This is a genomic window from Curtobacterium sp. PhB142 (genome assembly GCF_004341255.1).
Taxonomy (GTDB): Bacteria; Actinomycetota; Actinomycetes; order Actinomycetales; family Microbacteriaceae; genus Curtobacterium.
In genome coordinates this window covers 280,595-338,265 of record NZ_SLUT01000001.1, presented here as the reverse complement: position 1 = coordinate 338,265, position 57,671 = coordinate 280,595, and the positions used below count along the sequence as shown (strand labels likewise).

The window sequence follows — 57,671 nt, the reverse complement described above, 5'->3', positions numbered from 1 at the left end:
CGAGCGTCGTGACGGAGAGTGCGTACTGGAGTGCGCAGCAGGCCAAGGCGGCCGAGACCGCCCTGGCGGCCCAGACGAGCAGTGGCGGCGCCAGTAGCAACAGTGGCGGCACCGGCACCGGCACCTCCACGAGCCCGAGCACCGGCGGCGGCAGCACGAACGCCAGCCCGGACACCGGATCCGGTTCCGGCTCCGGCAGCGGCACGACCACCCCGTCGCGCCCGAGCACCCCGTCGAAGCCGAGCACGCCGGCGGCTCCCGCTCCCGCGCCCGCCCCGGCTCCCGCCAAGCCGAGCACGCCGACGCCGTCGAAGCCGAGCAACCCGGCGCCCAGCACTCCGGCACCCGCCCCGAGCAGCCCCTCGAAGGCGGCCGGTGCGATCTCGTACGCCCGCGGGCAGCTCGGGAAGCCCTACGTCCTCGGTGGTGCCGGCCCGAGCACCTGGGACTGCTCCGGCCTCGTCATGATGGCCTACAGCTCGCAGGGCATCGCGACCGGCGGCCACAACGTCGTCTGGCAGTACAACTACTTCGGCTCGATCGGCCGTCTCGTGCCGCTCTCGCAGCGCCAGCCCGGCGACATCCTCTTCTACTCGTCGAACGGAACCGCTTCCGGCGGTTACCACGACTCGATCTACACCGGCAACGGGATGATGGTCGAAGCGGCCCGACCGGGCGTCGGTGTGGTCGAGCGGGCGGTCTGGACGCCGAGCCAGCTCCTGCCGTACGTCGCCCGCCCGAGCGGTTCCCTGTAGCCCGCAGCCCGGTCTTTCCCAGAGCGGCTGCGCTAGCAAGCGGGATCGGGCATACCTGCCCGGATCAGAGCACCAGGTACGCCCGTTCCCACCAGGTACGCCCCCGCACCGCCCGTCCCCCGCCCGGCAAAGCAACCCCGGACACAGAACGGCGCCCGCCCTCCGGATGGAGAGCGGGCGCCGTTCTGTGCCAGAGGAGCGTCAGTGACCAGCGGGCACGTAGGCCTTCTGGCCGGCCTGCACGATCGCCTCGGCCTCGGCGGCGTCGCCCCAGCCCTCGGCCTTGACCCACTTGTTCGGCTCGAGGTCCTTGTAGCGCTCGAAGAAGTGCGCGATCTCGGCCTTCGTCTGTTCGTCGACGTCCGAGATGTCCTGGATGTGCGTCCAGCGCGGGTCCTTCGCGGGGACCACGAGGACCTTCTCGTCCTTGCCGGCCTCGTCGCTCATCTTGAAGACGCCGACCGGACGGACCTTGACGCCCACGCCGGGGAACGTCGGGAACTCGAGGAGCAGCAGCGCGTCCACGGGGTCGCCGTCGTCAGCCAGGGTCTTCTCGAAGAAGCCGTAGTCGGTCGGGTAGACGAACGACGTGAACAGCACGCGGTCGAGGTAGACACGACCGGTCTCGTGGTCCACCTCGTACTTGTTGCGGCTGCCCTTGGGGATCTCGACGACGACGTCGTACGCGGCCATGTCTGTACTCCTGGTGTGTCGGTGGGGCTGTCGGTGGTCCCGAGAGCGCGGCTAACGTTACCGGGTGAACTCTCCGCGTCCCCGGCTGGACCCTGCCGTCGCCGAGACCCGCCTGGCGGTCCGCGACCTGCTCGCCACCGCGCTCGACGACGGCGTCGTCACCGCGGGTGACCTCGTGCTGGTCGCGCTGAGCGGCGGACCGGACTCGCTCGCGCTCGCCGCGGCCACCGCGTTCGAGGCGGGCAAGCAGGGGCTCCGAGCCGGGGCAGTGGTCGTCGACCACGCGCTCCAGGCGGGCTCCGAGGCGGTCGCGAGCCGCGCCTCCCGGCAGGCATCCGAGCTGGGTCTGGACCCGGTCGAGGTCCGCAGGGTCGCGGTCGGCTCCGACGGTGGTCCGGAGGGCGCCGCCCGGGAGGCCCGCCACGCGTCGATCGCCGAGGTCGCGTCCGCCACCGGGTCGCCTCTCGTGCTGTTGGGACACACCCTGGACGACCAGGCCGAGACGGTGCTGCTGGGCCTGCTGCGCGGCAGCGGGCCGGACAGCCTGTCGGGCATGCTGCCGCTCGCACGGCGCGACCAGGGGCCGGCCTACGGCCGCCCGCTGCTCACCGTGCGGCGGCACGCGACGCGGCAGGCGTGCGCCGCCGCCGGGTTGGCGCCGTGGCACGACCCGCAGAACGACGACCCCGCCTACGCCCGTGTCCGCGTGCGGAACACCCTCATGCCGGTGCTCGAGCGCGAGCTCGGTGCGGGGGTGCCCGAGGCGCTGGCGCGGACGGCCGACCAGCTGCGCGAGGACTCTGCAGCACTCGACCACTTCGCCGAGGAGATGGCGGAGGACATCGCCGAGCACTCCGAGGCCGGCATCTCCCTGTCCGTCCGGGCGCTCGGGGCGAACCCGCCGGCGCTCCGGCAGCGACTCGTGCGCCTGGCGGTGGCGAGCGAGTTCGGCGTGACGCTGTCGCGCGTGCAGACCCTCGAGGTCTGCCGGCTCGTCACGGACTGGAGCGGACAGGGGCCGATCGACCTGCCGGGCGTCCGGGCGTCGCGATCCGGTGACCGCCTGTCGTTCAGTGCCGGTTAGGCTGGACCGGTGGAACTCTCCGACGTCCAGGCAGACCTGTCCGAAGTCCTCTTCACCCCCGAGCAGATCGACGACAAGCTCGCCGAACTCGCGGCGGTCGTCGACGCCGACTACGCGGGTCGCGACCCCCTGCTCGTCGGTGTCCTGAAGGGTGCCGTCATGGTGATGGCGGACTTCTCGCGCCACCTGAAGATGCAGGCGCGCATGGACTGGATGGCGGTGTCGTCGTACGGCTCCGGCACGAAGTCGTCCGGTGTGGTGCGGATCCTCAAGGACCTCGACACCGACCTGCACGGGCGCGACGTCCTCATCGTCGAGGACATCATCGACTCCGGTCTGACGCTGTCCTGGCTGAAGCAGAACCTGCAGTCCCGCGGTGCCGCGAGCGTCGAGATCGTCGCCCTGCTGCGCAAGCCCGAGGCCGCCAAGGTCGAGGTCGACGTCAAGTACGTGGGCTTCGACATCCCCGACGAGTTCGTGGTCGGCTACGGCCTCGACTACGACGAGCGCTACCGGAACCTGCGCGGTGTCGGCGTCCTGGCGCCGCACGTGTACTCGTAACCCGTCCAGGGGGTACTTGCCTCGGGTTGAGTTCGCCCGCAGAGGACACCCATTCTCGCCACAGAATCGCGGCCGTATGCTGACCTGCACGCAACTTCGGCAGAGAAAGGTGTCGGGCACTCGCGCCCGGATCACATGAACTTCAAGCGCATCTTCCGCGGCCCGTACCTCTACGTGCTGATCGCGCTGGCGGGCATCTTCATCGGCTGGAGCGTCATCAGCCAGGGCAGCACGACCGAGGTCAGCACCCAGAAGGGCCTCGAGCAGCTCGCCGACGGCAAGATCTCGTCCGTCATCGTCAACTCCACCGAGCAGCGGGTCGACATGATCACCCGCGACGGCGACAAGCAGGAGCAGTTCTACTACTCCACGCCCCGTGGCGAAGAGGTCATCCAGGCCGTCAACGACGCCAACCTGCCCAAGGGCTACGACGACCACGTGAACACGGGCAACTGGTTCCTGTCGCTCCTCGGCGTCCTGCTCCCCTTCCTGATCATCGGTGCACTGTTCTGGTTCCTGCTCTCGAGCGCCCAGGGCGGCGGCTCGAAGGTCATGCAGTTCGGCAAGTCGAAGGCCAAGATCAACAACAAGGAGAACCCGCAGGTGTCGTTCGCCGACGTCGCGGGCTCCGACGAGGCGATCGAGGAACTCCACGAGATCAAGGAGTTCCTGAAGGAGCCGGCGAAGTTCCAGGCCGTCGGCGCCAAGATCCCGAAGGGCGTGCTGCTGTACGGCCCTCCCGGAACCGGCAAGACGCTGCTCGCCCGCGCCGTCGCCGGCGAAGCGGGTGTGCCGTTCTACTCGATCTCCGGTTCGGACTTCGTCGAGATGTTCGTCGGTGTCGGTGCGAGCCGTGTCCGTGACCTCTTCGAGCAGGCCAAGGCGAACTCGCCGGCCATCGTCTTCATCGACGAGATCGACGCCGTCGGTCGTCACCGCGGTGCCGGCATCGGCGGCGGCAACGACGAGCGCGAGCAGACGCTCAACCAGCTGCTCGTCGAGATGGACGGCTTCGACGGCAAGACGAACGTCATCCTCATCGCCGCGACGAACCGTCCCGACGTGCTCGACCCCGCGCTCCTGCGTCCGGGCCGCTTCGACCGCCAGATCGGTGTCGACGCCCCGGGCATGGCCGGCCGCAAGCAGATCCTCGAGGTGCACGCGAAGGGCAAGCCGCTCGCCGCGAGCGTCGACCTGGAGCTGCTCGCCCGCAAGACGCCGGGCTTCACCGGCGCCGACCTGGCGAACGTCCTGAACGAGGCCGCGCTGCTCACCGCCCGGTCGAACGCGCAGCTCATCGACAACCGTGCGCTGGACGAGGCCGTCGACCGCGTCATGGCGGGCCCGCAGCGTCGGACCCGGATCATGTCCGACCAGGAACGCCTGATCACCGCGTACCACGAGGGTGGCCACGCCCTGGCGGCAGCGGCGATGCGGCACACCGACCCGGTCACCAAGATCACGATCCTGCCGCGCGGCCGTGCCCTCGGGTACACGATGGTGCTCCCGCTCGAGGACAAGTACTCGGTCACCCGCAACGAGCTGCTCGACCAGCTCACCTACGCCATGGGTGGACGCGTCGCCGAGGAGATCGTGTTCCACGACCCCACCACCGGCGCCTCGAACGACATCGAGAAGGCCACCGGCACCGCCCGCAAGATGGTAACCGAGTACGGCATGAGCCAGGCCGTCGGGTCCGTCAAGCTCGGTTCCGGGTCCAGCGAGCCGTTCGTCGGCCGTGACATGAGCGGCGGGACCGGGCGCGACTACTCGGAGAACATCGCCCAGACCGTCGACGCCGAGACCCGTGCGCTGCTCGAGGCCGCGCACAACGAGGCCTACCAGGTGATCAACGACAACCGCGACATCCTCGACCGCCTGGCCGGTGAGCTCCTCGAGAAGGAGACGCTCGACGCCCCGGAGCTCGTGGAGATCTTCAAGGACGTCCGCAAGCTGCCGGAGCGCCCGCAGTGGCTCTCCAGCGACAAGCGTCCGGTGAGCAACCTGCCCGCGATCGACGTGCCCGGGCAGGCCGCCGCCACCGCAGCGGACCAGTCGGACAGCGAGTCGACCTCGAAGCCCCGTCGTCGCCCCTTCGGCAACCCGGGTATCGCCCCGGCGTAGGGGGCCGGCATGACCGACCTGCCGACGAGACGTGCTCGTCGGCTCGACACCCGCGGCGGTCCGACACCGGACCGCACGCGGGTGTTGGGCATCCTCAACGTGACGCCCGACTCGTTCAGCGACGGCGGGCTGCACCAGGCCTACGACGCCGCCGTGCAGCACGCGCGTGACCTCGTCGCCGCGGGCGCCGACATCATCGACGTCGGTGGGGAGTCGACCCGGCCGGGCTCGGAGCGCGTGCCGGTGCCGGTCGAGCAGGAACGCGTCCTGCCGGTCGTCCGGCAGCTCGTCGCCGAGGGCATCCCGGTGAGCGTCGACACGATGAACGCCTCGACCGCCGAACGGGCCGTTGAACTCGGCGCCGCGATCGTCAACGACGTGTCCGGCGGCCTGGCCGACCCGGACATGGCCCGTGTGGTCGCGTCGACCGGGGTCGGGTTCGTGGTCATGCACTGGCGTGGCCACAGTGACCGGATGTACCGCAACGCCGAGTACGTGCACGCCGTCGACGAGGTCCGTCGCGAGGTCGAGATGCGGGTCGCCGAGCTCATCGTCCTCGGGGTGCGCCAGGAGCAGGTCGTGATCGACCCGGGCCTCGGCTTCGCCAAGCAGGGCGTGCAGAACTGGGAGATCCTGGCCGGGTACGAGCGGTTCGCCTCGATCGGTCTGCCGGTGCTCGTCGCCGCATCACGCAAGCGGTTCCTGGACGGCGTCGGCAGCCCCGAGGGCGCCCCGTCGAAGGACCGCGACCTCGCCACCGCCGCCGTCAGCCTGCTCGCCGCCGAACGCGGCGCGTGGGGGGTGCGCGTGCACGACCCGGCACCGACCCGTGCCGTGCTCGACGTCTGGGACGCCTGGAGGGCAGCTCGCTCGTGAACGACACCATCCGCCTCGTCGGGGTCCGCGCCCGCGGCCACCACGGGGTCTTCGACCACGAACGTGCTGACGGCCAGGACTTCGTTGTCGACGTCGTCGTGGAGCTCGACGCCCGTGCGGCCTCGGGCAGCGACGACCTCGACGCCACCGTGCACTACGGCGTGCTCGCCGAGCAGGTCGTCGCCGAGATCGAACGCGACCCGGTTGACCTGATCGAGACCCTCGCGGAGCGCATCGCGGCCGCGGTGCTCACCCACCGTGCCGCCCTGGCGACCGAGGTCACCGTGCACAAGCCGCAGGCACCCATCACCGTGCCGTTCACCGACGTGTCGATCACCATCCGCCGTGCCCGCGGGGCGACCGTGCCGGACGAGGAAGAAGAGTGAGCCGCGTCGTCGTCGCGCTCGGCGCCAACCTCGGCGACCGGGGGAGCACCCTCCGCGCCGCGGCCCGAGCGGTCGCCGCGCTGCCCGGGGTCCACCCGGTGGCGTCGAGCCACGAGGTCGAGTCGGTCGCCGTCACCCTGGACGGCCGCGACGACACCAAGCCGCGGTACCGCAACGCCGTCGTGGTCGTCGACACCGACCTCGAGCCGCAGGCGTTCCTCGATGCACTGCACGGCATCGAGGACGAGCACGGCCGCACCCGCGACGTCCGCTGGGGTGACCGGACCCTCGACCTCGACGTCGTCGCCGTCGACGACCTGCGCATCGACACCGCCACGCTCACCGTCCCGCACCCCCGTGCCGCTGAGCGCGCGTTCGTGCTCGCACCATGGCTCGACGCCGACCCCGCGGCCGTCCTGCCCGGCGCCGGACCGGTGGCCGACCTGCTCGCCGCCGTGGGGGACGACACCGAGCGCGTCGACGAGCCGCGCCTGTTCGCGGACGTGCCCCGCGCCTCCCGGGCCACCACCGAAGGGAACGTGACCCAGCCGTGAAGCCGACCCGTCCCTCCACCCTGCTCAGCATCGCCGTCGTGACCGCGGTGGCGGGCTTCGCGTTCGACGCGGTGCTCGCGTCGCGACAGTCGCCGACGCTGCTGCTCGCCGTGCCGCTCGGCATCACGCTCGCGTTCATCGGCGTCGCCGTCGTGCTCATGGCGCCTCCCGTCCGCCGGCACGCCCGCGAGGGCGCGGGCCGGCAGCGCCCGGTCGACCCGCTCTACGCCACGCGCGTGGTGGTGCTGGCGAAGGCCTCGAGCATCTGCGGCGTCCTGTTCGGGGGCTTCGCGATCGGGCTGGTCGTGTACCTCCTGACCCGCTCGGTGACGCCTTCGCTAGGCTCGACCCTGCCGAACGTGGTCGCCGTCGGGGGCGGGATCGTGCTGACGGTCTGCGCACTCGTGGCAGAGCGCATGTGCATCGCTCCTCCGGGCGACGACGACGAGCCGGGCGATCCCCGGAACGGCACGACGGCGAACTGACCCGAGCACACCACCAGGAGGCCCGCGATGGCGCGTGAACGACTCGACGAGCCGGGCCTCGGCCTGACCGGCATCGACTGGACCAGGGTGTCCGCGAAGCTCGTGTGGACCGAACTCATCACGACCCTGGTGATCGGCATCGTGGTGACCGCCGGCCTGGTCCTGATCGGGGTCGTCAACGACGGCTTCGGCTCGGGCGCCGGAACGGTATGGCTGCTCATCGGCATCGTGGTGCTCGTCATCACGCTCGTCACCGCGGCGCTGACGCCCCGCCGGGTCCGTGCGATCGGCTACGCCTTGCGCGACGACGACCTGGTGGTCCGCCGCGGCCTGATGTGGCAGCGCTTCACGGCGGTGCCGTACGGGCGCATGCAGCTCGTCGACGTGGCGCGCGGTCCGCTCGACCGGGCGCTCGGCATGAGCGAGCTGAAGTTCGTGACCGCCGCGGCCGCCACGAACGTCCGCATCCCCGGCATCCCCGCGACCGACGCCGACGAACTGCGCGACCGGCTCGTCGAGCTCGCCGAGTCCCGCCGCGCCGGGCTGTAGGGGGTCGCGGTGACCTTCCGACCCGGCCCGCCGCCGCCCGCTCCGCCCACGCGCGGGAACGCCGCTGCCGCAGCGCCCCTGACCGACGGCGAGTGGCACCGCCTGCACCCGCTGACCCCGCTGCTCAAGGGCGGGATCTTCCTGATCGTCATCCTCGGCTACGTGCTGAACAGCCTGCGCGACCAGCTCGTCGAGTTCTTCATCCCCGGCGGCGAGCAGCAGGACGGCGACCCCGTCCGCTACGTCTACGAGCACGGCGTCGTCGGCTGGGTGCTGCTCGGCGTCGCGGTGTTCCTGCTCGTGCTGATCGGGCTCTTCTACCTGTCCTGGCGGATGCACGAGTTCCGGGTCACCGGCGAGATCGTCGAGGTCCGCTCGGGCGTGCTGTTCCGGAACCACCGCAAGGCCCGGCTCGACCGGATCCAGGGCATCAACATCTCGCGTCCGCTCATCCCGCGGGTGTTCGGCACGGCGAAGCTCGAGATCGCCCAGGCCGGCAACGACGCCAACGTGCAGCTCGCGTACCTCGGGGTGAAGGCCGCCGACGACCTGCGGCTGCGCATCCTCGTGCTCGCCTCGGGTGCGAAGGACGATGACCGTGGCAGTGGTCCGGCGCGCGCGTCGAACGGTGTGCTGCAGGACCGCGTCGACGAGATGTTCTCGCCCGAGCTCGACCCCGCCGCGGTGCAGGCCACCCGGATCGTCAAGGTGAAGCCCGGTCGGCTGATCGCGTCGATGCTGCTCTCCGGCACCACCGTCTTCATCCTGCTGGCCGTGGCAGCGATGATCGTCAGCGTCGCGCTCACCGGCGAGTACGGGATCCTGTTCGGCCTGTTCCCCGCCGTGATCGGTGCGGGCAGCTACTACGTCCGCAAGTTCTCGCGGTCGCTGCAGTACACGATCGCCGAGACCCGCGACGGCATCCGGATCGGGTTCGGGCTCGTCTCGACCTCGAACGAGACGCTGCCCCCGGGCCGCATCCACGCCGTCAGCGTCGCGCAGCCGCTGCTCTGGCGCCCGTTCGGTTGGTGGGACGTCCGGATCAACCGTGCGACGAACGCGGGCAACGGGGCGTCGAGCAACCAGCAGGCCTCCGCCATCGTGCTGCCCGTCGGCACCGCGGCCGACGTCCGCGAGGTCCTCGACATCATCCTGCCCGGCCTGGTCGGCACTGCCGTCGCCGGCCCCGAGGCGTCGCAGGAGGCCCTGCGGGAAGGCTCCGCCGAGGCCGTCAGCGTCGTCGACGACAGCCTCACCACGAGCGGCGACGAAGGTGGTTTCGTGCACTCCCCGCGCCGCGGCGCCTGGCTCCGGCCGTTCGCGTTCCGACGCAACGGGTACCGGTTCGTGCAGGGCGCGGTGCTGCTCCGGCTCGGCGCCGTCTGGCGGTCGCTCGTCATCGTGCCGCTGCCCCGGGTGCAGAGCGTCAAGGTCGAGCAGGGTCCGCTCGAGCGTGCCCTGCGGCTCGCCGCCGTCCACGTGCACACCGTCGCCGGGCCGGTCTCGGCCCGCGTCGGTGCGCTCGACGCACGGGACGCGCAGCGTCTGTGGTCCGAGACCACCCAGCGCGCCGTCGAGGCCGCTGCGGTCGACACGTCCCACCGGTGGCGCGAACGGGAGGCCCGTCCCGCGTCCGCCAGGCACGCTGCGGACGTGCCGTGGCCCGGGACCGGAGCCCCTGCCGGACCCGACGCCGACCACCGGCCCGGCACCGTGCCTCCCGGCCCGGGGTGGAGCGACGTCCCGCCCACCGGGGCCGTCCGATGAGGGCCGGGCGCCTCGGCGTCGGCGTCGTCGGGGCCGGACGGGTCGGACCCGTGCTCGGCGCCGCACTCGCGAACGCGGAGCACGCGGTCGTCGGCGTGACCGCCGTGTCCGCCGAGAGCCGTGACCGCGCCGAGGCGATGCTGCCCGGCGCTCCCGTGCTCGCGACGCCGGACCTGGTCGAGCGGAGCGAACTCGTGCTGCTCGCCGTGCCGGACGACCAGCTGGCCTCACTCGTGCAGGGCCTGGCGGACGCCGGCATCTGGCAGCCCGGACAGCTCGTCGTGCACACCAGCCCGGACCACGGCGTCGGCATCCTCGCTCCCGCGATGGCGGCCGGTGCGATCCCGCTCGCCATCCACCCCGCAATGGCGTTCACCGGCACCAGCGTCGACCTGTCGCGGCTCCGTGACGCCTACTGCGCGGTCACCGCTCCCTCGCCCGTGCTGCCGATCGCGCAGGCCCTGGTGGTCGAGATGGGCGCGGAGCCGTTCGTCATCGCCGAGGCGGACCGGCCCGCGTACGCCGACGCCGTGCGTGCCGCCGTGAGCTTCTCGACCGCGATCGTGGACCAGTCGGCGGGCACGCTCTCCGGCATCGGTGTGGACCACCCCGGCCGGGTGCTCGGTGCGCTCGTCCGCTCCGCCGTCGACAACGCACTGACGGCCGCCGACGGGCAGTCCACGCTGTAGGGGCATGGCGGTCGGTCACGACTCCCCGCTCAGTTCCGCCGAGTGGTCACGAGCCGTCGGCCCGCCGCCGTCCGGCCGACGGAACGTGACCGGTCGGCGCCGCGCCGGCGGGGAGTCGCGACCAGTCGAGGGGACCCGTCCGGGCACGGTTCGGGGGCGGGCTCGCGGCGCGGGTAGCATTTCCCCCGACCCCCACGACCATCGGAGCCGCACCCGCATGACCGACGAGACCGCCACCACCGACACCGCGATCGCCGACGCCGCCGCACTGGCCGAGCAGGAGACCAGCGAGCAGCGACAGGTCCGGCTCGACAAGCGCGCGAAGCTGCTCGAGTCCGGCATCGAGGCGTACCCCGCCGAGCTCCCGATCACGACGACGATCCCGGCGGTCCGCGACCAGTACGCGCACCTCGAGACCGGCGAGGAGACGCAGGACGTCGTCGGTGTCGCCGGCCGCATCGTGTTCTCGCGCAACACCGGCAAGCTCTGCTTCGCGTCGCTGCAGTCCGGCGACGGGTCCCGCATCCAGGCGATGGTGTCCCTGGCCGAGGTCGGAGACGAGTCCCTCGCACGCTGGAAGGAGTTCGTCGACCTCGGCGACCACGTGTTCGTGCACGGCCGTGTGATCTCCTCGCGCCGCGGTGAGCTGTCGATCATGGTCGACGAGTGGGCGATCGCGGCGAAGGCGATCCTGCCGCTGCCGAACCTGCACAACGAGCTGAACGAGGAGACGCGGGTCCGCCAGCGCTACCTCGACCTCATCGTCCGCGACGAAGCACGCGCCACCGTCCGCGCGCGTGCCGCCGTGATGTCCTCGCTCCGCCAGACCTTCACCGAGCACGAGTACCTCGAGGTCGAGACGCCGATGCTGCAGACCCAGCACGGTGGCGCCTCGGCCCGTCCGTTCGTGACCCACTCGAACGCCTTCGACACCGAGCTCTTCCTGCGCATCGCGCCCGAGCTCTTCCTGAAGCGCGCGGTCGTCGGCGGCATCGACCGGGTGTTCGAGATCAACCGGAACTTCCGCAACGAGGGTGCCGACTCGTCGCACTCGCCCGAGTTCGCGATGGTCGAGGCATACCAGGCGTACGGCAACTACGAGCAGATGGCCGACCTGACGCAGGAGCTCGTGCAGCGCGCTGCGCGGGCCGTGACCGGTGGCTCGCTCGAGGTCACCCTGCCCGACGGCAGCACGTACGACCTCGGCGGCGAGTGGCCGCGCATCGACATGTACGGCTCGCTGTCCGAGGCAGCCGGTCGCGAGATCACCCCGGAGACCCCGCTGTCCGAGCTGCAGGAGCTCGCCGCTGCCGAGGGCATCGAGGTCGCGCACGCCACCCACGGCAAGTACGTCGAAGAGCTCTGGGAGCACTTCGTGATCGACTCGCTCGACCGCCCGACGTTCGTGATGAACTTCCCGGTCGACACCTCGCCGCTCACCCGCGAGCACCGCACCCGACCGGGCATCGTCGAGAAGTGGGACCTGTACGTCCGCGGCTTCGAGCTCGCGACGGCGTACTCCGAGCTCGTCGACCCGGTCGTGCAGCGGGAGCGCTTCGTCGAGCAGGCGAAGCTCGCAGCCGGCGGCGACCCCGAGGCGATGCGCGTCGACGAGGAGTTCCTGCGGGCCCTCGAGCACGCCATGCCGCCGTCGGGTGGCATGGGCATGGGCGTCGACCGCCTGCTCATGGCGATCACCGGCCTCGGCATCCGCGAGACGATCCTGTTCCCTCTGGTCAAGTAAGTCCCGGTTCCCCGGGGTACGATGCTCCGGTGCCGCATGGAGTCGTGACCGGGATCATCTTCGCCCTGACGCCGACCATCGTCGTCGGCCTCATCTTCTGGTTCGTGATGCGCGCCATCATGCGGGCCGACCGCACCGAGCGTGCCGCGTACGCCAAGGTCGAGGCCGAGGAGCGTGCCCGGTTCGAGCGGGAGCACGGCGTCCCCGCGCCGGCACCGGCCTCGGCCGAGTAGCGCCGCCCGACCCAGTCCTGTCCGAAGGCCGTCGCCCCATCGTGGGCGGCGGCCTTCGACGTCTGTGCCCCTCCAACGTCCGCGCCCCCTCGACGGCTGTGCGCCCTCGACCGGTCACGCACCGTTCACCTCGCCGTCGCGCGCCGGGGTGAGCATCGTCCGCATGGCAACCACACACCCCTTCACGGGTCGCAGCCTCGTCGGTGACATCGAGAGCGAGTACGACGAGTTCGACCGAGACGCCGACCTCGAGGCGTCCAAGCGCCGGGACGGGTGGCTCGAACCCTCCTGGTGACCCCCACCCACTCGGTTTTCGGGGTACGACCACCGGATCGCATCGATCCGGCCGGACGTACCCCTTTTGCATGTCCGGAAGGCGCGGCGGTGCGGGGTACAGGTTCGGAAATGCGTGAGAAACACTCCTGCAACGCCGGAAACATCACGTCATACCCTTGATCCGCGGCAGTTCGGGGGACCACACTGGCAGCATCGCTGTACCCCACGGGGGACGGTTTCGATGACGAAGCACGGAGAAGCCTGAGAATCATTCCGATCGGTTTGTGGGGTACACCTCCGGACCGCTTTACTCGTGAACACCCCAAGCAGCACCCAGAAGCACCACCCCCCAGCACCACCGCACGAAGCCATCACCGCCGAACGCAGGGAGCAACACCATGACGATCGCACCGGCTGCACCGAGCACCACCCGCCGCGCCACCACGAAGAACGCAGCGGCATCGAAGACCCAGGCCGCCGAGTCCGCGACGACCTCCCTCGACACCGAGGTCGAGGCCGACGAGCAGCTCGCCGGCGTCCGCGGTGCCTCCGTCGACCAGGTCGGCGACTACCTGCGCCACATCGGGCGCCTGTCGCTCCTCACCGCCGAGGAAGAAGCGCAGATCGCCCGTCGCATCGAGGTCGGCCTGTTCGCGGAGGAGAAGCTCGCGACCGAGAAGGGCCTCGCGAAGACCCTGCAGCGCGAACTCCGCTGGCTCGTCCGCGACGGTGAGCGCGCCAAGGAGCGCATGATCACCTCGAACCTCCGTCTGGTCGTCAGCATCGCGAAGCGCTACTCGCAGCGGGGCCTGCCGTTCATGGACGTCATCCAGGAGGGCAACCTCGGCCTGGTCCGTGCGGTCGAGAAGTTCGACTTCACGCAGGGCTACAAGTTCTCGACCTACGCCACCTGGTGGATCCGCCAGGCGATCTCGCGTGGTCTCGCCGACAAGGCCCGCACGATCCGCATCCCGGTCCACACCGTCGAGCTGATCAACAAGATCTCCCGCACCGAGCGCGACCTGACCGTCGACCTCGGCCGTGCGCCGATGCCCGACGAGGTCGCCGCCGAGCTGAGCATGTCGGTCGAAGAGCTCGTCGACCTCAAGGGCCGTTCGCACGAGCCGGTCTCGATCCACACCGTGGTCGGCGACTCCGATGACAGCGAACTCGGTGACTTCATCGAGGACGAGGACGCTGCGTCCCCGAACGAGCTCACCGAGACCACGCTCCTGCACCGCGACATCCGTTCGATCGTCGCCGAGCTGCCGAGCGAGGAAGCCAACGTGATCCGTATGCGCTACGGCCTCGACGACGACAAGCCGATGACGCTCGACGAGATCTCGAAGATCGTGCACACGACCCGCCAGGCCGTCAGCCGGGTGGAGTCGCGCGCCAAGCTGCGCCTGTTCGCCAAGGCGGTCTCGCAGGACATGCAGCTGTACCTGACCGACTGAGGTCAGCAGGCTTCGGCCGGCGCTCGCGTCGGCAGGGGAACCCGGGTCGGTCTGTGGGAAGACGATCCGGTGGGGTGATGGGAAGGCCCGCTCGAGCACTGCTCGAGCGGGCCATTCACGTTCGTGGGCGCCTGATGCCTGCCCGGATCGCTACTGGTCGAGTTCGCGCCCGAGCTTCTGCCGCAGGTCGCTCGGGATCAGCTCGATGAGCTGGTCGGGTCGTACCGGCAGGTCGAGCAGGCTCAGCTTCACCCGACCGGTGCGTCCGTGCCGTTCGGCGTCGAGTCGCACGACGCTGCCGGCGTCCTTGCGGAGTCGGACGTCGATCTGCGCTCCGGTGGCGACCTCGCCGACGACGAGGCCGTCGACCTCGAGCGCGGCGCTCCTGGTGCCCTCGGCGATGTCGAACCGGTAGCGCTCGCGGGCGGCGAGCACCACGGCGCGGTCGATGCCCGCCATCGGGGCGACGGGGGTGACGACGGACCCGGAGAGTGCGGGGGAGAGCACCGGGCCACCCGCGGCGTAGTTGTACGCGGTGGAGCCGGCCGGGGTCGCGGCGACGATGGCGTCGGCGCGGTAGTAGCCGTAGCCGAGCCCGCCGACACTGAGGTCCGCCGACACCTGGCCGGAACCGGGGCGCCGCACGATCGTCAGGTCGTTGAACGCCAGGTAGTCGGTGCGTGCGCCACTCCAGGACAGCCGGGCCTCGAGCGCGTGGTGCGGCTCGAGCTGGTACTCGCCGGCCGACAGCCGGTCGAGCGCTGCCTCGAGTTCGGGCGGCTCGATCTCCACCAGGAACCCGACGTTGCCGTAGTTCACGCCGAGCACGGGGACCGGGCGCTTCGCCACGAGTCGCATGGCGCCGAGCATGGTGCCGTCGCCGCCGAGGGCCACGACGAGGTCGACCCGTGCGGTGAAGTCGTCGTCCTCCACCGCGGTGATGCCGCCGCCGATCCGCTGTGCGTCGGCGCGACGGGCGACGAGCTCGCCCAGGCCGGATGCATTCCAGCGCTGCAGGGTCGTGACGGACTCCTGCACGTTCTTGGTCGGGTGGACGACGAGGCCGACGACGGGCTGATCCATGACCGGATGGTACCGAGCCGCGCTGAACCGAGGGCTGTTCAATTGTCTTTGCATGCGATATTCTGAATACATGCAGATCGCTCAGCTGTCCGTCGCCCTCCCCACCGTCCGGCAGGGCCGCGAGATCGTGCTGCTCGCCGATCTCGAGTCCCACGAGACGGGCTTCGGCTTCGTCGATGCGGAGCACCTCCTGCTCGCAGCAGTCACCCTCTGCGGCGGGATGCCCCGGTTCCGCCCGGTCCTCGAGGCGCACGGGGTCAGCCCGGAAGCCGTCCGGTCCGAGATCAGCGTCTTCGTCGGTGCGCGGGCCGCGTGCCCTGACGAGCACGACCGGCTCGCCTGCACCCCGGCGGCCGCCCGGGTCCTCGCACGAGCAGCCGCCCTCGCCGGTCCGGCCGAGCGCGTCCGCCCGGTGCACGTCGTGCTGGCCGTCCTCGACGGCGTCGACGACCCGTTCATGGGCTCGGCACACGACGTCCTCGACGCCCTGAACGTCGAGCCGCGCCGCTTCCGGCGTGCCCTGCGCCGGGCAGCGCGCCGCGCCTGAGACGCGATGAGATGACGGACGGGAGGCCCGTGGCGGACGCCGCCACGGGCCTCCCGTCATCTGTTCCGTTCGCTCACTGCGCACATCGCGCAGTGAGGTCACGCCCACGGCGAACAGGGGCAGCCCGCACGGGGAGCGCTGGTTACTCTCGGAGTACGTGACCGGACTCAGACGAGACCGGACCAGCTGTCGGCTCCGTCAGAAAGGGCCAAGGGAGAGCACATGTTCGAGAGATTCACCGACCGAGCCCGTCGGGTTGTCGTCCTCGCTCAAGAAGAAGCGAAGATGCTCAACCACAACTACATCGGCACCGAGCACATCCTCCTCGGCCTGATCCACGAGGGCGAGGGCGTTGCTGCCAAGGCGCTGGAGTCGCTCGGCATCTCGCTCGACGCCGTCCGTGAGCAGGTCCAGGACATCATCGGCCAGGGCCAGCAGCAGCCGACCGGGCACATCCCGTTCACGCCGCGTGCCAAGAAGGTGCTCGAGCTGTCCCTGCGCGAAGCGCTGCAGCTCGGCCACAACTACATCGGTACCGAGCACATCCTGCTCGGCCTGATCCGCGAGGGCGAGGGCGTCGCAGCCCAGGTGCTCGTGAAGCTCGGCGCCGACCTCAACCGGGTCCGCCAGCAGGTCATCCAGCTCCTGTCCGGCTACCAGGGCAAGGAAGCGGTCGCCGTCGGCGGCGAGCAGCAGCAGAACGCGCAGCAGGGTTCGCAGGTCCTCGACCAGTTCGGTCGCAACCTCACCCAGGCCGCGCGCGACGGCAAGCTCGACCCTGTCATCGGGCGCGAGAAGGAGATGGAGCGGGTCATGCAGATCCTCTCCCGCCGCTCCAAGAACAACCCCGTCCTGATCGGTGAGCCCGGCGTCGGCAAGACCGCCGTCGTCGAGGGCCTCGCCCAGGCGATCGTCAAGGGCGACGTGCCCGAGACGCTCAAGGACAAGCAGCTCTACTCGCTCGACCTCGGCTCGCTCATCGCCGGGTCCCGCTACCGCGGTGACTTCGAGGAGCGCCTGAAGAAGGTCACGAAGGAGATCCGCACCCGCGGCGACATCATCGTCTTCATCGACGAGATCCACACGCTCGTCGGTGCCGGTGCTGCCGAAGGTGCGATCGACGCTGCATCGATCCTCAAGCCCCTCCTCGCCCGCGGTGAGCTCCAGACCATCGGTGCCACCACGCTCGACGAGTACCGCAAGCACTTCGAGAAGGACGCAGCACTCGAGCGTCGCTTCCAGTCGGTGCAGGTCAACGAGCCGTCGCTGCCGCACACGATCAACATCCTCAAGGGTCTGCGCGACAAGTACGAGGCGTTCCACAAGGTGTCCATCACCGACGGTGCGATCGTCTCGGCCGCCAACCTGGCGGACCGCTACGTGCAGGACCGCTTCCTGCCGGACAAGGCCATCGACCTGATCGATGAGGCCGGCGCACGCCTGCGCCTCTCGATCCTGTCGGCGCCCCCGGAGCTCCGCGAGTTCGACGAAAAGATCTCGACGGTCCGTGGGTCGAAGGAAGCCGCCATCGAGGAGCAGGACTTCGAGAAGGCAGCCAGCCTGCGCGACGAGGAGAAGAAGCTCCTGGGTGAGCGTCTCCGCCTCGAGAAGCAGTGGCGTGCCGGTGACGTCGCTGCGTCCGGCACCGTCGACGAGGGCATCATCGCCGAGGTCCTGGCGCAGGCCACGGGCATCCCGGTCTTCAAGCTCACCGAAGAGGAGACCTCGCGTCTCGTCTTCATGGAGAAGGCACTGCACCAGCGGGTCATCGGTCAGGAAGAAGCCATCTCGGCCCTGTCCAAGACCATCCGCCGGACCCGTGCCGGTCTGAAGGACCCGAACCGCCCCTCGGGCTCGTTCATCTTCGCCGGGCCCACGGGCGTCGGCAAGACCGAGCTCGCCAAGGCACTCGCCGAGTTCCTGTTCGACGACGAAGGCGCACTGATCTCCCTCGACATGTCGGAGTTCGGTGAGAAGCACACCGTCTCGCGTCTGTTCGGTGCCCCTCCCGGGTTCGTCGGGTTCGAAGAGGGCGGCCAGCTCACCGAGAAGGTGCGCCGCAAGCCGTTCTCCGTGGTCCTGTTCGACGAGATCGAGAAGGCCCACCCGGACATCTTCAACTCGCTGCTGCAGGTGCTCGAGGAAGGCCGTCTCACCGACGGTCAGGGCCGCGTGGTCGACTTCAAGAACACCGTCATCATCATGACCACGAACCTCGGTTCGCAGGGCATCGCCGGTGGCCCGGTGGGCTTCCAGGTCGAGGGTGACTCGGCCGTCGGCTACGACCGCATGCGCGGCAAGGTCAACGAAGAGCTCAAGAAGCACTTCAAGCCGGAGTTCCTGAACCGCGTCGACGACACGATCGTGTTCCCGCAGCTGTCGCAGCCCGAGCTGCTGCAGATCGTGGACCTGTTCGTGAAGCGTCTGGCGGACCGTCTGCTCGACCGCGACATGACGGTGGAGCTCACCCTCCCCGCCAAGGAGCAGCTCATCAAGGTCGGGTTCGACCCGTCCCTCGGCGCACGCCCGCTCCGTCGCGCGATGCAGCACGAGGTCGAGGACCAGCTGTCCGAGCACATCCTGCAGGGTGAGCTCACCGCCGGTGACCACGTGAAGGTCGACTTCGTCGACGGTGCGTTCCACTTCGAGACCGGGCGTCAGCCGGGCCGCGAAGAGGTCCTCGCCGGCGCAGCCGCGGTCGAGACCGCGACCGACGCGCCCCAGGGTGAGATCGAGTCCTAGGACCCGACACCAGACAGACGGGAGGCCCGGTGCCAGCTGGCACCGGGCCTCCCGTCTGTCCGTGTGCGGACGTATCAGGCCGTGATCACGCCTGCACGTCGCCGCGCCAGCCCGTATCGGTCGGAGCCGACTCGACGCGCTCCTTGTAGTTCTGCAGGTCCTTCTTGATGGCGTGGCCACCGACGCCGACCGCAGCGCCGAGCTTCTCGAGGAAGCCGGACGGCTCCCAGTCGATCTGCGCGGTCACGCGCGTCTCGTCGTCGGAGAGCTTGTGGAAGGTGACGACGCCGGCGTGGTCGGTCTCGCCGTCCTTGACGGTCCAGGCGACACGCTCGTCGGGGTGCTGCTCGGTGATGACGGCGCGGAACTCGCGCTCCTGGCCGGCGACCTTCACGGTCCAGTCGGTGGTCTTGTCGTCGACCTGGACGATCTTCTCGACCTCGTCGAGGAAGTGCGGGAACTCCTCGAAGCGGGTCCACTGACCGTACGCTGCGGAGACGGGGACGTTGACGTCGACGGTTTCGATGATCTGAGGCATGGTGTGGACGGTAGGCGGCCGCGCCTGGGCGCAGTACAGCGGGATGTCCCCCGGAGCGGTCGGCTGCCGCTCGTCCACGCCCGGCTATGGTTGTCGGGATGACAGAGCACGGGAAGCACGCGTTCCACGAACGTGACGAGCACGGGATCCTGGTGCGTCCGGCACTCGCCTCGGACGTCCCGCACATCCAGCGGCTCATCGCCCCCTACGTCGACCGGCGCATCCTGCTCGGCAAGGAGAACGTCGCGCTCTACGGCTCGATCCAGCAGTTCCGGATCGCCGAGGGCCCCGACGGTGTGCCGATCGGCTGTGGTGCCCTCGCCGTCTTCTGGGACGACATCGCCGAGGTGCGCACGCTCGCCCTCGACGCCGACTGGATCCACAAGCGCGTCGGACACCGGATGCTCGAGGCGCTCGAACACGACGGCCGTGAACTCGGCGTCGCGCGGATCTTCTGCCTGACGTTCGAGGTCGACTTCTTCGCGAAGCACGGGTACCTGGAGATCGGCGAGCAGGTCGTCGAACCGGCGGTCTACGCCGAGCTGGTCCGCTCGTCGGACGAAGGGGTCGCGGAGTTCCTCGACCTCGCCCGGGTCAAGCCGAACACCCTCGGCAACACCCGCATGCTGAAGATCCTCTGACGCTTTCGCGCGGCACCCGGCGGGGGTCCCGCACCGGGCATCCGCGGTTGTCTACCCTGTGCGCATGTCGTCGTTGCGTCACCCCGTCGGGCCCGAGAAGCCGGTCGTGTACTGGCGCCGTCGTGCAGCCGTGCTCGGCGCACTCGTGATCATCGTCGTGGTGATCGTGCTCATCGTCGTCGGACGGGGGAGCGCGTCGACCCCGACGGCAGTCCCCACGTCCTCGCCGTCCGCTTCGGCTTCGGCTTCGGCCGGTGGTGCGTCGTCCGCTGCCCCGTCCCGTTCGGCGTCGGCATCTGCGTCGGCGTCCGGGTCGGGCGCTGCCGACGGGTCGACGTGCAGCAAGGACCAGGTCGTCTTGACGCCCGTGCTCGACAAGGAGGCGTACGGCCCCACCGAGGACCCGAAGATCGCCATGTCGATCAAGAACACCGGCACGAACTCGTGCCACCTCGACCTCGGGTCAGCGCAGCAGGTGCTGACGATCAGCTCCGGCGAGGAGCAGTACTGGTCGTCGAAGGACTGCCAGACCGGTGGCACGAACCAGGACGTCACGATCAAGTCCGGGCAGACCCTGACCACGCCCGCGATCGCTTGGGACCGCACCCGGTCGTCCACCACGACGTGCGATGCGTCCCGCCCGGCGGTGTCGGCCGACGGGGCCAGCTACCACCTGCAGGTCGCGGTGGGGAACCTCGAGTCGAAGGCCTCGGTGCAGTTCATCCTGCAGTAGCCCGGGCTGGTAGCCTCGATGCAAGTGGATTGGGAATGCCCGATCGGCGTCGAACCCCCGGAAACCCCGGGGGTTCTCGCTTTCACGGGTACACCTTCAGGCCCCAGCCCTTCACCGAACCAGACGGCGACTTCGGCATGCGCTCGAGGATCCGGTCCCACGCGCGGTTGGGCTGCTCGGGCTTGAGGAGATGTGTGCCGATCGGACGAGCGACGAGATCGGCGATCTGGAGCCCGGCGCTGTTCGTCTGCTTGCTCGCGATCTTGAAACGGAAGGTCTCGGCCATCCCACGCATCTTCGTGGTGCTCATGATTCGGTCGAACTCGGCCTCCAGCTCCCTGTCCTCGGAGCGGCCCCGGCTCTCGAAGACCACGAACGTCTCGCACCGGGACGCTCCTCGATCCTGGAGCTGCAAGAAGACCCGTTCGAGCCCGAACTCGAGCGCGACGTGGCACGGACTCGTGTCCTCCCCGACCCGGCGGACGAACTCGTGCTTCCGGATGGCGGATGCAACCACCCCGAAGCGCTCATCGAACACGGCGTCGACTCTTGCCATGAAGTCGCTGCGGACGGAGGCGTTCAGGAGGATGTCGAACGGCGGAGCTGACTGACGCATCTCCCGCTCGTGGAGGATGACCATGTCGTGGTTGAAGAAATCGAACTTGAGGCGTTGGACGAGCGGAACGATCCGGTCGACGTAGACGTCGACGGGGAAGATGCAGAACGCGAGCACGAACATCGGGTAGTCCGGATTGATGCGCGTGAGACTGTGATCTCCGCTTTCGTCGACGTAGACGATGTATCCACTGCGCACCGGTCCAACACATCAGTGGACAGCAAACGGCCCCGCCATCCAGAGGACGACGGGGCCGTTCGAAGCTGATGTGATCAGCCGAGGACGGTGATGTTCTCCGCCTGCGGGCCCTTGCGGCCCTCGGTGATGTCGAACTCCACCTTCTGGTTCTCCTCCAGCGACTTGTAGCCGTTGCCGGCGATCGCGGAGAAGTGCGCGAAGACGTCAGCGCTTCCGTCGTCCGGGGCGATGAAGCCGAAGCCCTTTTCGTTGTTGAACCACTTGACGGTACCGGTAGATGCCATGATGGCGTTTCCTTAGCTTTCTTGCGTTCCGCCATGGTGCGATCGCACCTGCGGAGCCCCGACGTACGTCGACGGGGGTGATGCGCCACGCGGGCAGGTGCCGGCGGGACGGGTTCGGGGTCAGGCCTGATGGCCAGTGACCCTGGTAGTCCGAGTTGAGGGGCAAACCACCTCGCCCGAACGTTGAGCGCCGCCGAAGCGGTTCCACCAGGCTAGCGTGCTCAGGGCCGACTGGCTACCCGTGCGTCACTGAACGACGAAAATCTGGTGGAATTGCTCAGATGGCAGACAAGGAACAGCGCTTCCGGAGCGAACAGCTCGAGGAAGCCCTCGCGAAGCAGGACGTCGCTGCGGTGGCGTTCGCGCTGCGCAACGACATCGTGATCGTCCCCCGGCTCGTGACCGGCAAGAAGGACATGCAGGTGCGGGTGTTCGGGCGCGAAGGCTCCGAGAAGCGCATCCTGCTGCTGTTCTCGTCGGCCGACGCCTACACGGCGATGGTGCCGGACGAGAAGATCCGGCAGGTCATGGTCTACGACGGGCCTCGGCTCGAGGAGTTCCTGGCCGCCCACCTCGACATGCTCGAGGGCGTGTTCTTCGACATCGCCGGGCCGAACACCATGCAGGCGAGTCCGGAGGACCTGCTGGCCGCATTGCGCGCTTAGTCGATCAGAACGCGCGGTCGAGCTCGCGCTCGCGAGCTGACTGCGTCATCGAGAACGCCACACGCAGTGCTTCGCGCAGATGCCCGGAGTCGGCGCCGAGAACGGTGGTGAAGCCGAGTCGGCTCGCTTCGTTCACCCGTTGCTTGGTCCCCGTGGCCGGACGGATCTCGCCCGCCAGACTGATCTCGCCCACGGCCGCGAGCGTGTGCGGGTACGGGCGGTCCCGTGCTGCACTCGCCAGCGCAAGAGCGATCGCCAGGTCGGCTCCGGGTTCGGTGAGCTTCATCCCGCCCACCGTCGAGACGTAGACGTCGGCATCGGAGAGCTTGAGGCCGGCTCGGCGTTCGAGCACCGCGAGCAGCATCGCCACGCGTGAGGCATCGACGCCGTTCACGACCCGGCGGGGCTGCGGTGCCGAGCTCGGGACGATGAGCGCCTGGACCTCGACCGGGAGCGCCCGACGCCCCTCGAGCGCGACGGTCACGCACGTGCCGGAGACCGGAGTCGCGTTCTTCGACATGAAGAGGCCGCTGGGGTCGTGGACCTCGTGGATGCCGTCGCCACCCATGTCGAAGCACCCGACCTCGTCCGTGGGGCCGAAGCGGTTCTTCAGTGCCCGGACGAAGCGGAGCGCGGTCTGCCGGTCGCCCTCGAAGTGGCAGACGACGTCGACCAGGTGCTCGAGCAGGCGTGGCCCGGCGATCGTGCCGTCCTTGGTGACGTGGCCGACGATCAGGACGGGGAGGGCGCGGTCCTTCGCGATGCGGATCAGGGTCGAGGCGACCTCGCGCACCTGGGACGTCCCACCCGCGATGCCGTCGATCGAGCTCGACGAGATGGTCTGCACGGAGTCGGCGATGAGCAGGTCCGGCTTGACCTGGTCGATCTGGCCGATGATGACGCCGAGGTCGACCTCGCTCGCCAGGTAGAGGTCGTCGTGCATCGCCCCGGTGCGCTCGGCGCGGAGCCGGACCTGGTCGACGGATTCTTCCGCGCTGACGTAGAGGACGCGCTTGCCGGAAGCTGCCGCCCGTGAAGCGACCTCGAGCAGGAGCGTGGACTTGCCGACGCCGGGTTCGCCGGACAGCAGCACCGCAGCGCCGGGGACGACCCCGCCGCCGAGCACGCGGTCGAACTCGCCGATGCCGGTCTGCCACCGCTGCACCGTCGTGCCGCGGGCTTCGGTGATGGGGCGCGCCGCTCGAGCACCGGTGACGGCGACGGCCGCGGTGCCCCTGGTGCTCGCCGAGACCGCCGAGGAGTCCTCGACCGTGCCCCAGGTCTGACATTCGCCGCACCGGCCGACCCACTTGACACTAGTCCAGCCGCACTCGGTGCATCGGTAAAGGGACTGCGGGCGCGCCATGTCGTCGAGGCTAGGCCGTGCCGCCGACATCACCGGAGCGGTGCACCGGCTCGTCGGGCAGGGCGATCGAACCCGTCATCCGGTTGCGGATCCGTTCGACGGGACTCGGTCGGTTGGCGTGGTCGAGTGCCTCGGCGCCGTCGGTGTCCTGCTCGGCCCGGGCGTTCGCGACGGCGCCGGCCTCTCGCCCGAGGTTCTCCGCCTCGCGCGCGGACAGGTAGTGTCGGATCGCGGCGACGGTGTCGACCCGGGCGTCGACCGCGGGCTCGAACGCGCTCGCCCAGACCTCGTACCCCCGGTCGTTCGGGTGGAACAGGTCGCCGTAGCTGTTGAAGAACGTGCGGCGGACCCCGACCCGCTTCGTGATGGTGTGCAGCGGCGCCACGGTCAGCCCGAACTCCGCGGCCACACGGTGCACGATCTCGTTCGCCACCGCCACCTTGCGCTCACGGTCCGGCACGAACATGCACGGCAGCTCGGCCACCACGGCGTGCGACGGCACTGCGCCGTAGATCGCCCGGATGTTCCGCTCGAACTTGTCCGGGTCGAAGTCCGCGATGTCATTCGCCCCGATCGACACCGTGCAGATGTCGGGCGTGTACTGCCGGAGCTTCGGCAACTGGTCGCGTTTGGCGCCCCACGTCGTCGACCCCGAGACACTGAGGTTCACGACGCGCACCGACTCGTGGGAACGGTGCCGGATCCGCCGCGCCAGCAGCCCCACGTACCCGCGGGACGGGACCGTCGCACCGACGCCCTGCGCCGCGGAGTCGCCGATCGCCACGTAGAGCAGCCGTCCGTCGTGCTGCTGTCGCTCGTGCCACCAGTCCGCGTGGATCGGCAGCATGTCGACCACCCGTTGCGCAGCCGCCCGTTGGCCCTTGACGCCGGCCCGGGCCCCGACGGCAGCGGCGCCGAGGACACCGGCCCCACCGAGGACGGACGTCAGGAGTGCGATGAGCGTGCGGGTCTTCATGTCGTGGACGGTACGCCCGCAGGCCGAGTCGACGACGTGGGCGGCCTGTGGGTGTGGGAAGAGCCGTGGGGGCGACCGCCTGTGGAGGGTGAGCCGACGTCGGGTGGCGTGACGGGCCTCCCGGATCGTGTAAACTCTTTCCCGGTACCGTGTCCGAGCGGCCGAAGGATCATGTCTCGAAAACATGTGTGGGGGCAACTCCACCGTGGGTTCAAATCCCACCGGTACCGCCACAGGGTTGATTGCAGGTCTGGTCTCCAGCATTTGCAGGTCTGACCCAACAGAAGAGCCCCCGGCTTCGGCCGGGGGCTCTTCTGGTTCTTGGGGGCTGTTCTATGCCCTGTTTCGGCGTTCGCTGAGGGCTCTGCGGACGTCTGCGCTCTCTTCGAAGCGTCTGCCGCTTGTTTTCCGCCGCGCCGAAGCACCCCGGACGCTCTGCGCCTGTTTTCGGGCGCGTTGGAGCGTCGGGGTGTGAGGGTCTTCGTGTCTGGTTCTGCCGGCGGTGCCGGTACGGGTCAGCCCGCTAAGCGGGCACGGGCGGTAGTTCTAATGGTTCCCAGGGCACCAGTTTCCGGGGTGGAGGGTTCCGCATGTAGCGCGTTTCGCCGTTCCGGTCGCGGGCACGCTTGAGGTACTCATCGGGCTGCTTTCGCGGCTGGGGTGCGCGGCCAGCGGCGGCTCGACGTTCCAATTCGTAGACGTCGTGTTCGAACTGGATGATGCGTCGCATGTTCGATGCGACGGCGAAGAGAGCGAGGGCGAATTGCTGCGCGGCGAGACCGTGCATGGGTCGGGCCATCGTGTTCTCGAGGTTGTGGTCCTTCTGGAGTAGGTCGTTGGAGGACTCGCTGCTGTTCCGGTCCGCGCGGTATGTGTCGAACCATTCCTTACTGCCGTAGCGAAGCTTCTGCCGCTGCTGCACGTGTGTGGTCGGCTTCACGGATACCGACTTCTGGCAGCAGACTTTGTAGTTCTTCTGCCGGTCGGTGATGTTCGCCGGCTGGATGCGAACGCGGTCGGCTTCCTCTTCGGGGACGGCGTTCTTCTGCAGTTCGCGGAGCGGGCAAGACGCTGTCGGGGAAGGGCCGGACGCGGGGCAGCTGAGGCGGAGCGGGCCGTTAGCTTTCTGCTCGTGAAGGATGAGTTCGTACTTCTCGAGCTTCTTCCGCGCCTTCCAGTACTCCTCGTTGGTGAGCTTGCCCTGCTCCCAGCGCTTCGTCGACTCGAGCAGTTCGATGGGGGTGGAGGGGCAGTAGTAGCGGCCTTCGACCATGACGGAGTTGCCGATGGCGCCGTTGGTGATGCCCTTCTGCCGGTCGACGTAATCCTTGACCACGGGGATGCCACGCGCGATGAGCTGCTCGTGGAACTCGTCTTTCAGCTGTGAGTAGCCGCGGTCAAAGCTCAACCGGGTCAGTTCGTAGCCGCGAGCTTGCAGCGAGTCGAGCAGGGAGATGGCGTGACCGCCAATGCGCTTGTTCGGAGTGCCGAGGCTGATAGCTCGGATGAGCTGCGGCGCGTGCTGCTTCTTATCTGCTGTGGGGTCTTCGAGCACATCGATGATGATGTTCGCCATGTAGGCCAGCTCCCACTTGATGCGGGAGATGCGGTCTTCTTCGTCGGCGTTGCGCTTCTTCGCGCCCTTCTTCTTCGTTACCCAGTCCGCCTCCATCGCGCGGACGCGACGCGCCTCTGGCCGATCCGACGTCTGGTCGAGAGCGTTTTTTTGCGGGATTTCCTTGCCGGTCTTCGGGTCTCGCTTCCACCTAGCCATGACCGCTCCGGCCTTCACGCCGCTCTGGTCGATGGTCATGGAAGTCTTCTTCCGCCGGTACTTCCGGGCCTGCTGCTGCAGGGACATCTCGACGAGCGCGTTCATGAACCACTCGGCGCGGGCGTTCAGCTCGGCGATGAACTCATGGTCGACGGCGGCCTCCCAAGCGATGAGGTCCTCGTACGGCATCGCCTTCCACTGGTTTCGTTTCGCGCCGTCGTTGGTGATGTACGGGTCGAAGGTTGCGATGACGCGGTGGATGGCGCGGTGGGCGATGAAGTACCAGTTGGTGAACGGGCTGTCGTAGAGATGACCGATGCCGAGCACTTCCCGGGCTTCGGGCGTGAGCCGATGCTGAAGCGCCCGCGCCATATCCCGCACGCGAACGGACGAGTGTTCGATGACGAGGATGAGCGCGATGGTGAGGATGACGGCGTCGTTGATGGCCGGAGCGGGTCCACCATTGCGCTTCCCGGCGCGTTCGCGGTTCCGTCGACGCCACACTCCAAGCGGCGGCAATACCTGGGACTGGATGACACGGTCGAGCCATGCTTGAGCGAGTTCGGCGTCGATGGGTGTCATCGGACCAGGGCCGGCCGCGACCTCCGCCTCCGTCAGGCCGCCCTCCCCAACCGTCCGCAAAACGTCAAACGTCGCGGCAACTGTGTTGTCCCACGTGTTTGCCAGGGCGGTCATCGCTTCCCGCCTCGAGCGGAACTGCGGGCTTCGGCGAGAAGTGCTGCACGGAGCGCCTCGAAGTTCAACGACGCCGCGTCGGTCGGGCTCTTGGTAACCGCAGCGGTGAGGTCCTCTGACGCTGCCGGGAGGTTGGGGCTGCTGGGCGGGAGGGCCTCGTACCGGGACTTCTTCCGCGGTCGCTTGGGCGTCCAATCAACCTCGAGCGTTTCGATACGTCGCGGCGAGCGCTCCTCCCCGTTGGAGGGCTCGCGAGCACCGTCGACGTGGGGTTCGGACGCAGCAATGCGCTTGAACGGAACCGCGGGGGCGCCTGCGGGAAAGGCGGTGCTATCCGTCGAGACCGCCTGCTCGACACGCTTGAACGGAACCGCGGGGGTGCCCGCGGGGAAGGCGGTGCTGTCTGTCGTGAGCGTCTGCTCGTTGCGCGTGGCCGACATGGGCCGACGCTCGTAGTTGGCGCCCCGGGCTCGGTCACGTGGGCGGGGTCGACCTTCGACGCGCTGTGCGTCGCCGAGCTTCTCGTTTTCGGGGCCGACGTGGTCGCGTAGCTGTGCTGAAGCGGCTTCCCGAGCACGACTGCCGTCCACGCCGGTGGTCTCGGACGTGGCTGCGACGCCGACGGCGGGGTTCCCGAGCGCGTCACGGAGCTTCACTGTGGCCGACGCGACATCGTCGCGCAGCTTCCCGTATGCGGCTCGCCAGGTGTCATCCCCGTAGGCGCTGAAGTTGTCGCCGGTGCTTTCCATGCTCGCTCCGTATGCGGCGGGATTGCGGAGCGCGGACTCCCACATCTCGTACTGCAGCGAGGCGTTGGGAAGGTAGCGACGGAGCGTGGTGACGTCGGGCATACCCGCGGCCTCCATCACGATGCTGGCAGGCAGCGTACGGAGCTGACGGAGCATCCACGTGTCGCGCAGCCACTGCGGGTTCGGCGCCGGGTGCGCTCCGCGGTAGAGAAGCTTGAGCGAGCCGGCGCGGGACTCCGCGCTGGAACCGTCTGGGAACAGCACGAATCGTGCACCGTCGGAGCGAGTGCCCGGTGTGTCGAGGTACCGGGCGAAGTCCGACAGCACCGGTACGACACGGGCGTTGCGCCCGCTGACACGGATGGAGTATCCGCCGGCGTCGGTGAGGACGTCTGCTTCTCGGACGGCGAGAGCTTCCTTGGTCCACAGGCCGGCTCCGCCCATGAGCGCGAGGACGGTGCGGGCCTGCTGTCGACGCTCTGCGGTGCGGTGCGCGCCAGCCCAGCTCTCGAGGTCGGCGAGTTCTGCGGCGGCGTACTCGTGGACCGGAAGTCCGCTACTCGGTTCCAGTCCGCGGGCAGGACGTTGACGGGACGGTGCGATTTTCGCGTTGGAGGGCCAGTGCTGCCTGCAACCGCTCGCCGCCGAGTACCTGGTGCCATGGCTACAGAAGCGGCTGAACGCATGGTTGCGAGCTCTAGCGATCGCGCACGAACGGCAGCACACGGTCGAGTGCTTCCGCCGATTGCAGCCCGGCGATACGAAGCAGCGTTTTCAAGGGCGTGCCAGCTTCGAGGTGACCGACGAGCCAGGTGGCTCGCATTCTTCGCGTCTGGATCTCCGTCGGTGGTGCGGTGCGGGAGACGAAGTCGGTGATGAGGTTGACGTTGCTGCCGCGTTGCTCGGCCCGGAATGCCCAGCCGTGACCGTTCATGTGCTCGGTACTGCGGCGAAGGCCCGCAGCCCATTCGGTCAAAACCGGCACTTCCCGCGCTGCGTCACCGCTGTCGGCGTGCACGACAAGTGACTCCCCGGTCTGCTTCACGTCTTCGACCCGTTGCCGGATGATTTCCGCTGCGGTGAGTCCCGACCCGAAACCGAGCGAGAGCAGCGCAGCTGCAGAGGTCCGTCGCTCATCTGAGGTCTGTGCCCGAGACCACCCTTCGAGAGCTGCTTGCTCGACGACTGTGTATGGCGTGACTGCGTCGGCTTTCCCGAGCGCTTTGAACTTGCCGGCCGCAGCCTCGCCGAGGAGCGCCTCGGAGACGCGTCGGAGGCGGGCGCGGATGGTGTTCCGGCTGGCACGGTTGTAGCCGGCGAGGTGATGGACGACGAAGCGGTTCACCATGTAGGGGTCGAACACGGCGGCGTCGGTGAGGGGTGCGTACTCGCTGCGGGTGAAGTGCGTCAGGCGCGTGACGGCTGGGTAAAGTTCCCGCGCAGAGTATGTGACGAGGGGTTCGGCTCGGGCGACGACGTCGTGCACGTATGGGGCGATGGCGTCCCAGTCCTTGGCCGGCAGCTGCGGACGGTACGGACGGGTTGGTTCAGCCATGGCGTTGCCGGGACTGACGGACCGTGCCCTCTACGCTTTGGGTATGGGTCGTCCGATGCGTGCGTTGCCGGTGGAGCTCGCTGACGCTCCGTGGCCGGAGGTGCCTTCCTCGGATCAGTTCGGGGAGATCGCTCGTCAGTTCGTCTTGAATGTTCGCGATGCGATGGCGGGGCGAAGCCTTCGGGCGGTTGCTGCGGATGCCGGTATTGGACACGTCACCCTCCAGCGGGTGCTTGCTGGTCAGGCGTGGCCGGATCTTGTGACGATCGCACGTCTTGAGGTCGGGTTAGATGCGGCGCTGTGGCCGAGGCATCCTGCGTCGTAAACCTGTCGTTGAACCGGTGCGCCATCTCGTAGAACGCCGCCCACCCCGCTGGGCTTCGCTCCTGCGGCTCCGGCGGGTACCAATCGCCTTCGACTACGGACGCAAGCTCCTGCATTGACGTCCACGTGCCCGGGTCATGCTCGTCGAATGTTGGGGGAGCGGGACGCGTGGGGAGGCCGCCCCGATGGTCATAGTCGTTACGGTCCGCGACGAACTCGAGCGCGAGGCGACGTAGGCGCTGACGGAGCTGCGCGTCGTGGCCAGCGGACGAGATGCTGACTTCTCGTGCGTCGAGGTCCAGTCGGGCGGCCGCATGTGGCCTGCCGAGAGTGACGACAATCGTCACGGCGGAGCTACCGGCGATCGCTTCTACTCGGACCCCTTCGGGCGGTAAGACAGATGTCGGCCAACCGAGTCGCGGGATCTCGCGATTCCGGGTCAGCGCGAGGAACGCCGTGAGACCGTCCGGCGGTGTGTTCATAAGAAGGACTGTGCTACGTAGGCCTGGCGCTGTCTAGACCCACGCAAGACCGGTTCATGCCACACAAGCGAAGGCGGCGATGGCGCTCCCGCGAGGTTCAGCATGCTTGCGACCAAGGTTTCACACCGAATCGCCAACTTTGCTTTGCAAACACTCCTTTGCGGATGTAGCCTCCTTCCATGTCAGCTGCAGAGCGCAACGCGATCAGCCCGGACGTGGCAGCTTTACGCGCCCTCTCTCACCCGACACGGCTGCGCATCTTGGCTCACCTGCGGATAGAGGGACCGGCGACAGCAACCACCCTCGCAACCCGTTTCGGCATCAATACAGGAGCGACTTCCTACCATCTCCGCCATCTCGCGCACCACGGGTTCGTGGCTGAAGACAGCAGTCTCGGTAATGGCCGGGATCGTTGGTGGCGAGCGTCAAGAACCAAAACAAACACCCGAGGGAGGAGGGAGGACCTCGATGCAGAGTTGACAGTCACAGATGGGTACTGGCAGGCGCTCGCTGCATTGCACAACGAGCGAATGCAAGCCAGTATCAACGACCGAGGCCTTCTACCTCCAGCGTGGCGATCGGCCTCCACGATCAGCGACTGGAGTTTCCGCCTTCCGCCTCAGCGGGCTGAACAAGCTATCGAGGCCGTGTTTGCCGTGCTCGCTGCTCTCGAGGATAACGAAGAGGACACAGAAGCGGAAACCGTGATCTTTCAGTTCCAGGCATTCCCGATCAACGCGCACTTGGAGTTTCCCTGATGCCTGTGAGAAACAAGGCGCTTTGGGGCCTAGTCGCCGCGAACGCAGTCTCCGCCAGCGGCACGCGACTGTCGCAAATTGCTATCCCTTGGCTTGTGCTCACCAGTACGGGATCGGCCTCGAAGACTGGGATCGTCGCATTCGCTGAACTCGCACCACTCGTATTGGCGCAGACCTTCGGCGGCCCCTGGGTGGACCGACTAGGGCCAAGGCGCGTTGCTGTCTGGTGTGATGCCGCATCCGCCCTCTTGATCGCCATGTTTCCTGTTCTTTACGCTGCAGATGCCCTCAGTTTCCCGGCAGTGATTTGCATCGTGGCAGCATGCGGCTTTTTGCGAGGCCCGGCAGACGTCGGCCACCACGCCATGGTTCCGGACATCATCAGAGGCACGAAACTGCCTGCTGAGCGCGTTACTGGCCTCATTGGGACTACCGACAATTTGGCGGGCCTGGTCGGTGCGGGTGTCGGCGGCGGAATTGTCGCTGTCCTCGGTGCTGCAGACGCCCTAGCCCTAAATTCAGCCACTTTTCTGATCAGCGCTTTGATACTCCTTTTCGCCACCAACTCACTCAAGTCACCTTCCTCGCGGGCAGGTGACAAGGCGTCAGGCAGCACTGGGTCCTACTGGAGCAAATTGCGTGAGGGCTTCGCCTATCTCCGGTCGGATCGCCTTCTCCTTGGCGTGATCCTCCTCGTCGCGGTGACGAATATGCTCAATCAGGGGTACTCAACCGTGCTGCTCCCAACATGGGCGAAGGAAAGTGGGAACAGTGCTGCAATCATTGGTGTTCTCGGTGCCTGTATGGGCGGATCTGCACTGCTAGGTGCACTTCTAGCAACGTGGTGGGGGCCGAAAATGCCGCGCTTCACTATCTATATGATCGGATTCCTTTTAGCTGGGGCGCCGCGTTGGGTAGCGCTTGCGCTAGGACTCCCAGTTCCTGTCTTGATCGGCATTACTCTGCTGGCTGGTTTCGGCGCAGGGTTCCTTAACCCCGTCCTGAGTGCGCTCCAGTTCGAGCGCATCCCCGCGGATTTGGTCGGTCGAGTGAGCGCGACGACCCTCGCAGTTTCATGGGGACTGATGCCGCTTGGGGGGCTCCTGGCGGGCTTCTCCGTCACGCTGACCGGAGTGGGTTCCGCGCTGCTCCTGTTCGCGGCAATCTACCTTCTGGCGACTATGGCACCCGCATTTCTTCCCCAGTGGCGAGGGATGGGGCAGCGCCGTCCGGTCACCTGAAGCTGAAACAGTGCTCAGGCGTTCGAGGCCAGCGGCATCGCCTAACAGACACACTGATCAGCCCGACCCCTCGGCGGCGGAGAGAAAGCCTTGATGTTTCGCTCCCAGAGGTTGACGTGGGCCCGGAAATGAACTTTACTCGGTCAGTAGCGGCGCAACCGGGGCATCAACGGGGGTTCCCCCCGCGCGCTGAGTAGGGGCAAGAGCATGACTCTGACAACAGTGACGTTTCCTATGCCATCACGCGAGCGTCAAGTACTCCTTGCGGACAGGCGAGCGGAGACGCGCGGAGCATATGTGATTCCACTGGTATACCGCTTTCCAGGATTGCTAGAGCACGATCGAGTCCGGGATGCTTGGTTCGAAACTCAGATGGCGCACCCGGCCCTCCGGACGCGATACGACCTTGAACATTCGGATGGCTTGAAAAGCGTCGAAGATGCTATTCAAGTTGACAACTACCAATTTTTCGTTTCCCTGGATGAGGGGAAAGACCTGAAGCGTGTTGTCGAAGGGTATTCGCTGGCGACACTTCGCCCTGAAATCGGTGACGTTTGCCGTCTTACACACGTGCAGACGGGAACTCAGACAATTCTTGTGTTTGCTTTCCACCATGTAGCTTTCGACGAGGAGTCAATCCGACTTTTCGTTTCGTCCTTCGAGGCTTCGTTTGAGGGCGCACCTGCGGATGCGGCGGCAGATGGTGGTGATCCTGAGAGTGGTCCCGTCTTGTTTGCACCACGGCTCACGCCTCTGGCGGGCATGGGGGACAACTGGCTACCTCTATCACGGGGCCTCGCTCGCGATGGAACGGCTCATGCATCAGCGGGTCGACTAACTTTCGAAGTGTCTGCCGAAGACAACGCGCGCATCGCGCAGCTTCGCAAGCAGTTTCACGTCGGGCCGTTGGCGATCATCGGGGGAGCCGTTTGCGCAGCCCTTCTTTCCTACTCGAATAACACCGAGGCACATTTCGTCTCGCCGGTGAGTCGTAGGAGCAATAAAGAAAACAGCGTAGGCTATTATGTAGATCTTCTTCCCGTAAGGTTGAACCCGGGCAAAAGTAGCACTTTCGCGGGCGTATGTGAGCAGGTGCAAGAGCAACTTCTCGAGAACATAGACGCCGATCTCGAAGCTGCCCTGACGTTTGTGCAGGGCGAACGGCGGACGGCCGACCCTTCGAGCACGTACACACAGGTCACGGTGTCGCTGCACGCGGGAGGAGAGCGTCCTCTTCATCTTGATGGAATGGATGGGGCTCCGGTCGATGTGGCTCCCAAGATCGCCAAAAGCCCTCTAGCGGTACATGCCGAAGGTGTGGCGGTCGAGGGTGCCGGCTTCCGGGTCTCAATTGAATATGACCTTTCTGTCATCTCGGCAGATGCTGCAACGACGGTAGCAAACGATGTCGAGCGGGCGCTCAAATGTATGGTTGAGGATTTTCTTCAACCCCTCAACTCATCGGGGATCGGACGCTCAGTTGGGACGGCGCCGATGCGGAAGAGGTCCCGTCGAGGCCCACGCGCGGGAGGAGTTGATAGCTCCGGATCGAACGCCGCTTCTGCGAAGTCAATCGTCCGAGTCTGGGAGTCGACGCTCGGATTGAAAGGATTGGGGCCGTCCGACGACTTCTTTGACGTCGGCGGTGACTCGCTCAGCGCTGTCTCGATCGTCGGAGCGCTGCGGCACAGCGGGTACGACGTTTCAGTCGTTGATATCTTTCAGCACAGGACGCCACTGGGCATTGCGGCGAAGATCGGCAGCCGCGACCGCGCCGAATCTGCGGTGACGGCAAACGTGGCCTTTAGTCAATTGCTCGCTACCGACGTAGAGCGCCTTCCGCCCGATGCAGTGGATGCTTATCCGCTGACCAGCACGCAACTCGGAATGGTCATCGAGAACCAAGCGGATCCCGTCAGTGCTCTATACCACAACGTAACCGCCTACTCGATGCGGGACAGTGAACCGTTGAACGAACGGGCCTTGACCGCCGCCGTGGCAGCAGCGGTAGAACGACACGAGGTGTTACGCAGCTCAATCCATCTGCGTGACTACTCTGAACCTATCCAGGTCGTGCATGACGTCGCGGAAGTACCGCTGACCTTCGAGTCCGTAGCGGCTTTGTCGTCCGAATCCGGCGAAGACAGGGTGAAGCGATACATTGCCGCTGAGCGGGCCACGCCATTCGCGGAGGGTGAATATCCCTTAATTCGGTTTCACGCGATACAGGAAAGGTTGCAATGGCGCCTCGCGTTCACTGAGTACCACCCAATTCTAGAGGGCTGGAGTCTTCACGCGCTCTTGAACGAGATCCTAGAGGATTATAGAAGGCTGCGCCGCGGAATCGTTCCGACGAGGCCGAGTCCTGCCTTCAAATTCTCACAGTATGTAGCCCTCGAGAGGGAGGCGGCTGAATCCCGCGATCAGCAGGACTTTTGGCTCCGGTCAAGTGAAGGCTCTGCTGTCAGTAGAACACCAGAGGGCTGGTCGTCCGAGGAAGATGGTTATGAACAGAACTATCTTGACCTTTCCGAATACGTCGAGCCATTGCGCGCACTGGCAGTGCGACAATCAGTCTCAATGAAGACGGTATTCCTGACCGCCCACATCGCGGTGCAGGCGGTTCTGGCTGGAGAACCAGACCGCATTTCATCCGGGCTAGTGTGCGACACAAGGCCTGAACTACCGGGCTCTGAATCGGTGCTTGGACTGTTCGTCAACACTGTGCCGTTCGCGGTTGAGGTTGCCGATGCTTCCTGGTCCTCGCTTCTTCAGCGAGTAAGGCAGGCCGAGATCGATGTTTGGCCAAACCGTCGATTTCCCTACGGAAAGATTCTCGCTAAGCAACCAGGGTTGCGACAGGGAGACGTCCTCTTTGCCTACTTGAATTTCCGCAATATGGATCGTTCGATGGCGGATCCGGACGGCGGACTAGACGAGTCCCCAGGAGAATTTAACCTCGAAGTTACGGTTCAGGGCCGTCAAATGTGTCTCGCGGTGAACAAAAAAACAGTTTCGACGGAAGCGGTAGAGATTCTACGCGCGCTTTACCTGGCGGCCTTCGACGGGTTGGTCCAGGACGTGAAGGGGTCTGCGGTGGGGCTAGCGGATCGGGTTGCGCTACGAACCCCGAAGTTCATGTCGGTAGCCACGACGAGTCGACATGGTTATGCAGTGCCACGAGGCGTTTGGGGTGTCAGCGTGCCAGATCTCGATTCCGGCGCGATTGTCCGGCAGCTGGAGACACTGGGCGGCGGAATTCGGTCGCTCGAAGGGGTACCGAAAGGAATGAGCCGACTAACTGACTCTCATTCAGAAGCGGGCGCGGCAGATTCGGTCGAGGAGATCAGCAGGGTTCAGCAGGAGATCCGTGCGATCTGGGAGGCCGAACTCGGCATACGTCAGGTGGCGGTGTCGGACGATTTCTTCGAACTAGGCGGTTCGTCGCTGCTGGCGGTGCGTCTCCGTAGCCGGATTCAGCAGGACTACGGAGTAGCGATCTCCATCCCGAGGTTCTATCAAAATGCGACTCCCTCGGGCCTCGCGTCTCTCGTTGTCGCTAGTCGAGGTCAGCGGAGACAAGAGTCTGATGGAGACGGAGGCCTCTTCAACTTCGAGTCGATCCTCGGTCAGCACACAGATCAGGGTACCGTGGAGAAGAAGACCGCGGTGTTTATACACCCGGTAGGCGGTACCGCCTACTGCTACCGGCGCTTCGCGGAAGCTCTGAGGACGGACTTCAATAGCGTTGGAGTCAACGCCGAAGAATCCTTCGATAGCGACCTCACCGACGTCGAAGTAATTGCAGCGCAGTACGTCGCGCGTCTCACTGAACGCGGCGTATCCCCAGACCTAATCGTTGGATGGTCAGCTGGTGCCCTTATTGCGCTCGAGACAGCACGACAGTATGCGCGGCGCGACGCTTCCTCGATTCCGCCCCGCGTGATCTTGGTAGACCCGCCGTCCCCGCGCGCACAGCCAACAGCGTCGGAGAGACGCGTTGCCGAGGCGTTCCAGCTCATGATAAATGGTGACCGTACGTCGGAAACACCGGCGAGCGGGGCGAATGTGGATGCGAAGGCTCTTCGATCCACACATTCGAGGATTTTCCAAGCAGCTCGACGGTACGAGTGCGATTCGCTTTCCGCGGTCCGCGTGAAGCTTGCACTCGCTTCTGACAACCCGTACGGCACAGAATGGACAGGACTGGGGCTCGAAGAAACGGTGACCCTAAGTGGCGGGCACTTCGATGTTTTTGACGCCGGAAATTTAGACCTGCTTACTTCACTTACAAGAGAGACGACGGAGCACCTATGAGCGAAGAATCGGAACTCCTGCGGCGGCGTGCGCGGGAGGCGCTTGCGGAATGCTTGGGTCCCACGACGGACCTCGACTCATCTGATTCCCTGTTCGAACTCGGTGCGTCGTCGCTAGACATCTTACGCATCGCCCACGCTTTGACTTCTGTCGCTGGAAAACCGATTCGGCCGAAGTTCATTTTCCAAAACCCGTCAGTCCATGCACTGGAACTCGCGGTTGTACGTGCGCGTCGCAGCGCAGACGATGAGGTCAACGATGCATAACTACTTGTCGGGCGCCGCGATCTCCGCGGCTGACCTGCGTTCCCTGATAGCCACTTGCCGTAAACTTGAGGCCAGTGGGTACCCGCGCGACTCGCCGGCGGCCGGTCTCGTTGTAGGTGGGCTTTTCACGCTGACCTCCACCCGCACACGCGCTTCGTTCGCTTCGGCGACGGCACGGCTCGAAGCGAAATGGATCGACATGCCGGCGTCGGGCATGCAACTTGCCACGGGCGAGTCTTGGGAAGACACGTTCTTCGTGCTTTCGAAGTACATGGATGTCTTGGTGATCAGGAGCGGGTTGTCGACGGCAGAGCTCGGGGACCTTTGCTCGCGCTCCTCACTATCAGTGATAAACGCGATGTCCTCAGATGAGCATCCAACGCAGACTGTTGCCGACCTCGCGACGATCGAGTTGATTTGTGGGGGGCTCGATGTAGACCTCCTGTACGTGGGTGAGAGCAACAGCACGACTCACGGTCTTATAGCAGCGGCTGCTCTTCTGCCTGAACTTCGTCTCACCGTCGCTTGCCCAGACGGGTACTCGTTGTCAGCGCCATATCGCGCGATCGCCGACAGTACTCCTAACATTCGAGTCGAGTCTGCGATGGATGCGGTGGAGGGAAGACACTTCGATGTTCTCTACACCACCCAGTGGAACACGACAGGTGCGGAGCCGAAGCCTTTTGGCTGGCAGCAAGCGTTCGTGCCGTTTCAGATCAACGATCAGCTTGTATGGAGCACTAAGGCGAGTTTGGTTCTCCATGACCTTCCCGCGCGTCGCGGTGAGGAAGTGAGCGCTGCGGTCATGGAGCGGTTCAGCTACTCAATTGGAAAGCAGGCGGAAATGAAAATGCACGCAGCGGGGGCAGCTCTTCTCCGCACGATGGGGAGTTCCCTTTGATCGCCGACAGCCTGGCAGCAGTTTTCAGGCACGCGGTTGATCATTTCCCGGACCAGGTTGCGCTCCGAACTAGTACGGAGGCCTTTAGCTATCTTCAGCTGTTTGCCGCGGCGGAGGCTGTTCAGGTGAAGATACAGTTCGCGCCGCCTGGCTCACCGGTCAACATCCTGGTGAGCCGCGACGCGGAGTCTGCTGTCAACATACTCGCCTGTGTGCTGTCTGGCCGGCCTTACGTTCCTGTTGATAAGACCTATCCTGCCGAGCGTCAGAACTACGTTCTCCAGGACTCTGGTGCTTGGTTGACGCTCGACGGACTGACGGTTGCGAGTGCCGCGCCCGTGCTGGACCGGAGACTTCCTGACGGTTCGGCCTATGTTATTTACACCTCAGGATCGACGGGGCGGCCGAAGGGTGTCGTGGTATCCAATCGGGCTGTTTGCAGCCTTCTTGGCGCGACAACGGATATACGTGAGCACGGTCGTCCAAAATCGGTGTGGTCGAGTGTGCATTCTTTTGCGTTCGACTTCAGTATTTGGGAGATGTGGGGTGCGTGGGCCGGGGGACACGAACTGCTTCTTGTAGATTCCCTTTTGACTCGGGACCCGTGGGAGTTGGCTGAATTCCTCACGGCCGCAAAGGTTACTCACCTCTCCGCCACCCCGACGTTGCTGGGGATGCTCGTGGAGGCGGACGCTCGCCTCGCCGATGTGCGGCGGATGTATCTGGGCGGGGAGCCGGTAAATATCGACGATGTGACTTCTTTCCTTTCCTACTCCGGAAGCGCCGACCTCGAGATCCACAATATGTACGGAATCACGGAGAGCACGGTACATGTGACCGACAGCATCGCGCCGGCACCATCTGGTCCTCTCGGTGGTACCTCAATTGGTAAGGCCCTGGATCACCTCGAAGTGAGTATCCGGGATACCGAAGGACGGCTCTTGCCAGATCGGATCGTCGGTGAATTGTGGGTATCGGGAAAAGGCCTCGCGACAGAGTACCTCGGCCTCCCTGACGTGACACGCGCGCGCTTCGTCACCGACGCTGAAGGAAGCCGTCACCTCAAAACGGGTGACCTCTCGTACTCCGATGCCGGGGTTTTCTACCACGTAGGCAGGGGTGACCGCCAGGTTCAGATCCGAGGATTCCGCATCGAACTCGGGGAATTGGAAGCCTGCTTAGCGGGAATGCCGGGTGTACGTAGTTGCAGAGCAATGGCTCGGAACGACGACAGTTTGGAAAATCTTCTGCACGTCGACGTCTCCCTCCGCAAAGGCGAACATGTCGATGCGCGGGCCGTCATTCAGTACGTCCGCGCGCACCTCCCAGCACAATTCGTTCCCAGTTCCGTGAAAATCGTCGAGCAAGGCATCACCACCAACGGGAAGGTTGCTTTCGATGGATGAGACTCCAAGCATCGCGGAGATCGAGGCAGCAGTCACTGAACAGTACCGGTCGCTTCTCAGCGCCGGCGACGTCTCTCCCGATGACGACCTCTTCGCGCTGGGTGGCGACTCGCTCCTGCTCACTCGAGTCCTCGGTTGGGTCCGAAGCGAATACAAGGTTCGCGTCTCGGCGATCAACCTAATCGAGTCTGCGTCACCGCGGCGTGTTGCGCGTCTGATCGTCGACCAGTTATGAGCGTTTACTGAAGCATTCAGGATTGGGGAGAATTGTATGACTATGTCTATTTCGGTCGTGTATGGTTGGGGCAGCATGGCTCCGCGTGACCTTTATCTCGCGGCAAAACGGAATGATGTTCGTGTATCCGTGGTGGTTCCTGAGACGGAGCACGGCACGGTGATGCTTCCGGTACTTGCGGACCTCTTTCCGACGTACGTTGCGAAATCACCCTCGGATGTTCTCGCTGTCGCGCCTCATTTAAGAGGGTCTTCCGCAATGGTCACGTTCTCGGAAGAACTGATTGCTTGGACGGCTCGAGCGGCTGCCGTCCTGGGTATTCGTCATACCGCCGAACAAGACATTCCATCCATCGTGGACAAGACAGCGCAGCGTGAACGACTGGCTCTGGCAGGTGTCCCTTGTCCGGCTTTCGTACGGGTCACCGATGCAGAAGAGCTCGCTCGTGTCCCGGATCGTTTGGGGTTCCCATTCGTCGTAAAGCCAGCTGTCGGAGGTGGCAGCCGGGGAACGTTCCGCGTCGGCAACGTTGCTGAGTTGAAGGCGGTGACCCTTGATCTTCTTCACCCGGACGTCTCAAGCGTAGGGGAAGGTTTCATCGCGGAGTCTGAACTGATTGGCCGGCCGACACCGTCGCCATGGGGCGATTACGTCGCGGTAGACGTTGCCAGCATCGGAGGGACGACGACGACGTTGACCATGCTCGGCAAGCTGCGGTTAGACCCGCCGTTTCGAGAGCGCGGTGCTTTCGCTCCGTGGACACTTGACGAGCACGATGCTGAAGAGGCGGTCACGGTCGCTCACGACGCGGTTCGAGCGCTATCGATTGAAAATGGGATCGGCTGCGTCGAAATGAAGCTTACCGTCGACGGTCCTCGCGTGATTGAGGTCAATGGCCGTTTAGGGGCTTGGGGCGATTGGTGCATGGCCTCCGCGTTCGGGAACTCGGCGTTAGACGCCTTCTTCGCGGCGTTGAAAGGGCAGGAGCAGTCACGCGGAGTCTCGCGGAAGGTCGCGTACGCATACGTGGTCAACCCACCCCTGGGACGTACTCGTTTGAAGTCCGTCGACCGGGAATCCTTGCGAGAACTGCCCGGCGTTGCCTCCCTGAAAATGACGGCTCGCCCGGGTGAGGAACTAGACTCGCGACTCGGTTCGCGGGCCGCGGTCGCTGCAATCTATGGGGAAGCGATGAACCACAAGACGTTCGCAGAATTGGTCCAAGTCATCGAGGTCGGCGAGTTGATCACTTACGACGGTTCAATGAAGGTGAAGTAGATGACTTCGCACTGCTCAGAGGTTCTATCGAGCATCGCAGCGGTGGTGCGCGACACGCCGTTGCGACCCCTCGGAGGTTCGCTGGTCAAATGTGAGTTCCAGCTGCCTTACTCGGGTTCCACGAAGGACCGGTCGGTCCTGGCCGTACTAGAGGACGGTATTGCCTCCGGCGCTCTGATGGAGGGGGGCACGGTAATCGAAGCGTCCTCAGGGAACTTCGCTGTCGCATGCGCGCTCATGTGCTCGCAGATGGGAATCAAGTTCATTCCTGTCCTGGACGGCCATGTCAACAGCACCACCCTTCGCCTTCTCTCCTTGCTGTGCGAGCAGGTGGAGCTCCTGCCTGCCGAGGACGGACGGGGGAAGAGTGCGCTGGAGAGGCGCCGCGATCGAGTTCGGGAAATCGTGCGGACTCGAAGCGACTGTTGGTGGCCTGACCAATACACGAACATGTCGCCCGTACGGGCACACTCCGAAGGCACCTTCAAAGAGATCGTCGATGCCGTTCCGGATGTGGAAGAGATTGTTGTGGCTGTCGGAACAGGTGGAACACTCGCTGGTATCGCGAAGGGGCTCATCGGTCACGATCGGCACATCAAGCTGGTGGCCGTCGACGTGATCGGATCCGAAATTTTCGGTGGGTCCGCGGGACCGCGCCATATCCCTGGAATGGGATCCTCTCTGCGGAGCGCCCTCGTCGACAGGTTTTCTCACCGAGTTGACGAGGTTGTCATGGTGGCAGAAACAGATATTGTCCGCGAATGTCGTCGTCTCGCGCAGTACGAGGGGCTTTTCGTCGGTGGGTCAGCAGGGGCGGTTTCCTTGGCCGCCACTCTCAGAGAGGATGAAGGGCGCCGGAAGCGGGTCATCATCGCGCCGGATCGTGGGCTTCCTTACCTGGACACGATCTTCTCCGATTCCTGGGTCCGCGCGCGGTACGACACAGACGCTCTTGTTTGACGTCGCCGTCGTGGGTTTAGGGGTGCTTGGATCCCAAGTTCTGTTAGCGCTCGCCCGTGAGGGAGTCCCCTGTGTTGGTTTAGAGCAAACGCGTCTCGATAGCAGGCACAACGCATCGAACGGCGGAGACAGTCGAATCTTCCGCAGCCGCTTCCCGGGGCAAGCACCGTTTGAACTCGATTACTCTCGGGACATCTGGCGCGAGTTGTCGGCGGAAGTACGTGGCCCTGTGTTCACTGAGACTCCGATCTTAACGGTGGGGCACGAGGGTGACGAGCGCATTGATGCCTTCTTGCAGATGGCTCGAACCTCGAGCCGGGTCGATGTTCTCGCCCGAGAAGATGCGGTGGACCGCTGGCCGGATCTGTCTGTCACCGATGGCCTAACCGTGATCAGCGACACCAGTGGTGGTGTGATCCGCACGCCGGCGGCTGTAACTGAGGCGATTCGCTTGGCGGTCGTGCGAGGGGCGGTCCTCGCTGCTGAGACAGCGGTGCTCAGCGTGGCTGCTGACAACGGTCGCTTCCGAGTCGATACGACGACTGGCTCCGTGGTTACAGGAGCGGTCATATTCTGTACCGGAGGGGCTCCTGCGATGACGGGTGCGCGCATTCCTAGTGACGACGCTCTACTGGAAGCCGTTCCACGCCGAGTTGTGCTGGGTTGGAGACACCGACCTCAAAGCGACGCTCCGGTGAAGGAACAACCCACCGGCATGCGATACCTCGATCAGGGAGCGGCGCTCTCCTTCTTTGCGCCGATCGACGATTGGGGCCACAAATTCAACTACATTGCTCGTGCTCGCGCACAGGTCGATCGAAGCCACTCAAGCTTTGAGCTTGACGACATCTTGCCATTACTAGAGTACTCCTCGGAACTACTCGGGTCGTTCGATTCAGGTTTATCGCGGGTGGAGAGTTACCGTGAATTCTACGCAAACTCCCCGATCCTCAGAAGCATCAGGCCCGGTATTGCCGCCGGTTACGGCTTCTCAGGGAACGGTTACAGAAATGCTCCTTGGTATGCGCAACAGCTGATACAGCTAGCACTGCCAACGGTCAGCTTTTCTCACCTTTGACGATAAGGAGAACACCAAATGTGGACACTTGCGACTCCACAAGAAGAAAATATCTGGACTGCTGACAAATTGGCCACCGGGGGCTCCGGCTACAACATCCCGTATGCATGGCGCATTCTGGGGTCGTTCGATGCTGGACGTCTGCGTGAAGCTTACGGTCGAGCCCTTCTTTCCTTCCCGGCGCTGACTTCGGTATACGGGCTCCGGGGCACCGCACTCATGAAAGAGAATCGATCATGGCTCGCGCCTGTGTTTGTATGGGCGGACAGTGAGGATATCGAACACGTTAACCTCGAGATCAGTGCCGAGGTGTCGGCTCCCTTCCTCCTTGAGTCGGCCCCGCCAATACGGGCCAAGGTGTTCGCTCTCAGTCCTGGGGATCACGTGTTCTCGGTCACTATTCACCACATTGCTTGTGACGCTGATTCGGCACGCCAATTCTTTGCCTTTCTGTCTGCGGAGTACAACCGCATAGACGCTGTACCGGTTGACGAACGCGCTGCTGTTGGGTCAGGGGCCGTCGGTCCTCCCGGCAGTGCGCTTCAGACGCAGCCCGTAGCCCTATCGACACCCCTTGGGGATGGTGCGTCCCGCTCAGCTGCATCCGAACCTCCTGACCGACGTAGTTCAGCGGAGGATGAGGAAGGCCTGATCTACTGGACAGAGCACTTGGCGGGCGCCTCCACAGTGTCCTTTGCCGGATTCGGCTCGGAGCTCAGCGACCCTTCTTCATCGTTTCTGGAGTGGTCACCGACAGAAGCACGGTGGCAGGACATGCGCGAGCTGTGCAACTCAGCCGCGGTATCGCCGTTCATGTTTTGGTTTTCCGCGTATGCGATCGCGATTCACAAGATGCTCAGCGTCGATGATTTCACAGTGGCATACCCTGTGTCTCTCCGGGAAGTCAATGACCCGATTGACGGGGTCAACGTCAATACGCTGCTTGCTCGCTTCACTTTCACACCGGACACGTTGCTCAAAGACGTCCTGCGTCATACCCGTGCCGAGCTTTTAACCGGCGCCGAGTACAAGCGCGTCGCGTATGCGCACCTAGTCGCTCAAGAGCGCCGCGGAGCCCTCCCGGGTCAGTGGGGCGAATCTGGCGCGCTCTTTACCGCGATGTTCAGCCATGCTTCGGTACCCCCGCTGTTGAAGCTCAAGGGGTGCGACAGCGCTCCGGTCGCGGTGGTCAACAGCGAGCCGATGTGTCCGATGAGACTTGAGGTGCTACAGACTGCAGGTTCGGATGTTCCGACGCTCCAGCTGTCGTTCCGACAGTCATCTCTTCGGGACGTCGAGGCACAAACGTTCCTTCGGCTGCTCCGCACCGTTGCGGACGCGCTCGTGAATAACCTCGAACTCTCGATCGAAGACAGCGTTGTGATCGAGGAGAGAGCGGCCACTCAATGGGGACGTTTGGAAGACCTCGGCTCAGAAAATCTGATAGCTGCCGTCCGCAGTGCCGCTGACCTCCGGCCCGACAGCATAGCAATCAGTCATCAAGGGCTGTCGGTTCGCTACAAGGACCTAGTCCGACGAATCGATCAGGCCCGGCATCACTTCCGGATGGCCGGCCTCGAACGGGGTGCTGTCGTCTCGCTTAGTAGCGGCAGGAGCGTGGACCTCATAGCAATTGTGTTAGCGGCTATCGAATCTTCGATAACATTCTGTCTGCTTGACCCGGACGGACCAGCAGAGAAAAACTCGAACGCATTAGATCGTTTGGACCCAGACCTGTGTCTGGTGGAGAAGTCCTCCATGCGCTTCCCGCACTCCTACACGGCTTGGACAATCGAGGAGTTCCTGGCCGGCCGAGTTCAGCATCGTTCTAGCGCTTTGCACGAATCAGGACCTCGGCGGGGACCGGGACGGGATACCGATGTTGCCTATGTTGTGTTCACATCGGGCACGACAGGCACGCCGAAAGCGATTGCAGTGCCTTCCGCGGGGTTGCGGAACCACGTGAACTGGGCCACGCGCTTCCACGGCCTGACAACTCATGATGTCGTCGGATTCAAGACAAACCCGTCATTCGATGCCGCTCTCTGGGAATTCATCGCGCCGCTGCGAGTCGGGGGAGAAGTAGCAGTCCTCCCTGCTCGTCGCGAAAAGGTGCCAGACTACGTCGCGCAGTGGCTGAGCGAGTCGCGAGTGACGGTCCTTCAGGTGGTCCCCTCATTTCTTCGCCGGCTTCTCGACGAGCCAGGTTTCAAGTTGTGCCGGACCCTCCGGCTCGTGACCTCGGCGGGCGAGGCCCTGCCGGAGGACTACTCCGCTGAGACGAAGCGACTCGTGCAGGCTGAAGTGACCAACACTTACGGGCCGAGCGAGACCTCCGTCGATGTCGCCGCATTCGCCACGCGGGCAGATACGGAGCATCCAGCCCGTGTCGTGCCGCTCGGTCTTCCGATCGACAACACGGGGTTGGTAGCAGTCGACCGTCGAGGTCGGCCTGTCGCGCAGGGCGTGCCGGGCGAACTCCGAGTCCTCGGTGCGGGCGTCGCAAATGGGTACCTCGGGATGCCGGCTGAGACTGAGAAACGGTTTCTCTCCGAGTCTGGCGAGCGGCGCCAACGCGCGTACATGACTGGGGACATTGTGCGGTTCATCGAAGGAGAGGGGTTTCATTTCCTCGGGCGGGCGGACTCGGAGGTGAAGGTGAACGGTGTCCGGATCGATCTCGGCAACATTGAACAGATCATCATGCGTCACCCCAGTGTCTCCGCCGCCCGAGTGGTTGCGGTATCGAATGAGGGAAGCCCCTCGGCCCTTCGCGCCTACGTTTCGGGGGACGCTCATCTGACCTCTTTGGACGTTCGCGAACTGCTTGTCCGTCACCTTCCGCAAGCATCGATGCCCCAGACTGTTGTAGTTCTCGACCATTTGCCGGTCAACGCGAACGGGAAACTGGATCTTGAAGCCCTCGCGAGGTGGTCGGAGAAGGAGAACTCCGAAACGACTATCCTGGCGAATGAGCCGAGATTCGCAGCCGAACTGGCTTCAGCGTGGGAAGCGGTGCTAGGGGAAAAACCTGAAACAGGCGCAGACCACTTTTTCGAGTCTGGCGGCGATTCCATTGCGGCTTTCGCGCTCAGTTCGTGCCTTGCCAGCGTGTACGAACTCCAACTCGATGCCCGGGAAGTCTACACGCGGCCCAGATTCCGTGATCTAACCGCCAGCATACGGCCCCCTGCGCAACGACCGTCATCGAAACCAACTCAGGTCGGGCCGTCGCCAGCGTCGACGGCGGAACTCGAGATGTGGCTTGGCGACCAACTTCACGACGAGCCCGGCGCGTATTCTATACCGGCTGTTTTTTGGGTTGCGACTCTCGACTTTGATCGTTTCGGGGAGTGCATGCTGAGATTGATTCAAATGCACGACGCGCTGCGGACAAAGTATACGTTCGACGGCCAAATGCTTCTTCGGAACGTTACGGAAGTATCGAGCTTCGTACCGAGTCGATCGAGTAGCGCCGCGATGCCGACCGACGACGAACTCCGCGCGGAGTTGACGCGGCCGTTCGATCTCGATCGCGAATTGCCCATTCGCTGCCATCTGTATGAAGTGAGCGGCAATGGTGTCCTGATCACGTTCGTTTTTCATCATATAGTGGCCGATGCGCAGTCACTGGACATCTTCCTGACGCAACTCGAGGCATCCTATGACGGACTCGAATCTGAGACGCCACCGGGGCAGTTCTCGGAGTACGTCGTCGATACGATTGATTCTGCTGGCTCCGCGCAGCGTCAAGCCGACTTCGAGTTCTGGAGAGAATACATTCGTGAACATCGAAGCGGCGAGGCGCGGACAGAGTCCGTCGATTGGGAACGTGCGGAAAGTAGCACGCCACGACGGTCGATGGAGAAGTCGCAAAATCTAGGAGTTCAGACTGCGGTCAAGCTCAGTGCTGTGGAGACCCTCGCAAAGCGGACTCGCACCTCGGTCTTCGTAGTACTGCTCGCCGCGGTCGCACGAGGAGCGCAACTGCATGGGAGCGCTTCAGCGTTCACGATTGGGGTCATTGATTCCGGACGCTACGGTGATCGATACCGCAATGCTGTCGGCTGTTTCGTCAATACCTTGCCACTTGTCGGTCTGGTGGGCGACCTCTCTCGTCCCGACTCACTGATCCAGAGGGCGAATGACCAACTCGGAAAGATTCTCCTCCACTCCCGCGTGACTCTGTCAGAGATCGCGCAAATGGTGCGAGAGCCTCGTGGTGGTGGTCAACTCCCACTCATCGACCTGTTGGTGGCGCCTGAGATGGAGTCGTCGACGACGCGCGTCCTCTTCGGGAATGAACAAAGGGCGGTCTATGAGTCATGGCCGTCGAAAGCCGTCGCGACGCTGGTCATCGAACAGTCGACTAGGTCTGACCGTATCTCCTTTCGATTCGGGTCCGAAGCTCAGGAACTCGCTTCAGTGGAGTTCATCAGGACCATCGTCGATGTTCTCGATGAATGGTGCGAATGACACCGGTGGAGACGATGAGAGCGCATTACAGATCATTCGTCGTTTGCGGGGACATTCGCTCCTTGGCGCTGCCCGACGATCTCAATGGAGAGGACGCTGGGGGGCTCCCCAATCAGAGCTACGAGGCAATCTCGCCCATTGAGCGCGTCCGCCGCGAATCCTTCTGGTGTCGCAGGATCGCGCGCGTCCTGATCGGCGAGGCTACGGGAGTGGCTCCCCGCTGGGTGACGCTTACGCAACGATGCGCGGAGTGCGGGGGACCGCACGGCCAGCCAAGGGCTCTCGGCAGCAACGTCTCTTGGAGCCACAGCCACGGTCGCGTGGCGGTTGCCGTCAGTCCAAGGCCCATAGGTGTAGATGTAGAGCTTTTGTCGCGTTTTCGGCCCGCGAACGAAACTCTTCAGTGGTTGCAGCCGTCGTTAACCGGTCGAGAGACACGTATGCTTCTCCGAGCTGGCGGCTCGCCAATGACTATGGCGCGAACATGGACGCGGAAGGAGGCCGCCGTCAAGATTGCCTTATGCACGCTGGATTCACTGAATTGTATAGATGTTACTGAGAGTCATCCGCTCCGCTTTGAACGCACGTTTCCGGAAGTGAAACGAGAGTTGCCGTGGCGGTTTGAGACACGAGAGTTTGATGAAGTTGTCTGCTCAATCGTGCACGACCCGGACCAGTTAGCGCTTTTCATCGAGTTGAACGAACAGAGCATCAACTTGGGAAGGTTCGTTGCTTAGATCTCGCTTGTCAACCGCGTTGCAAATCGTGTAAGGGAGGACCGGATGCGGTTCTTTGCAACCGCGTACAAATCTTAGGGCAGAAGCTGCCGTGTGGCACCGATCATTCAAGAGGACCTTTAGCCTTCTGAAGGGCACCGGGCCAGCAAACTAAGCCTGTGCAGTTGAACCGGAACGACTCGACGACGACTAAGGATCCGCTTCTGACCACCGATAGTGCGTAAAAGGACGCGGCCCGCGTGTGACTGCCCCGCGCGCTCTTTTGCCATTGCGCTGTTAGAGCGGCGTTAGAACGGTCCGGGGTTTTCTCGGACCCGCACCACGCCGTTGATCGGGACTGCCGGTCGCGGCATTCAAGCGCCCCCGGAACGCGGGACCCGGCAGGAGTGCGGGCGTATTCTGTAGGCGCGAACCTCGAAGCGGCTAGCAACTGCACTAGATGTACTCGGCCGTGACATTTGTGACGCTGCGGGTCGCGTGAGGAGACGAGGCACCTTCGCCTGAGTGGAGCCGATCAGTTCCCTCGCCGCCGCAAGGAGGCCTCAGTGGCGCACGCTAACGCCTGTCTCAGCGTGCACGGAGGGGGACTGCTCGTTGCCCGTCGTCAATAACGGTTGGCCGGTCGCGCACGTTGCGAAGAGCTCGGCGTTTCACGTCAATGTGTGCACCGATGGTGCTCCGGTTCCGCGCTGAAGGCGTATCCGGGTTGGTAGACAGGTCGAGCCGATCGCACCGGATGCCCTATAGGACAACCTGGGACGAGAGCGCGCGGTCTTGGAAGCCAGGAGCCCGCTTCGCTTCGGCCCCGCCCGGCTGCGTGCCGACTCCGTATTGCCTGCTCGGACGAGGATCCGGAGCCTGAACCGGCGCCGGGTCCCACCGTTGGCGCGATCGCAGCCGGCCACCGGGGCGCTGATCCGGGCAACGAAATCAACCGCGAACCGTGACGAGCACAAGCACCCCGGGGACCTGGTCCATGTCGATGTGAAGAAACTTGGCCGGATGCCGGCAGCTACCACTACCGTTACCACCACTCCGTGGCGGGCAATGTTTGAGCCCGAGGTTCAGCCGTAGCTGGCCCTAGTGAATCAAGACCAACGCCGATGTCGAGCGGCGCAACTGTACCTGAGCAGCGGGAAGTATACCGATCTTGATGACTAACCGGATTGTCCGGATCAGGACATTCATCACCGAGCTCATTGCGCCCTCCCGACCGCGCCTCCTGCCTCAATCGAATACGGTCTGCGAGTTCACGAGTGCACGGCGTCTAAAGCTTCTCCATAGCACTCAAGATGGGTCGAGCGAGGACGTAAGCGTCCGATCGTGTACTGAACATTGTGAGCGCCGCGGCGCCTCTGGTAAATTGCTCGACACGTCCGTCGAGCGCGTCCACCAGGATCCGGCCGGCGGCGGTATCCCAGACCGGGAGGCCGGCAGAGATGTAGACATGTAGGTCGCCGGCCACGAGGCGGAGCAGATCGCAAGCGGCCGAGCCGCTCCGGGCCACCTCGAAGGAATTCGACAGAGTACCAATGAGCTGGTACGCGTGCCGTGATCTGTCTAGTGCGTACGGGACGCCGACCGCGATACGGGGCGGATCGCTGTTTCTTCGTTTGATAGGGGCTCGAAGTTTGGATGAGACCTTCCCTTTTAGCAGGTGCGCGTATTCGCCCGTGCGAGGCTTCAGAATCGATGCCCCGAAAGCCCTGGTTTCTGAAGATACGCCGACGCTAATCGCGTAATCTTCTTTACCGGCGAGGTAGTTGCTCGTGCCGTCGAGGGGGTCGATGCACCATTTGATGGGGCCGCCGTGGAGGTTGAACCCCTGTTCCTCCGCCATGATGGAGTCACCCGGAAAAGCCCGGCGTATTTCATTCACCAAGAACTTCTGAACCCGCACATCGAGATCGCTGACCAACTCAGTCGTATTGTTCTTGTGTCGGACGTTAGCGGGGGACGCGAAGCCATCGACCATCTCGCCTGCTCTTATCGCAATCAAGGCGCAGAATTCGGCCCTTCCTCCATTGTCGTCTTCCGGCCTGAGTCGCCGGTCAATCACGTTCGACCGCGTACTCGTCATACAAGGTCTTCAGTTCGGCGGCTACCTCAATTACATCGTCCACCGTGAATTGTGGGCAGTCGAAACCGAGCTCTTCGCGCATAACGTCCGAACTCTCTTCCGTGAACGAGATAACCCCTTGGTCCGAAATGCCGTCGATGCCGTCGGACTGGCCACTGAGTTCGTTGATCGCTCGAGCCTGACCGGCGGAAACAGCGGTTGGAAGCGAGAGTTGACCGCACCACTGTGACAACTCGACGGGATATGCCCCTGGGAGCCCTAGGAAGCCAGGAGAATGTACTAGACGCGGTCGTCCGCCGAGAAGGGCACCGAGCACAGACATTGCGGACAAGGCAGTCATGTCCTGTCCCGTCCGGCCCCCCAACCGTCGGTATTCGCGCTGACACAGTGCGAATAGCTCGGCGTCGAAGCTCGGAGTGTTGATCGTCTGACCGGCTTTGTCCGTTACCTCGAGGTGGTAAGGGGAGGTTCCGGTGTTTCCGCTCCGGGAGAGCCTGTGGCTGACGTAGTGATACGCCAGCATGCGGACAGTTATGTCGGCGGGTTGAAGCCCTGTGAGGTCTGCTGCGCCTAATGTGAGAGCAGGGATGGAGTTCGCCACGTTACCGATTCCGTACGTCGGCGAGAGCCCGCGCGTCTTCAAAGCGGGATTGACCGCATCCGGGAATGCAGCGTTAACGACTACGCTGTTGACACCCGAGTCGCGCACTGCCCGCATCAATTGTAAAGCTGGGGCAAGATGCATGGGTAGCCAAGGCCCAAAGTGGGCCGCGGATATGCGTTCATTCTTCCCTGCTTCAAGTTCGCTTAGCTTGTACCAGGGTTGAATGCTCGCGGTATTGAAAATTACATCTGGCTTGAAGTGCGCGATGACCTCGGAAGACTGCGCGACGTCGCCGAGGTCCGACACAAGTGCGCTCACGCGAGTGAACCTGTTGGACTGCACAGAGCCGAGCGTTGCGAGATTTGCCAGGCGCACTGCCGCATCGCTATTTCGGCCCAGTACGGCAAAGCATGCATCCGGCACGAGCTGGGTTGCCATGATCAAAACCCTTTGGGCTAGATCGCCCGTGCCGACTATGAGCAATCGTGGCATACGTAGATCTGCAGCAGGCGCATGTTCTGTGCGGATGATCTCTTCAGTGGACTGCATAGCACCTCGGCCTTATCGTTTCGGTCTGACCCAAAGCCAGGGCGAGTGCAGGGCATCTCGCCGAAGCTGTTCGTGATGCGAACGAGAGGCGAGCCGGGAAGTAAGGCGCAGTGCGCAAGTGATGCTAAAAATCGGCTCCCCCAGCCGCGTGTACCCCCTCATCCGACACCGTAACACCTCCCCGTGTCAGATGTGAGGCTCAATCATGAACTAATGTGCAGAACCGGGAAGGTTCGCTCGGAGCGGTGACGCTCCCGAACACGCAGCTAACTAGGGCCGGCAGGCGTCGACGCTTCTATCGCCCTCCGCGAGCAGCCCGTCGCGCGCTGCCACCACACCCGCACCCGCCACCAGCCGCCGTCATCGGACGATGGACGTGACGCAGCGGCAGAGGCAGCGACCGTCGTTGCGCCGGCCATTCCTCCCGTAACCGTCGACCAACGTTTTCGGTGCCTGTCGTGTGTGGGTCGCCGTCCGCCCCTTCTTGCGGGACGAGCCAGCCCGCCCGTTAGCTCGGCAGGTTGTGTCTGAGGTCGTACCACAAGCATGGATCAGCACTCCTTCATTGAGATTTGTTCGCATACTACGGTCACTTCGCATGCTGTGTTGGAACCGCTCTCGACGGGCTGCTCACCAAGTCCTGACAGCTGGTGCTAGCGAATCGTCAGGCAGACGGGGGCCGGTACCCGATCGTCAACCGGTCGTATTCGCACGGTCCCTCTTTGTCGGTGATGCACGGTATGTTCCTGAGCATTGCCCAAGTCAGGAGCTTCTGTGTCAGAGTCGATCACCACGCCCGTCGGCGCCCACTGGATCCGAGCCGCCCTCCAGGTCAACCCCTTCTCCTACGAGGGGCGTAACGCTCCGTCGAACTTCTTCGACAACGAAGCCGACTACAACGAAGCCCTCCTGGCGGAGTGTGCTTCGCTCGGTATCTCGCTCATCGCGATTACTGACCACTGGAGGGTGGACTCCGCCGCGGGGCTGGTCGCTGCGGCGAAGGAGAAGGGCATCGTTGCACTCCCGGGTTTCGAGGCCAACTCCTCCGAGGGTGTCCATATTTTGGTGATCTTCGACGCAAACACCGATTTCTCCTCGATCAACGCTTCGATCGGTCGGTGCGGAGTGATGCCGAACTGCCCGAACGGGACCACTGGGGACTCGTACGCGAAGATCATGCAGAAGATGAGTGAAGACGACGCGCTCGTCATCCCAGCTCACGTCAACGTGAGGCCCGCCGGACTGCTCACCACTCGCTCGGGCCAACCCCTTGCCGCCATGATTCAAGCGCCCGACCTCCACGCAATCGGCATCACCCCGTCCGTGGAGGATGCTCGTGATCAGATCGCGGTGATCGAGGGAACTGGGATTTTCAAGCGGCCGCACCCCCTCGCCGTCATTCACGCCGACGACGTCATGGGCCCACGCCAGCTGCGTGCCGAAGGGGCGAGCTCGTGGTTCAAGGTCAGCGCTCCTACGCTGCGCAGCCTCAAGCTGGCGGTTCGGACGCCCGCCACCAGGATCTCGGTGACCGATCCATCGATCCAGCCTCGGACGAGAATCAAGAGCGTCTCCTGGACTGGTGGATACCTGGGCGGTGTAACTGTGCCGATCGCTGAGGACCTGACCGCACTCATTGGAGGTCGCGGCGCCGGCAAGTCCACGATCATCGAAAGCATCCGACACGCCCTCGCGATTGAACCAATCACCCCTCAGGTGAAGGCGGACCACAAGAGCATCGTCTCCTCAGTGCTCCACGGAGGGACGATCATCCGAGTTGAGGTCGAAGCGGTCAGTCCGGTCCCGAAGCGGTACACGATTGAGCGCGAGATCCCCCACCCGCCCGTTGTCCTCGATGCTGCTGGAACGCGCACCAACCTGTCGCCCATCGAAGTGCTGGGGCCGGTCGAGATTTTCGGCCAGCACGAGCTCGCTGAATTGTCGGGCAGCACTGAGCGCGTCGCCGAGCTGGTCCGCAGGTTCAACGGAGAACTCGGCGACGACGCCGACATGCGACGCACGCTGCAGTCATTGCGAACAAACCGCGAAGATCTCATCCGCGCCGAAGATGCCCTCGACGCTCTTGATGCTGAGCTGGGGCGCATACCCGGGCTCAGCGAGCAGGTGGCCCACTACGAGACAACTGACGTGCCGACCAAGCTTGCGGGCCAGCAACGAATCGGCCAAGACGCAGCGGTCTTTTCGGAAGGCACCCGGCGAGTCCGCGCAGTAGACGACGCCCGGGGCGTGTTCGTGCAATCGCACGCGCTGCGGGATCTCGCCGCACCCCTCGCGAACGTCGAAGACGCGCCCCAACGCCAGCACCTGGCGCGTGTTGAGCAAGCAGTCACCCAGCTACAGGGTCAAATGGAGGAGCTGCTCGAGGAAATGACAGCCGCTGTGGCCGCGTCTCGCGACGAGATCGAAGCCGCCCGTCTCGCTTGGGAGACCGACACGGCAGATGAGAAGGCGTCGTACGGCGAAGTAATGCGGGAGCTGCACGAGCGCAACCTCGATCCCGACACCTTCGTGGCGATCAAGGAAGAGCTCGACAAGCTACGGACAATCGAACCGCGCCGGACCGCTCAGCAGAAGGACCTCGAGAACCTGCTGTCAACGCGCGAGACCCTGCTTGTCGAACTCCGCGGCCATGAAACGCAACGAACCGAGCGGCTTCACGCCGCGATCGGCGCCGCGAATACAGCCACTAGTGGGGTTGTCGTCGCGCGCCCCACCGCTACGACCGAACGCAGCCACGTTCTTGACACCATAAAGCCCTACATCAGCACTCAGCGCACACAGATCTCGGCCGCGATCAACGCCGATTCCTTCTCACCGCGAACCCTCGCAGCAGCAATCCGCGGTGGGACCGAGGCGCTGAACGCCCTCGGCATCCGCGGCGCTCAAGCAGCTGCACTCGCGGCCGCAGGCGAACGGCTCGCCCGCGAACTCGACGAGCTGCGCATCGAGCTGGCCGTCGAGGTGTTGCTGCAGGTCAACGACACGGGACTTCGGTCAATGGACCAGCTGTCAAAGGGCCAGCGCGCCACCGCGCTGCTCCTCCTATTGCTTGCCGCATCCAATGCTCCCCTGATCATCGACCAACCAGAAGATGACCTCGACAACAACTTCGTCTACCAAGGTGTGGTCACAAAGCTCCGCGAACTCAAGGGCAAGCGCCAGATCATCGCCAGCACCCACAACGCAAACGTCCCCGTGCTTGGGGACGCCGAACTCATCGTCGCACTCGAGAGCGATGGTACGCATGGCCGTCCTTCCCCGGACGGCATCGGCTCCCTCGATGACGCAGCGATCCGCGGACTTGCCGAGAACATCCTCGAAGGTGGCCCAGCAGCTTTCAACGCGCGGCAGCACCTATACGGCTTCTGACGGGAGAGGTCTAGAACGCCATCCGGCCTCTGTCGGGTGGGCGTTCTGTCGTCGATCCCATGGCGCACCGGCCGTAGCGGTCGTACCGAGCTTCCACCACCAGTCTCACATAGCTGGTCCGAACACATTCGCGGTGGAGGGGCGGCGGATTCTGATGGTCGACGCAACAGATGGTCGATTTAGGGCTGGTTTCAGGGTAGCTGGATGGCAGTGATGCGGCGCTTCTCGGCGTTGAATCGTTCGGTTGGAGTGTCGTAGTCGAGGCGCTTTCGCGGGCGGTTGTTGAGATCGTTCATCACCGCGGTGACGTGGCTGCTGCTGTGGAGGGCAAGGTTCGTGCCCTTAGGGAAGTACTGCCGGAGAAGCCCGTTGAAGTTCTCGTTCGCGCCGCGCTGCCAGGGGCTGGAACGGTCGGCGAAGAACACGGGGACGCCGGTCGTGGCAGTGAGTTGTTCGTGGGCAGCCATCTCGACGCCCTGATCCCAGGTCAGCGACCGTTTCAGGTGCTTGGGGATCGCAGCGAACGCTTCCGTGATCGCGGAGTTGACGCTGCGCGCAGTGTGATCGTTCGGGAGGTTCACGACGATGCCGTAGTGGGTGGTGCGTTCACGGAGAGTGGCCATCGCGGACACGGAGCCGACACCGACGATGAGGTCACCTTCCCAGTGGCCCGCGGTCTGCTTGTCGGCAGCTTCCGCGGGGCGCTCGGTGATGCTAGCCATGTTCCGAATCCGGGATCCTCGACCGATGGGGTTGTTCCACCTGGTGCGTCGGACTCGACGTCCGGTGCGGAGTTTGCCCGTGTAGCGCTTGTGCAGGCCGGCACCTTCTCGGAGGAGCGGGGCTCGGTAGATGGTCTCGCTACAGACGCGCATGGCAGGGTCCGCGGGGTAGGTCTTTCGCAGCCAGCCGCTGATCTCTTCCGGTGACCAGAACCGGTTCAGCTTCCGCTGCACCAGCCGCCGAAGCGCGACATCGGCGACGAGGCGGTGCGGTTTCGGACGAGCGCGTTGGCGCCTGGCGTCATCGTCAGCAAGATGCGGCAAGTAGTCCCCGCTTCCCGTCCGGTGCCGTCGGAGCTCGCGGCTGATCGTCGAGGGGTGCCGGCCCAGACGGACGCTGATCTGGCGAATCGAGAGTCCCAGGCGGTGGAGGTCGGCGATCTCGAGTCGTTCCCGCAGTGCCAGGTAACGTCCCGACGACGCCGGCTCGATAGGGCTCGCTGGCGGGATGCGGTAGCCGGCTCGTTGGCGAATCAGGGTGCCGGAGCGTCGAGACATGCCAAGCAGTCTGCAGGCGTCGGTGTTGCTCATGCCCTGCCGCATCAGCTGCCAGTACTCGTCCTCAACGTCGCGCGCCTTCCGCCCTCGCCGCGTCGTCGTCAGTGACAGCTCAGCAACGCGCGCCGACGCTGCCAACGCCTTCCGCAACGCCGCCGCGGCGGCGATCTGGTCGCGGCGGAGTCTGCTCCGCCGTTCCCGTTCAAGCAAGTCAGCGCGCTTCCCGCTCAGCCGAAGCGTGCCGGCGACAGATGCGGCGGAGCTTCCCTCCCGGAGTTCGTCGAATCGACGTCGTAGAAGCCGGTAGCCGGTCGCGCGGCCCAGCCCGGCTCCGGCCGCGGCAGCTTCGACGGATGCGCCTGCGTTGAACGCCGACCAGAACCGGTCCTCGACGCTCAGCTCGACACGCAGATGATGCCTGCCGTCGAGGTTCAGACGCGCTTCCCACGAGGCCACGCGACTGCTCGTCACACCGACGACGGTCAACGCTGCTGCAGGGTCCGAACCGGAACGGCGCAGCTGCAAGTACCGCTCGCGCAGGAACCGGTACCCGGTCTCCTTGCCGATGCCAGCGATTCGGGCGGAAGGTTTGAGACCTCGCCCCTCCGCAACCAGCGCGAGGAACCGGACAGCTTGCGGAGACGACAGGGACAAGTACAAGGGCAACACCTCGGAGGAAGGTGTTGCGTCGACCAAGTGAATCCGGGGGGCGCTATCCGGACGCCCATCGCGGTCAGACGCTCCGCGTCCGCAATGCTCTCGGTAGCGGGCATACCCAGTCATCGCTGTGGTGCAATTTGGTGCACCACCACCCGTCCGGGAGCGGCTTTGACTGGCCCGAGCGGTCGGCCGCTTCCCCATAAATCCGGCGATCGGCGTCTCGCCCGAGCGGGTTCGCCCACAGAGCGATGGGTTCAAATCCCACCGGTACCGCCACGAGAACCCCCGGCTCCGGCCGGGGGGTGCTTCCCCTTCCGGGCTGTCAGACAGCGTCGCGGTGCCGGCGCAGGGTGTTGCTGATCACGATGAGGTCGCCGCGGTAGTACCCGACAGCGAACTCGATCGGTCGACCGGTTGCGTCCGTCAGGAGCCGGTGCTGCACCAGCAGGGGCGCGGACCGCTCGGTGGACAGCAGTTCCGCGACGGCGGGATCCGCCGGCACGGCGCCGGTGCGCACCGCCGCCTCACCCAGTTCGATGCCTGCCGCCTCCAGGAACCCCCACGTTCCAGCGTCCACTCCGGGGGTCTCCTCACCGGGCTCTTGCAGCCCGAGGTCGCTCCGGAAGTAACTGGTCCACAGGACGAGGGGGTCGCGCGACGCCGTGACCCGCTCCCACCGGATGACGGGTGTCCCGAGCGGGACGAGCAGGTTCACGGCGACCACCTGTGGCGCGGGGACGAGCTCCCAGGAGAGTTTGCGGTAGTGGATCGCGTTGCCCTCGACGGTGCTGTGGCCCGGTTCGCCGATCGCGCGGAGCTGGTTGAGGTGGTGGACGATGACGTGCGCCGTCGGTTCGGTCCCTTGACCGCGGACGCGTCGGATGAGCCGCTCCGACACGAGCAGGTCGAGTGCTTCCCGGACGACGTTCCGGCCCACCTGGTGCCGTCGGATCAGTTCGTCCTCGGAGGGGAGCGTCGCGACCCCGCCGTCTCCGCGCAGGAGCTCGTCGCGGAGCATGTCGCGCAGCAGCCGGGCGCGGTGGTGGCGACGTTCGAGGTACTTCGGCATGGGACCTCAGGGTCGCACACGCCGGTCGCCGTGGCACGAGGACGCGTGGACTTCGTGGCGTTGCGTCCTCGGCGGCGCGCGGAAGTCCCGGTCAGGAGGCATTCGCGGCCAGGTGCGTGGTGGCTTAGCAGGGGCGTAACGAGGGCGTGACGGAGTGGAAACCGCCGTCGATCACGCTCTCCTC

At 65.0% G+C, this 57,671-nt stretch carries 46 protein-coding genes, 1 tRNA gene and 1 pseudogene (1 of these 48 cut by a window edge); 34 read left to right on the top strand and 14 right to left on the bottom strand.

Translation table 11 applies throughout. The annotated features are described in order from the left end of the window. Positions 1-755 carry the 3' portion of an NlpC/P60 family protein gene (locus EDF31_RS01605; protein ID WP_131844950.1) on the top strand. 703 nt of this gene lie to the left of the window's left edge, so only the last 755 of its 1,458 coding nucleotides appear in the window; its start codon lies off the left edge, out of view; the stop codon is at positions 753-755. Positions 756-956: 201 nt separating this feature from the next. On the opposite strand, the gene EDF31_RS01600 is transcribed toward EDF31_RS01605, so the two are convergent. After that, the gene (locus EDF31_RS01600; RefSeq protein WP_123294540.1) at positions 957-1,448 is read right to left on the bottom strand and encodes an inorganic diphosphatase; all 492 of its coding nucleotides are present in this window, start codon (positions 1,446-1,448) and stop codon (positions 957-959) included. Between the two features lie 64 nt (positions 1,449-1,512). Here EDF31_RS01600 and tilS point away from each other — a divergent pair, with 64 nt between their 5' ends. The 14 genes from tilS to EDF31_RS01535 all read left to right on the top strand — a co-directional run bounded on the left by tilS (position 1,513) and on the right by EDF31_RS01535 (position 14,233). Beyond that, a complete protein-coding gene (tilS, locus tag EDF31_RS01595) occupies positions 1,513-2,532 on the top strand; it encodes a tRNA lysidine(34) synthetase TilS (protein ID WP_131844949.1) in 1,020 nt (339 codons plus the stop codon). A gap of 9 nt (positions 2,533-2,541) precedes the next feature. Then, a complete protein-coding gene (gene hpt, locus EDF31_RS01590; RefSeq protein WP_111086933.1) occupies positions 2,542-3,093 on the top strand; it encodes a hypoxanthine phosphoribosyltransferase in 552 nt (183 codons plus the stop codon). 135 nt (positions 3,094-3,228) lie between these two features. Beyond that, positions 3,229-5,217 carry an ATP-dependent zinc metalloprotease FtsH gene (ftsH, locus tag EDF31_RS01585; protein ID WP_131844948.1) on the top strand — a complete coding sequence of 663 codons (1,989 nt, stop codon included), beginning with the start codon at positions 3,229-3,231 and terminating at the stop codon, positions 5,215-5,217. Positions 5,218-5,226: 9 nt separating this feature from the next. Continuing rightward, on the top strand, positions 5,227-6,093 hold the full coding sequence (gene folP / locus EDF31_RS01580; RefSeq protein ID WP_207896096.1) for a dihydropteroate synthase: 867 nt from the start codon (positions 5,227-5,229) through the stop codon (positions 6,091-6,093). Then, a complete protein-coding gene (folB, locus tag EDF31_RS01575; RefSeq protein ID WP_131844947.1) occupies positions 6,090-6,479 on the top strand; it encodes a dihydroneopterin aldolase in 390 nt (129 codons plus the stop codon). Before folP ends, folB begins: the two co-directional genes overlap by 4 nt. Further along, the gene (gene folK, locus EDF31_RS01570; protein ID WP_123339201.1) at positions 6,476-7,033 is read left to right on the top strand and encodes a 2-amino-4-hydroxy-6-hydroxymethyldihydropteridine diphosphokinase; all 558 of its coding nucleotides are present in this window, start codon (positions 6,476-6,478) and stop codon (positions 7,031-7,033) included. The genes folB and folK overlap by 4 nt, the downstream gene beginning before the upstream one ends. Further along, entirely contained in the window at positions 7,030-7,518 is a 489-nt protein-coding gene (locus tag EDF31_RS01565; RefSeq protein WP_131844946.1) for a DUF3180 domain-containing protein, read from the top strand. Before folK ends, EDF31_RS01565 begins: the two co-directional genes overlap by 4 nt. A 27-nt stretch (positions 7,519-7,545) precedes the next feature. Further along, positions 7,546-8,067: a PH domain-containing protein gene (locus tag EDF31_RS01560; protein WP_131844945.1), complete on the top strand. Its 522-nt coding sequence runs from the start codon at positions 7,546-7,548 to the stop codon at positions 8,065-8,067. A gap of 9 nt (positions 8,068-8,076) precedes the next feature. Continuing rightward, positions 8,077-9,834: a PH domain-containing protein gene (locus tag EDF31_RS01555; RefSeq protein WP_131844944.1), complete on the top strand. Its 1,758-nt coding sequence runs from the start codon at positions 8,077-8,079 to the stop codon at positions 9,832-9,834. After that, a complete protein-coding gene (locus tag EDF31_RS01550) occupies positions 9,831-10,523 on the top strand; it encodes a Rossmann-like and DUF2520 domain-containing protein (protein WP_165901298.1) in 693 nt (230 codons plus the stop codon). The genes EDF31_RS01555 and EDF31_RS01550 overlap by 4 nt, the downstream gene beginning before the upstream one ends. 217 nt (positions 10,524-10,740) lie before the next feature. Continuing rightward, a complete protein-coding gene (gene lysS / locus EDF31_RS01545; protein ID WP_131844942.1) occupies positions 10,741-12,267 on the top strand; it encodes a lysine--tRNA ligase in 1,527 nt (508 codons plus the stop codon). Between the two features lie 29 nt (positions 12,268-12,296). After that, complete coding sequence (locus tag EDF31_RS01540) at positions 12,297-12,500, top strand: hypothetical protein (protein ID WP_111086942.1); 204 nt, start codon at positions 12,297-12,299, stop codon at positions 12,498-12,500. Positions 12,501-12,663: 163 nt separating this feature from the next. Continuing rightward, positions 12,664-12,795: a hypothetical protein gene (locus EDF31_RS20460; RefSeq protein WP_258373406.1), complete on the top strand. Its 132-nt coding sequence runs from the start codon at positions 12,664-12,666 to the stop codon at positions 12,793-12,795. A gap of 379 nt (positions 12,796-13,174) precedes the next feature. Beyond that, positions 13,175-14,233: a sigma-70 family RNA polymerase sigma factor gene (locus EDF31_RS01535; RefSeq protein WP_131844941.1), complete on the top strand. Its 1,059-nt coding sequence runs from the start codon at positions 13,175-13,177 to the stop codon at positions 14,231-14,233. A gap of 150 nt (positions 14,234-14,383) precedes the next feature. Here EDF31_RS01535 and EDF31_RS01530 read toward each other — a convergent pair whose 3' ends face one another. Further along, the gene (locus tag EDF31_RS01530) at positions 14,384-15,316 is read right to left on the bottom strand and encodes an NAD(+)/NADH kinase (RefSeq protein WP_131844940.1); all 933 of its coding nucleotides are present in this window, start codon (positions 15,314-15,316) and stop codon (positions 14,384-14,386) included. 70 nt (positions 15,317-15,386) lie between these two features. On the opposite strand from EDF31_RS01530, the gene EDF31_RS01525 reads away from it, so the two are divergent. Both EDF31_RS01525 and EDF31_RS01520 read left to right on the top strand, forming a co-directional pair. Next, the gene (locus EDF31_RS01525; protein ID WP_165901297.1) at positions 15,387-15,863 is read left to right on the top strand and encodes a Clp protease N-terminal domain-containing protein; all 477 of its coding nucleotides are present in this window, start codon (positions 15,387-15,389) and stop codon (positions 15,861-15,863) included. 222 nt (positions 15,864-16,085) lie between these two features. Further along, positions 16,086-18,605 carry an ATP-dependent Clp protease ATP-binding subunit gene (locus EDF31_RS01520; RefSeq protein WP_123294552.1) on the top strand — a complete coding sequence of 840 codons (2,520 nt, stop codon included), beginning with the start codon at positions 16,086-16,088 and terminating at the stop codon, positions 18,603-18,605. A gap of 85 nt (positions 18,606-18,690) precedes the next feature. Here the strand turns inward: EDF31_RS01520 and EDF31_RS01515 are convergent, their stop codons facing one another. Then, a complete protein-coding gene (locus EDF31_RS01515) occupies positions 18,691-19,143 on the bottom strand; it encodes an SRPBCC family protein (protein ID WP_123294553.1) in 453 nt (150 codons plus the stop codon). A 98-nt stretch (positions 19,144-19,241) separates the two neighbouring features. On the opposite strand from EDF31_RS01515, the gene EDF31_RS01510 reads away from it, so the two are divergent. Both EDF31_RS01510 and EDF31_RS01505 read left to right on the top strand, forming a co-directional pair. Further along, positions 19,242-19,784, top strand: a complete 543-nt coding sequence (locus EDF31_RS01510) for an amino-acid N-acetyltransferase (RefSeq protein ID WP_173170102.1) — start codon at positions 19,242-19,244, stop codon at positions 19,782-19,784. Between the two features lie 64 nt (positions 19,785-19,848). Beyond that, positions 19,849-20,517 carry a hypothetical protein gene (locus tag EDF31_RS01505; RefSeq protein WP_131844938.1) on the top strand — a complete coding sequence of 223 codons (669 nt, stop codon included), beginning with the start codon at positions 19,849-19,851 and terminating at the stop codon, positions 20,515-20,517. Positions 20,518-20,599: 82 nt separating this feature from the next. On the opposite strand, the gene EDF31_RS01500 is transcribed toward EDF31_RS01505, so the two are convergent. Further along, positions 20,600-21,331 (bottom strand): DUF3800 domain-containing protein, encoded by a 732-nt coding sequence (locus tag EDF31_RS01500; RefSeq protein ID WP_131844937.1) that lies wholly within the window; start codon positions 21,329-21,331, stop codon positions 20,600-20,602. Positions 21,332-21,405: 74 nt separating this feature from the next. Next, positions 21,406-21,615: a cold-shock protein gene (locus EDF31_RS01495; RefSeq protein ID WP_017887662.1), complete on the bottom strand. Its 210-nt coding sequence runs from the start codon at positions 21,613-21,615 to the stop codon at positions 21,406-21,408. Positions 21,616-21,896: 281 nt separating this feature from the next. Here EDF31_RS01495 and EDF31_RS01490 point away from each other — a divergent pair, with 281 nt between their 5' ends. Then, on the top strand, positions 21,897-22,280 hold the full coding sequence (locus tag EDF31_RS01490) for an SseB family protein (protein WP_131844936.1): 384 nt from the start codon (positions 21,897-21,899) through the stop codon (positions 22,278-22,280). 4 nt (positions 22,281-22,284) lie between these two features. Here EDF31_RS01490 and radA read toward each other — a convergent pair whose 3' ends face one another. Continuing rightward, the gene (radA, locus tag EDF31_RS01485; RefSeq protein WP_243649798.1) at positions 22,285-23,646 is read right to left on the bottom strand and encodes a DNA repair protein RadA; all 1,362 of its coding nucleotides are present in this window, start codon (positions 23,644-23,646) and stop codon (positions 22,285-22,287) included. Between the two features lie 10 nt (positions 23,647-23,656). Then, positions 23,657-24,622 carry an SGNH/GDSL hydrolase family protein gene (locus EDF31_RS01480; protein ID WP_165901296.1) on the bottom strand — a complete coding sequence of 322 codons (966 nt, stop codon included), beginning with the start codon at positions 24,620-24,622 and terminating at the stop codon, positions 23,657-23,659. Positions 24,623-24,765: 143 nt separating this feature from the next. Here EDF31_RS01480 and EDF31_RS01475 point away from each other — a divergent pair. Further along, positions 24,766-24,855: transfer RNA gene (locus EDF31_RS01475), tRNA-Ser, on the top strand. Positions 24,856-25,145: 290 nt separating this feature from the next. On the opposite strand, the gene EDF31_RS01470 is transcribed toward EDF31_RS01475, so the two are convergent. From EDF31_RS01470 to EDF31_RS01460, 3 genes are all read right to left on the bottom strand, one after another. Beyond that, entirely contained in the window at positions 25,146-27,092 is a 1,947-nt protein-coding gene (locus EDF31_RS01470) for a hypothetical protein (RefSeq protein ID WP_131844933.1), read from the bottom strand. Then, positions 27,089-28,285, bottom strand: coding sequence for a hypothetical protein (locus EDF31_RS01465; RefSeq protein WP_131844932.1), 1,197 nt, complete (start codon positions 28,283-28,285; stop codon positions 27,089-27,091). The genes EDF31_RS01470 and EDF31_RS01465 overlap by 4 nt, the downstream gene beginning before the upstream one ends. Positions 28,286-28,538: 253 nt before the next feature. Beyond that, entirely contained in the window at positions 28,539-29,396 is an 858-nt protein-coding gene (locus tag EDF31_RS01460; protein ID WP_131844931.1) for a hypothetical protein, read from the bottom strand. 985 nt (positions 29,397-30,381) lie between these two features. On the opposite strand from EDF31_RS01460, the gene EDF31_RS01455 reads away from it, so the two are divergent. The 12 genes and pseudogenes from EDF31_RS01455 to EDF31_RS20230 all read left to right on the top strand — a co-directional run. Then, complete coding sequence (locus EDF31_RS01455) at positions 30,382-30,960, top strand: helix-turn-helix domain-containing protein (protein ID WP_131844930.1); 579 nt, start codon at positions 30,382-30,384, stop codon at positions 30,958-30,960. Then, positions 30,960-32,201 carry an MFS transporter gene (locus EDF31_RS01450; protein ID WP_131844929.1) on the top strand — a complete coding sequence of 414 codons (1,242 nt, stop codon included), beginning with the start codon at positions 30,960-30,962 and terminating at the stop codon, positions 32,199-32,201. The genes EDF31_RS01455 and EDF31_RS01450 overlap by 1 nt, the downstream gene beginning before the upstream one ends. Positions 32,202-32,408: 207 nt before the next feature. Further along, entirely contained in the window at positions 32,409-36,518 is a 4,110-nt protein-coding gene (locus EDF31_RS01445; RefSeq protein WP_131844928.1) for an alpha/beta fold hydrolase, read from the top strand. Positions 36,519-36,776: 258 nt separating this feature from the next. Then, positions 36,777-37,685 (top strand): ornithine carbamoyltransferase, encoded by a 909-nt coding sequence (locus EDF31_RS01435; protein WP_165901295.1) that lies wholly within the window; start codon positions 36,777-36,779, stop codon positions 37,683-37,685. After that, entirely contained in the window at positions 37,682-39,091 is a 1,410-nt protein-coding gene (locus tag EDF31_RS01430) for an amino acid adenylation domain-containing protein (protein WP_131844925.1), read from the top strand. Before EDF31_RS01435 ends, EDF31_RS01430 begins: the two co-directional genes overlap by 4 nt. Continuing rightward, positions 39,084-39,326, top strand: a complete 243-nt coding sequence (locus EDF31_RS01425) for an acyl carrier protein (RefSeq protein WP_131844924.1) — start codon at positions 39,084-39,086, stop codon at positions 39,324-39,326. The genes EDF31_RS01430 and EDF31_RS01425 overlap by 8 nt, the downstream gene beginning before the upstream one ends. Positions 39,327-39,401: 75 nt before the next feature. Further along, a complete protein-coding gene (locus tag EDF31_RS01420; RefSeq protein WP_165901294.1) occupies positions 39,402-40,604 on the top strand; it encodes a hypothetical protein in 1,203 nt (400 codons plus the stop codon). Positions 40,605-40,646: 42 nt separating this feature from the next. Next, positions 40,647-41,564: a pyridoxal-phosphate dependent enzyme gene (locus tag EDF31_RS01415; RefSeq protein WP_165901293.1), complete on the top strand. Its 918-nt coding sequence runs from the start codon at positions 40,647-40,649 to the stop codon at positions 41,562-41,564. Then, complete coding sequence (locus EDF31_RS01410) at positions 41,557-42,642, top strand: FAD-dependent oxidoreductase (protein WP_165901292.1); 1,086 nt, start codon at positions 41,557-41,559, stop codon at positions 42,640-42,642. Before EDF31_RS01415 ends, EDF31_RS01410 begins: the two co-directional genes overlap by 8 nt. An 18-nt stretch (positions 42,643-42,660) precedes the next feature. After that, positions 42,661-47,118, top strand: coding sequence for a non-ribosomal peptide synthetase (locus EDF31_RS01405; protein ID WP_131844920.1), 4,458 nt, complete (start codon positions 42,661-42,663; stop codon positions 47,116-47,118). After that, positions 47,106-47,855 (top strand): 4'-phosphopantetheinyl transferase superfamily protein, encoded by a 750-nt coding sequence (locus EDF31_RS20455; RefSeq protein WP_131844919.1) that lies wholly within the window; start codon positions 47,106-47,108, stop codon positions 47,853-47,855. Before EDF31_RS01405 ends, EDF31_RS20455 begins: the two co-directional genes overlap by 13 nt. A gap of 545 nt (positions 47,856-48,400) precedes the next feature. Then, positions 48,401-48,863 (top strand): annotated as a pseudogene (locus EDF31_RS20230) (leucine zipper domain-containing protein); the annotation flags it as partial. Positions 48,864-49,122: 259 nt separating this feature from the next. Here the strand turns inward: EDF31_RS20230 and EDF31_RS01390 are convergent. Together EDF31_RS01390 and EDF31_RS01385 are read right to left on the bottom strand one after the other, a co-directional pair. After that, positions 49,123-49,914 carry an inositol monophosphatase family protein gene (locus tag EDF31_RS01390; RefSeq protein WP_165901289.1) on the bottom strand — a complete coding sequence of 264 codons (792 nt, stop codon included), beginning with the start codon at positions 49,912-49,914 and terminating at the stop codon, positions 49,123-49,125. Beyond that, positions 49,907-50,977: a hypothetical protein gene (locus tag EDF31_RS01385; protein ID WP_131973734.1), complete on the bottom strand. Its 1,071-nt coding sequence runs from the start codon at positions 50,975-50,977 to the stop codon at positions 49,907-49,909. The genes EDF31_RS01390 and EDF31_RS01385 overlap by 8 nt, the downstream gene beginning before the upstream one ends. Before the next feature lie 885 nt (positions 50,978-51,862). On the opposite strand from EDF31_RS01385, the gene EDF31_RS01380 reads away from it, so the two are divergent. Continuing rightward, positions 51,863-54,478: a TrlF family AAA-like ATPase gene (locus tag EDF31_RS01380; protein WP_243649797.1), complete on the top strand. Its 2,616-nt coding sequence runs from the start codon at positions 51,863-51,865 to the stop codon at positions 54,476-54,478. A gap of 191 nt (positions 54,479-54,669) precedes the next feature. On the opposite strand, the gene EDF31_RS01375 is transcribed toward EDF31_RS01380, so the two are convergent. Beyond that, positions 54,670-56,418: an IS30 family transposase gene (locus tag EDF31_RS01375; RefSeq protein WP_131844915.1), complete on the bottom strand. Its 1,749-nt coding sequence runs from the start codon at positions 56,416-56,418 to the stop codon at positions 54,670-54,672. A 322-nt stretch (positions 56,419-56,740) separates the two neighbouring features. Beyond that, on the bottom strand, positions 56,741-57,487 hold the full coding sequence (locus tag EDF31_RS01370; RefSeq protein WP_131844914.1) for a GntR family transcriptional regulator: 747 nt from the start codon (positions 57,485-57,487) through the stop codon (positions 56,741-56,743). Between the last annotated feature and the right edge of the window lie 184 nt (positions 57,488-57,671).

What these genes read in the sequence shown, in the direction of transcription:
- EDF31_RS01490 (WP_131844936.1), top strand. Translation starts at nt 21,897, where the DNA reads ATGGCAGACAAGGAACAGCGCTTCCGGAGCGAACAGCTCGAGGAAGCC.
- lysS (WP_131844942.1), top strand. Translation starts at nt 10,741, where the DNA reads ATGACCGACGAGACCGCCACCACCGACACCGCGATCGCCGACGCCGCC.
- radA (WP_243649798.1), bottom strand. Translation starts at nt 23,646, where the DNA reads ATGGCGCGCCCGCAGTCCCTTTACCGATGCACCGAGTGCGGCTGGACT.
- EDF31_RS01530 (WP_131844940.1), bottom strand. Translation starts at nt 15,316, where the DNA reads ATGGATCAGCCCGTCGTCGGCCTCGTCGTCCACCCGACCAAGAACGTG.
- EDF31_RS20460 (WP_258373406.1), top strand. Translation starts at nt 12,664, where the DNA reads ATGGCAACCACACACCCCTTCACGGGTCGCAGCCTCGTCGGTGACATC.
- EDF31_RS01515 (WP_123294553.1), bottom strand. Translation starts at nt 19,143, where the DNA reads ATGCCTCAGATCATCGAAACCGTCGACGTCAACGTCCCCGTCTCCGCA.
- EDF31_RS01550 (WP_165901298.1), top strand. Translation starts at nt 9,831, where the DNA reads ATGAGGGCCGGGCGCCTCGGCGTCGGCGTCGTCGGGGCCGGACGGGTC.
- EDF31_RS01525 (WP_165901297.1), top strand. Translation starts at nt 15,387, where the DNA reads ATGCAGATCGCTCAGCTGTCCGTCGCCCTCCCCACCGTCCGGCAGGGC.
- EDF31_RS01560 (WP_131844945.1), top strand. Translation starts at nt 7,546, where the DNA reads ATGGCGCGTGAACGACTCGACGAGCCGGGCCTCGGCCTGACCGGCATC.
- EDF31_RS01445 (WP_131844928.1), top strand. Translation starts at nt 32,409, where the DNA reads ATGACTCTGACAACAGTGACGTTTCCTATGCCATCACGCGAGCGTCAA.
- EDF31_RS01510 (WP_173170102.1), top strand. Translation starts at nt 19,242, where the DNA reads ATGACAGAGCACGGGAAGCACGCGTTCCACGAACGTGACGAGCACGGG.
- EDF31_RS01600 (WP_123294540.1), bottom strand. Translation starts at nt 1,448, where the DNA reads ATGGCCGCGTACGACGTCGTCGTCGAGATCCCCAAGGGCAGCCGCAAC.
- EDF31_RS01470 (WP_131844933.1), bottom strand. Translation starts at nt 27,092, where the DNA reads ATGACCGCCCTGGCAAACACGTGGGACAACACAGTTGCCGCGACGTTT.
- EDF31_RS01480 (WP_165901296.1), bottom strand. Translation starts at nt 24,622, where the DNA reads ATGAAGACCCGCACGCTCATCGCACTCCTGACGTCCGTCCTCGGTGGG.
- EDF31_RS01370 (WP_131844914.1), bottom strand. Translation starts at nt 57,487, where the DNA reads ATGCCGAAGTACCTCGAACGTCGCCACCACCGCGCCCGGCTGCTGCGC.
- EDF31_RS01435 (WP_165901295.1), top strand. Translation starts at nt 36,777, where the DNA reads ATGCATAACTACTTGTCGGGCGCCGCGATCTCCGCGGCTGACCTGCGT.
- EDF31_RS01505 (WP_131844938.1), top strand. Translation starts at nt 19,849, where the DNA reads ATGTCGTCGTTGCGTCACCCCGTCGGGCCCGAGAAGCCGGTCGTGTAC.
- EDF31_RS01520 (WP_123294552.1), top strand. Translation starts at nt 16,086, where the DNA reads ATGTTCGAGAGATTCACCGACCGAGCCCGTCGGGTTGTCGTCCTCGCT.
- EDF31_RS01385 (WP_131973734.1), bottom strand. Translation starts at nt 50,977, where the DNA reads ATGGCAACCCAGCTCGTGCCGGATGCATGCTTTGCCGTACTGGGCCGA.
- EDF31_RS01455 (WP_131844930.1), top strand. Translation starts at nt 30,382, where the DNA reads ATGTCAGCTGCAGAGCGCAACGCGATCAGCCCGGACGTGGCAGCTTTA.
- EDF31_RS01450 (WP_131844929.1), top strand. Translation starts at nt 30,960, where the DNA reads ATGCCTGTGAGAAACAAGGCGCTTTGGGGCCTAGTCGCCGCGAACGCA.
- EDF31_RS01535 (WP_131844941.1), top strand. Translation starts at nt 13,175, where the DNA reads ATGACGATCGCACCGGCTGCACCGAGCACCACCCGCCGCGCCACCACG.
- folP (WP_207896096.1), top strand. Translation starts at nt 5,227, where the DNA reads ATGACCGACCTGCCGACGAGACGTGCTCGTCGGCTCGACACCCGCGGC.
- EDF31_RS01405 (WP_131844920.1), top strand. Translation starts at nt 42,661, where the DNA reads ATGTGGACACTTGCGACTCCACAAGAAGAAAATATCTGGACTGCTGAC.
- ftsH (WP_131844948.1), top strand. Translation starts at nt 3,229, where the DNA reads ATGAACTTCAAGCGCATCTTCCGCGGCCCGTACCTCTACGTGCTGATC.
- EDF31_RS01495 (WP_017887662.1), bottom strand. Translation starts at nt 21,615, where the DNA reads ATGGCATCTACCGGTACCGTCAAGTGGTTCAACAACGAAAAGGGCTTC.
- EDF31_RS01425 (WP_131844924.1), top strand. Translation starts at nt 39,084, where the DNA reads ATGGATGAGACTCCAAGCATCGCGGAGATCGAGGCAGCAGTCACTGAA.
- EDF31_RS01420 (WP_165901294.1), top strand. Translation starts at nt 39,402, where the DNA reads ATGGCTCCGCGTGACCTTTATCTCGCGGCAAAACGGAATGATGTTCGT.
- EDF31_RS01465 (WP_131844932.1), bottom strand. Translation starts at nt 28,285, where the DNA reads ATGGGCGGAGCCGGCCTGTGGACCAAGGAAGCTCTCGCCGTCCGAGAA.
- EDF31_RS20455 (WP_131844919.1), top strand. Translation starts at nt 47,106, where the DNA reads ATGGTGCGAATGACACCGGTGGAGACGATGAGAGCGCATTACAGATCA.
- EDF31_RS01460 (WP_131844931.1), bottom strand. Translation starts at nt 29,396, where the DNA reads ATGGCTGAACCAACCCGTCCGTACCGTCCGCAGCTGCCGGCCAAGGAC.